Below are 55,910 nucleotides of genomic sequence, written 5' to 3'. Positions count from 1 at the left end.
TCAAGCCCCGCCGAAGGCAGATGAGACCGCAGGCCAGTTCGAGAAGGACCTGGTGGGATCGGTTGCCCGAGGCAGGTGGGGTCGATGGACAGCGGCAGAGGCCGCAGGACAGACCCGAGCACGGACGTACGGGGTGGGGGAGTACGGCAGCCTGCCCCAGGCCCGCGTCTCCCTCGTCGACGAGACCACGAGCGCCGTGGTGACGGCCTGGCCCAAGGAGCCGTGACCGCCTGACCGGGCAGGCGGTCACGGGCACGGGACGTAGGCCCTGCGCCCTACACGCCGGAAGGGTCCGTCTCGTCTCCGGTGTGGTCGAATCCGTGCAGCACCGGCGTGATCTCCTGCGCGGCCCCGCACAGCGTGCACAAGGTCGTCGCCGGGTTCTCCGCGACGTCCAGGGCGCGCTCCAGGTCCAGGACCGGCGCATCCTGCGGCGCCTCGGTGCAGTCGGGGGCGTGCAGGACGCGTCGGCCGGGGCCGCGCCTGACACGGATCTTCTGCACGACCCAGCCGGTGGGCCGGCGCTCTCCGAGGATCTCGCGCACCGCCGAGGGCGGGGCCGGCGCTTCCAGGCGGTCGGTGGGTACCTGGTCGTAGTCGACGCCGTCGACCGGCCGCACATGCTCCGGGGCGCGGACCCATACCCGGTACTCCGCGGCCCGCACTGTGCCGTCCTCGCTGCCCTCGTAGGACGGCAGGCCGACGAGGAACACCCAACCGGTCTCGGTCTGCCGCCGCCTCCACAACCGCGCGGCGATCTCCTGCTCGGGATGCCCCAGCACCGGGTCCGCGGGCAGCACGACCCGCACCGGCACGGGGCCGGGCGCAGCAGGGGCAGGGGGAGTCGTCACGTTCCCACCGTACGTAGTCGGAACTGGACCGCTCCGCGGCCGGGCTCATCGCCGAAGTCGGCGCCAGCACGACCCGGCGCGCATCCGTGTCCGTCACCCGGCTGCGGTGAGAGGCGCGAGTCAGGCGTCCAGTATGCGTGCCACCCAGGCGTTCCGTGCGGTGACGGCCGCCTGGGCGACCGCGGTGTGCGGCGCCGTCATGTCGAATCCGTGGAACCCGCCGGGCCAGACGTGCAGCTCCGCCTGCCCGCCGTCCCGCCACAGGGCCGTCGCGAAGGCGACGTCCTCGTCCCTGAAGATCTCGGCGGAGCCGACTTCGATGAACGTGGGCGGGAGCCCGGACAGGTCCGCGGCCCGCGCGGGCGCTGCGTAGACGGAGACGTCCTCGGTCCCGCGGCGGTCGCCGAGAAGGGCGGTCCAGCCCATGAGGTTGCTGCTGCGGTCCCACACGCCGATGCCGTCGAACTGGGCCGAGGACGCGGTCTGGTTCCGGTCGTCGAGCATCGGATACATGAGGACCTGACCGGCCAGGGCCGGTCCCTTCCGGTCGCGGGCGAGCAGGGCGGTGCCGGCTGCGAGTCCGCCGCCCGCGCTGGGGCCGGCGATGATCAGCCGGTTCGGGTCGATGCCGAGCTCGTGCGCGTGCTCGGCCGTCCACAGCAGTCCGGCGTAGCAGTCCTCGACCGGGTAGGGGTCCGGGTACTCCGGGGCGAGCCGGTACTCGACGGTGACCAGGACGGCGTCGTGCTCCAGCACCCACGGGATGCACTGGCCGAGCGCCGCGAACCGGTTGCCCGTGACCATCCCGCCGCCGTGCGTGTTGTAGATCCCCGATCCGGTCCCCTGGTGGTCGCGCCGGGCGATCACCGAGACCGTGATGTCGTCTCCCCCGAACCCCGGATCGCGACGTCACGCCTGGTCAGGTCATCGGCTGCGAGCTGTTCATCCGTTATCTCCGCCGGGTCCGCCTCGCGCAGCTGCGGGATCATCTCGGCGGTTATGGTCGGGGGGAACTGGTCGGCCAGAGCGGCGAGCACAGCCTCCAGCTCCGGGTCGTACGGGGGGCGGGGAGAGTGCACCGACATGGTGTCTCCTTTCTCCGGAGCCGCGTGCACGCGGCGGGGGGAAACAGGGGGAGGGTTCGGGGCGTGACGCGAGCGGCGGCAACGGCGTGCGGGCTGGGCTCGGCCGCGAGGGTTCAGCGGGCGCTAGAGTCTGCGGCTCGTCGTGATGCCGCACAGCGCGCAGCATCTCGCCGACGAACACCACGGTGGCCACAGCCGCCGTGGTGTTCAATGCCAGGTCGCGGGTCCCCTTGATCCACTATCGCGCCGAGCGCCACCAGCCGCGCGGGAACTCGTCGCGAAATTTCGATCCGAGCCTCATGCTCTTCCTTCTCCTCCTGCCAAGGAAAAGACAACGCACCCGGTGAGGACGATGGCAATGGTCGTCCTCACCGGGTGCGTCAGCCCTTCACGCTCGCCCGATCAGTCCTGCGGCTTCTCGCGCCGGCCCTGGCGAAGACCACCGGCCGGCCGTTGCTGCGGCTCTGAAGTCTCCACGCTCTGAGGGGCCGGATCGGCAACCCGGCGCGGAAGGGGACGCGGAGCCGGAGCCTGCCGCGGCGAAGGAGCCGGAGCAGGAGTCGACGTCCGCGGAGCCTGAGCCCGCGGGACGGGCGTCTGGGGCGGTGTCGTCGTCGACACCTGGGTCGAACTCGGCTGACGCGCTGCCTGCGTCCGAGCTGGAGTGCGCGCACCAGGCGCAGCCAGAGTCTGACCCCAAACCGGAGCGGCCACGGGACGAGGAGCCGACGTTCCGGCTCCCAACCGCTTAGGAGCCGGGGTGTCCTGGGCGGAGCGCGTCGGACGCGTGCCCGGCGCGGCCGGCCGCCCGGAAGCAGGAACGGGAACGAGACCAGGAGTAGCGCCGCTGAAGCGTTGCGGTGCAGCCTGCTGATTCTCGCTCAAGGAGCTCTGCTGGCTCGGGGCACCCGTACCGAACTGCGTCGGGCCCGTCTCGTCAGCGACAGCCTTTCTGCTGGTCGGGACAGAACCAGAGCCGTCGCCGCTGCTCTGCCCCTGAGCGTCGCCACGAGAGCTCGGCGGCTCCGTGTCCGAGGCCAGAACCTCGCCGCGGATGACCTTGTTGCCGTCCGAGGTGTACCCGAGGTTCGACAGGCCGCCGTGGTTGCGTAGATTCTGTGCCGTCTGCTTGTCCGAGTGCGAGCTGCCCGCTCCGCCACTGGTCAGCTGCAGCGGACCGCCCTTGTCGTCGGGGCCGTCACTCTGGCCGGACGCACCCAGGGCACCAGCAGGACCGCTGCCGCCCGGCAGGGCCTTGGCGCCGTCACCGCCGCCGCCACCGCTGCCAGGACCACCGTCTAGTGCCGGGCTGTTCGGATCGCCCCCACCCTCTCCGCCGCCCTCCAGGGCCAGTGCCTGGTTGCCCGCGGTCAGCACCGTGGCGTCGCCGTTCGTGCCGCCGGCGTTCGTCGACGCCGTCTTGCCCGTGGGCTTGCCCGTGGGCTTGCCCGTGCTCGGAGACGCCGGGCCGCTGGTCTTGCTGTTGAACCCGTTGGCGAGCTTGTTGCCCAGGGCCATACCCGCGCCGGCCCCTGCACCTGCGGCCAGAGCAGGCATCAGCCCACCCTTGTCCGGCTTCGGCGCGGTGTTGGTCTCCAGGAACTTGTCCACAAGCTTGGTGACCACCTCGTCCATCGCCTGCAGCACTGTCTTGCGGACCCGCAGCAGAGCGAAGGTGATGCCCATGATCAGCAGCGAAGAGATGAGCGTCAGGATCACCACGATGGTCCCGCCGAGCGCAGCGCTGCCCCACAGGCCGCCGGGGCTCATGAAGCTCGACACGGGCCCGGCAATGACGTCCGGGACCGAGATCAGGAACTCTCCGACGAACTGGTAGATGAACAGCGTGACGAGGACCTCCAGGATCAGCGCCATGGAGTAGACGATTACCTTGGCGATCGCGGCCATCGCGCCCAGCGTCGCGAACGGCACGGCTGCCACGAGGCCGAAGGTCCTCTTGACCGCGCCGGCCAGCATGCCGATGGCGTACCAGAAGCCGAGCAGGACGATGGAGCCCAGGACCGTGGCTGCGTTGGACCAGTACATGAACTTCGCCGGTCCCGTGCCCACCTGGCTGACAGCCATGTGGTTCTCGCGGGTGAACCCGCTGGTGGCGTTGTTCGAGCTGTACATGTTCAGCGAGCTGGGGCTGAACCCGGTGTTGAGGTAGTTGTACGCCGCCAGAGGAGACAGGTTGCAGGAGGAGGGCGTCTTGCCCACCGTGAAGCCGCAGTTGCTCTTCGTCCCGGTCGTCGTGAAGACCGTCGAGTCCTTGCCGGGACGAGAGGAGGTCAGGCCCGTGCCGTCGGTCGAGATCACCGGGTGATCGGCCGGCTTCGGCCCCTTCTCCTCACCGAACCCCTCCACGTCGCCGTAGCTGCTCTTGTCGACGAACCAGCTCTTCTTCACGTCCGCGCTCTCGTCGAGCTGCGTGATCGAGCTCTTGATTCCGGACTCGAAGTCGGAAGCTGCGATCTCGTTGCTGGCGATGTACTTGCCGATGATCCCGAAGGTCGAGAACACCGCCTTGAAGTCGTCCGACGCACCGGTGTCGACGGAGACCGTGCCGTCCTTCCAGGCTGACTGGGCGTCGTTGGCCTTCGTGCCGATGCTGATGCCGTTGAACGTCGCTCCGTGGGACTGCTTGTTGATCGCCAGCGCGCTCGTGCGAACCGACATCATCGCGTCAGAGCTGGCCTGGTCGCCGTTCCAGGAGACAGTGGCCTGGTCCGGGATTCCGAGGCGGTCGTTCATCATCCACGCCTCGAAGTCGACGTAGGTACTGAGCACGACGCGCGTCGGACCGGCATGCTGGCCGAGAACCGAGTTGTCGAACTTGTCGAGCACACTGGTGTACATCGACCCGATGAGCGGCAGGCCGACGCCGATGAAGACGACACGCACGATGAGCTTCTTGATCGCCGAGCCGCGGTCCATCTTCTTGAACATGACCAGGCCGATGAGCAGGAAGCCGGTGAAAATCGGCACGAGCGCCTGCCACGAGATGTCGACGAGCAGGCCGTACCAGCCGCTGATCCAGTGCTGGAGGCCCGAAAGCGCGCCGCCTCCGGTGTCACCTCCCGTCATCCCGTCGGCGAATGTCGGATTGACCGCCCTGACCGCCTGGTAGAACCACATGAAGGGGTTGATGAGCTTCAGGAACTGGAGGATGACGTAAAATAGCGTGCCGACCGCCAGCGCCAGGGCGTAGAGGACCCAGATGACGGAGCCTCCGATCACGCTCACGATCTGTCCGCCGATGCCCGAGGACATCGTGTCCAGGCCGAGGTCAGCGTTCGCCGCCCCGAAGTGCGCGTAGTCGAGCATGCCCGAATACTTCGCGTTGCTCTTGTCGTCTTTCGCTGCCAGTGTCTCGTACGTGACGGTCTGCGAGGACCCCGATACCTCGGCGAAGAACCAGCCCACGATGTTGCCCAGGCTGAAATCCGGGTCGGCGTAGCCGAGCATAGAACCGCCCGAAGCAGGACTGCTCGTGACCGGCTTCCAGTTCTTGTGCATGCCCTTGTCGTTCGACGGCGAGTTCTTCTCGCTGAAGTACGAGCTCGCGTTCGAAGCCAGTTGGTAGAGGCTGTAGTTGTCGCGTTCCTTCTTGTCGTCCGCGGACGCCGGCGAAGAGGTCGCCACCATGAGGACCGGCACGAACAGCGCGGCCAGGAGCCCGAGGGCGAGCCCGCGCGCGAGCCTGCCTTGGCGGGCTCCATCACCGCCGTGGCGGGCCCAGGAACGCATCCGCGCCACCGCCGTGATCGTCCTATTCCTCGCCTTCGTATCGGTGCTGACCTCACTCATGCCTTGACCAGCTTCTTCGGCTTGAGCTTCCACGCTGGCCGCCTTGCGCCGTCCTCGGGCTGCTGCAGGCTCTTCTTGCCGTCGCGGCGCTTGCCCCCGTCGCTCTGGCCCGCGCCAGTCTCGCCGTCGCCGCCCTCGCTGTTCTTCCGGATGCTGGTGAGGTTCGCGCCCGGTGCCGGCTTGTGCTGCAGGATCGCGTCCATCCGCGTCGCCTCTTCGGCCCTTGCCGCCTCCAGGCGGACCTGCCTGCGCTGGGCCTCGCGGTAGGGGTTGATCCCCAGTGCCAAATCCAGGTGGAAGACCACGTTGGAGACGCCCCGGCGCAGGTACGTGAGGTTCTCGCCCTTGGTCGTGATGAGTTGGGCGAGGTCCGGCGGAATCCGCTGGTGCAGCTGTTTCTGGTACTCCGCCACCGTGCCGTCGCGCATCGGGCCGAAGAGCGTGTAGTCCGCGGCGTCGAACTTGTTGAAGTCGCTGTCGGCCAGCATCGTGTCGACGTCGTTGTAGCTGTAGACCACCCGGCCGCCGCGCTCGTACATATGGTCGAACTGGTCCTTGATGTACTTCTTCACCCGGTCGTCGATGTGCTCGGTGCCGTGGATGATTACCGTGTCACCGAGCCCCAACTTGCCGACGGCGAAGCCGACGATGTTCACCAGTTGCGCCATCGCCACGCCCTTGCCGCGGCGCATGAGCCGCGAGAAGTCGTAGACCACGCGCCGCGAATCCCGGACCCCGTCCACGGCCGAGGCCGTGTGGTTGTTGAACAGGTCGCCGTTGGTGCTCAGCATCGCGTTGGCGATACCCCTGAGCACGTTGTAGGCGCGCAACTGGTCCGGGTCGGTCTTGCTAGAGTTCAGCAGTGCCTTGTGCGCGGTTGCCACGTAGGAGACGAACATCTGAAGACGCGGCACCTGGGTGTGCGGGATGTTCACCACGCGCAGGCGGTGGCGCTGTTCCTTGGCGTTGTGCCGCCACATGCCCTGCTCGATGTAGAAGTCGGTCGCGGTGTCTTCGAGGGCGCTGCGGATGATCGAGCTGTTTGCTCCGTCGCTGGTCTCGTAGAGCTGCTCGAACATCAGCTTGAGCTTCTCCATCTGGGCGGAGAAGACTGTCAGCTCGTCCTCCTCCGCGCCGAACATCTCGAACATGTTCACGTCGCCCTGATTCAGGTCCACGCGCGAGGTGAGCCGCTCGAACTTCGGACCGAGCTTGTCGAGGTTCGCTCCGTCGAGGATGAGGTGGACGACCTGGCCGTTGTTCAGCAGCGCCGCCTGAGAGATCTTCGAGCACCACATGTTGGCCACCCGCTGGCGGTCGAGGTACTCGCTGAGCGTGGCGTCGGCGACGATCGCGTGGTGGTCGTAGGCGTTGACGTCCATGAGCACGGCGCTGTTGTTGACGTCGCCGACCATGTAGCCGACGTACTCGCCGCCTCGGTCGTTGAGGCCGTTGGTCACCAGCGAGTACGAGCCGGCCAGCTCGGTCGAGGTGAAGTGGAAGCCCTTGCCCTTCTTCTTCTCGTTGTCCTTCCACAGGCCCGAGAGCTCCTGACGCTGCTCGCCGGCGTAAGGCGCAGCCTTCAGCGTGCCGAATCGGTCGATGTACAGACGCGTGACCCGGTCGATTGTGTCGTCCAGGGTCGCCAGATCGGGGGCCTTGAGGAAGAGCCGGTTGTGCACCGAGAGGTAGCTCGCACCGTCCTGGATCTCGCCGATCGTGATCCCGAGGTCACCGGAGATCTTCGCGGCCTTGCGCTTGGAGGAGGTCGTGCCCGTCTCCTCCTGCTCGTTCGCATCCAGCCGGTCCAGCTTCTCCGACTGCTTGGTGTACGAGTCGATCCACTTCTCGTCCATCCGCTTGACCTGCTCAAGCACGACGGCGGTGACCCGCTCGTCCAGGCCGTCCGGGATCCGGTCGATACCCCAGAAGACGGCGAAGTTGTCGTGCGCGGCGTCGTCATGGAAGTAGGCCAGGATGCAGGCGACCGAGCCGTCGACCTCGAAGTAGTCGGAGCGGAAGAGGTACTTCTCCTTCGGCTTCAGCGCGAGCAGGTGAGGGTATGCGTCGAACGTGCCCTGGAGGTGCTTGACCTCCCGGCGGCGCTGCCACCAGTTCTTCTTCGGCTCGGCGGCCTCATCGGCTGCGCCGTCCGCCGGCGCAGTGTCCTGCACGCCCTCAGCCTGAGCAGCACCGTCCGCGCGCGGATCATCGACCACAAGCTCCGCGGTCTCATTCGTCTCGTCAGGCTTCTTTCCCGGAATGCCGAGCTGCGCCCGGACTTTCGTCATCAGCGCCATAGTGTCCTTCGTTCGTTCCTCGTCGTGGTGGCCGGTCTGGCGCTGGTCAGTTCAACGACGCCTTGAGATCGAGCAGTTCGTCGTCGATGCCCTGGTAGAAGACCCGGAGCATCGGCAGGGCCTCCTTGCGGTCGAGCATCGTGGCTTCCTTGATCATCAGAGTCGAGCCGCCGACCTCGGCCTGGAGGACCTGGTGCCCCTTGCGCAGTGCGTCGGCGTTCTTGCCCTTGAGTAGCAGGTACTGGTGGATCGAGGTGAACTTCCCGCCCACGTGCTGCGTGAGAATGTCGTATTGCTCGTTCTGCAGCTCGATCAGATCGGGATCGCGGACCTGCAGGGCCTGGTTGCGCCGTTCCAGGTTCGCCACCTGGTGGTAGACCCGCTGCGGCTCCTTCGTCGTGATGAAGCTGTGCTCGCAGGCCGTCTCGACCTTGCGCCAGAAAGAGTCGACCCGGTCGAGGATCCCGACGCGGTCCTCGTCGAAGAGCAGGTAGCTAGCCGAGCCGACGACCAGGTAGACCCGGCCTTCCCCGCCGTCGGTGAAGCGGATCAGCCCGTCCTCGTCGATCCCGTCGATGCCGACGATCGAGTAGAAGTCCGTGGGGTTCGAGCTACGACGGGTGAAGACATGGCGGGCCTTCGGCGGCAGATAGGCCAGGAAGGCTGGTACGCGCATGATGCGCAGCTCCTTCGTCTTCATCAGCCCGCCGAAGTAGGCGATCGCCGCCAGTCCCCAGAGGACGAAGAACGTGATGGCCGCCGGTCCCGAGCTCGCGACGAACGTCGACGTGCTGAACCACAGCAGGGCGAGGATGCCGCCGCCGAAGAAGAGCAGTTGCTTGATCGGGGAGGGCTTGGCCGCCCAACCTCCCTTGCTCAGCGTGATCTCGTGGTCGAGGAAGCTCCTGTTCAGCGAACTCGGCACCTTATAGGACAGTTTCGCCATGAATCTCTCATCTCCCCCTGCAGCCCCAATGGTCATTGCTTGCTCTATCGAAAAGCCCCTCATGTGTGAGGTGCGCGGATGGCATCCTATCTTAGATAGGCCATTCAAATCGAGGGTAAAAGAGGCTTGAATGGCGACACCTAATGACTCGGACCTGCTAGTCCGAGCCATCGGGGGTCGTCTGAGCGGCTGACAGATCAGTAGCGCCGCGGGGCAGAGGCGCTCAGCCCATCGCTACCGCCTCGAAGAGCGGAACGTCGTCGCCTAGGTCGAGCACGACCAGCGCATTGGCTGAGTCGTCCTGGTCGAAAATCTCCTGACGGACCGGCATTCCGTCAAACACTGCCCGCTCCGAGTGAGGGAAGTGGTAGTCGACGACGCACAGCGCGTCTCGCTGGCCGGATCGAGCACCAAGAACACCCGTGCGGTGTGCATGCACCTGCTGCGCCTCGCGCGCGTACGCCAGTTCGCGCGACCTTCAGTGGTGTGACGAGTGTGTCGCGCGCCAGGCATGTGCGTCCCGCCACGGGGAACACGATCCTCCCCCGAGCGGGGCGCATGGACCTTTGTCCTGGCAGAGCACACGGTCCGGGCGAGTGGGTGTGCGAGCAATCTGGTGATGCGCGAGGCTGGACGAGACGGCCACCGGCGGCCCGATTGGGGTCCGCCTGGCACCGCCACCGGGACTTAAACCCGGGGTGACCTTACCTCCCGCACCGGCCTGGAGTTCGATTACCTTGCCGGGCTGGAGACGGGCCGGGTCTGGGTGGACCGCCGACAACCCGATGCGTCCGCCGGCGTGGTGCTGGAGGAGCTGGCGGAGCGGACCCGGGCTATCGCACGGGCCGCTGCCGCGGGTGACGAGCACCATTCCGCGCTCGCGTTGATCGAGGCGGCCGACCGCGCCGCAACCTGGCCAGTTCGGAAGCGGCCGGGCGCCCCGCGGAGAGGCGTGGCGGGACAGGGGTCAAGCGGACAGGACTTCCGCGAAGTCGCGTGCTGCTCTCTCGCCGTGATGCTGTACCGGGATCGAGCGGTACAGATCCAGCGCCCGGCGGTGGACGAGCCCGGTGCGGTAGGCCACCGGCAGCTCTGCCAGGACAGCGACCGCCCGCTGGCACGCCTCCTGGGTGTTGCCGTCGCGATGGACGCAGGCCGCCGCGTCGATCCGCAGTAAGGAACGTGTCATGGCGCTCGTGGGCGCGGACAGCTCTAACGCCCGCTGCTGGCTCTCCTGGGCCCGCCGGGTGTCGCCGAGCGCGGTCAGCGCGTGCGACAGGTGCACGTGGTGCTTCTGCTCGCCGTGGGTGAGCCACGTGTCGGCTCGTTCAGTGGTGTCGAGCCGGTCCATGCAGGCGTCGGCGGCTGTGAGGGCCTGGCGTGCCTCGTTAGGCTGGTGGGACAGGGCGTAGGCGCGGGCGGCGACGGCCACCGACAGGGTGGCCGCAGCGGTCGGCCGATCCCCGGCGAGGCGGCGGGCCCGCTCCGCGAGGGCGGCAGCGGCCCGCGGCGCCCCGTAGTTGATGGAGACCATCGCCTCGCGTGCCAACACCCACGCGTGGAGCTGGGTATCGCCGGACTCCTGGGCGGCCCTGGCGGCAGTGGCGAACCACCCACGCGCTTCCGCCCGGGCGCCGAGGTCGTGGAGCACGATGGCCACCATGCCGCCCAGCTGACCCGCGGTCCGGCACACGCGGACCCGCGTCCCGATCGACTGCGGGCTGTCCAGGAGAGAACCCAGACCGGCGAAGTCGGCTACCAGGTCGGCCAGGACCCGGGCGGGGGGCTGCCCGCCGTAGCCGTAGCTGTAGGTTTCGGCCGCCGCTTCTAGGTCGGTCAGTTCGGCCGGGGTGCTGTTCGCGCTCAGGGCGATGTCGAGGGATTGGCGGGTGTCGGTGAGGGCGGTGAGCACCGGCCCGGTGAGGCCGGCGGCCAGAGCGCCGCGCAGCAGCTGGCGGCGGATCATGTCGTCATCTCCATCGTCGAACTCCGGGAGGGACGTCGGGAGGCTGTGCTCCCAGGGTCGCGCAGCCAGGCCCAAATGGGCACCCGGGATGCGGAGTCCGTCAGCGATCCGCTCCACCGTGGCCAGTGCCGTCACCGCCCACTTGCCCTGTGCGATCCGGGACACCCGGTCCGGTTTCAGCGCGCACGCCTCGCTGATCCGGCGGTAGCTGATCCCGTTGCGGCGCGCGCTGGTGAAGACCGTCGCGAAGTCGCGGTCACGCACGGCTCGGACGAACTCCGGGTCCCGCAGGAGGTGCTGGGGTAGCTGAGCTGATAACGCCTGTACGTCGCCCACGAGATTCCTTTCGAGACGCAGTGTGACGGAGAGTCGGCGCAGACGATATACCCGCGGCGGGGACCCCGTGGCGGGGATTACCAGTCGTGCCGGGCCCGGCTTCACTGAGCCATGCACGCGGCTCATCCGACCGCGGATTCCCTCATGACGAAGGAGCCTCACATGGCGTTCAAGCCCGAGAACGTGCCGGCGGACGACGAGGTCACCAGCGCCCCCGTGATCGCGGTCGACGTGGAGGACGAGGAGTAGTTCCGCTCCCCGTTCGTCCTGACCCTGGACTGACCGCGTCCCCGGGCACCGCAGGTGCCCGGGGACGCGGGCCGGTTCCTCTCCGTGGGAGACCGTAGTGATTCACGTATTCGTCGGGCCGACCCTGCCCCGGTCCCACCCGATGCTCTCCGCCCCGGGCGTCCGCCCGGGGCCCCCGATCGGACACGGCGACCTCTTCGACCCCGCGATCGGTAGCAGCGACACCGTGCTGATCATCGACGGTGTCTATCACCAGGCTCCGGCCCTGCGGCACAAGGAGATCCTGGGCGCGATGGAACGGGGCGTTCGGGTCGTGGGCGCGGCCAGCATCGGCGCGCTGCGGGCCGCCGAGCTGTCGACGTACGGGATGCGCGGCGTCGGCAGCATCTACGCCGCTTACGCCAGCGGGCGGATCACCGGGGATGACGAGGTGGCCGTCGGCCAGGCCCCGGACGGGGACTGGACGGCGCTGACCTGGCCCCTGGTGAACCTGCGGCACATGCTTGAGCTGGCGCAGGCGGCCGGCCTGTTCGGCAGCGAGCGGGCGACCGAGCTGTTCACGGCGCTGGGCGCGGTCTACTACCCGCAGCGCACCACGGCCGCCGTTCGGGCTGTCTGCCGACGCCTTGACGCCGGGCACTTCGTCGACTGGCTCGATGAACACCGCGCGGTCGACCCGCACTTCGGTGACCTCAAGCGTGCCGACGCCTTGACCGCGATCCATGCCGTCGTCGAGGGCGTTGTCCCGCCAGCCCCGGCTGCGCGGCGAGCATCGGTGTGGCGGTCGCCGTACTACCGGCGCTGGTCCAACGCCAGCGTCCGAGCCCGCATCGGCGGGGTCGAGCTGCTCACCGAGGACCGCGTGCTCTACCAGCAGATTTTCAGCCCGGGGTACAGGAAGCGGTGGCGCGAGTTCCTCGAGCATCGGTCCCTGCACCCGGCCGGAGGCGCCCGGGGCAGGCCCCTGGCTGAGCGGGTCACCGCAGCCACCGGCGGAGTGCTGGCCGCGCATCAGGTGTTCCAGCCGGTCCTCGACCTGCGCGACGAGGAGACCACAGCCTTTCTGCTGGCCGGTGAGAGCGAGCCGGACCGCGCTGCGGTCGCCCGGCATGCTGCCGCTCTCGCCGCCTGGCGGTGCCGCCCCGGCTTCACGGTCGGCGCCGTCCGCGACGACCTCGCCCGCCGTCTGCTGCTGCGCATATGGCGCTGCCCGGAGGACCGTCTGGACGAGGAAGCAGCCGGACGGGGACTCGTGAATGGTGTGCGGGCCGTGGAGGCCATCAAGAGGTTCGTGCCCGGACTGATGGACAGCGGGCCGACAGTGACGGAGGCGAGCCGTGGCAACTGAGGAACTGGTGGCGCTGCCGGGCACAGTTCGTGTCCGGCCCCCAGAGGAAACGTGGCAGGCCCTGGCGGGCGTGCTGCCCCTGTACGGGATCACCCGCGTGGCCGACCTGACCGGACTGGACTGCGTGGGCCTGCCGGTGTGGACGGCGATCCGGCCCGCCTCGATCACCCTGAGCACCGCCCAGGGCAAGGGCGCCACCGGCCTGCTCGCACGGATCTCCGCCGTGATGGAGGCAATCGAACTGTGGTACGCCGAGCAGCGGTTGCCCATCGCGGCTCGTGGCCCGGCCGCTGAGGTCGCTCCCGGCTGTCCGGTGGCCGCGCTGCCGCTGGCCGTCCCGCATCCTGAGCAGGTTCTGCGACAGACCGTGTGGGAGTGGGCGTCCGGCACCGGCCTGGTCCACGGCCGTGACACGCTGCTCCCGGTGGACCTGGTGCGCCGCCGGGCGCAGCGGCCCGAATGGACTCCCGACCTGCTGCGCGCCACCAGCACCGGTCTGGCGTGCGGCAACAGCCGCGACGAGGCCCTGCTGCACGCCCTGTTCGAGGTCGTGGAGCGGGACGTGCTGCACCGCGACGCCCAGGCGAGCGGACGGCGGCGCGCGCCCATCGACCCGTCCTCCGTCGACGACCCCTACGGGCAGGAGGTGATCGGCCGGCTGGCCTCTGCCGGCATGGAGTTCGAGGTCCGGGCGGTGGAAAACCCGTACGGGCTGCCGGTCTGCTCGGCCTACCTGTGGTCCGAGGACTACACGGCCGTGTTCGCCGGAGCCGGCTGCCACAGCAGCGCGCCGATCGCGCTGACCCGCGCCCTCACGGAGGCAGCCCAGTCCCGGCTGGCCGTGATCGCCGGGACACGTGACGACCTGCCTACCGACCCGCAGGCCTTCGCCCCGCCGGTGTTCCGTCCCGCGCCGACGGGTGGGCTTACTGCGTGGTCAGAGGCCACATGCCAGTACGCGCCACCCACCGGCAGCTTCACCGGCCAGGTCGGTGACGTGGCACGGCTCATCGAGGGTGTCACCGGGCACGAGCCGGTGGCCCTGGACCTGTCCTTCCCCGGAGATCCCGTCCACGCCGTACAGGTCATCTGCCCGGGCACAGGTGCCCGCGTCAAAAGGGCGATGCAGCGATGACCCAGACCTGTGAGGCCTCCGAGGGACGCAGCGCCAGGGCCCAGTACGACGCCTTCTATACCGCACGGGCCCGCACCGACTTGGTCACCCGTCTGTACCGGGAGGCGATGGAAAAGGACTACCCGAGCGAGGTGGGAGCCTTCAGCTCGTGTGACTGGCCGCTGCTCGGTCTGATGACTGCCCGGCTGCGGATGCGTCCGGGCCAGATGCTGGTTGATGCGGGCTGTGGCACCGGCGGTATCGGCCTGTGGCTGGCCCGCGCCCTCGACGCCCGGCTGCTCGGCTTCGACATCTCCCCGGCCGCCGTGGCCCAGGCCACCGACCGAGGCCGCACCTTCTCGTTCACGCCCGGCCGGGCGGCCTTCCGAGTCGGCGCTCTGGAACGCAGCGGCCTGCCCGGCGACTGCGCGGACGGCATCGTGTGCGTGGACGCACTCAGCCGCGCGGACCGGGCAGCAGCCTTCCGGGAGTTCGCCCGGATCATGGCGCCGGACGGCAGGCTGGTCATCACCCGGGCGCTGCGCCGCGGGACCGCACCGGCCTGGGAGGACGCCCATGCGGCCGGCCTGGCGGTGGAGGACCTGGACGAGCGTCCGGATGAACCGGCGATGTGGGAACGGCTCTACCAGCTGTGGATTGCCTACGCCGACGATCTGCGCCGCGAACTCGGGCAGACACAGGCGCAGCGCATGCTAGACGAGGCCCGCCGGGTCCTGCCTATGCTGCCCGGCCGCCGGGCTGTCCTGGTGACCTTGCGCCGCTCGGAACCGCCGGGCCCGGTCGATACGATGGGCCGGTTCGGCTGCCGCCCCGGGGGCTGGACCACGACCAATGAGAGGACCCCGCAGTGAGCCAGAACCGTCCCGTCCGCGCGGCGGTTTTCTCGGCCGGGTCCTGGGGCACAGCGGTCGGCCGGATTCTCGGCGACGCGGGCGCCGACGTCGTGATGCACGCCCGCCGGGACGAGATCGCCGACGGCATCAACCAGCACCACCGCAACCCCGGATACTTCCCGGACATTGCGCTGCCCGACTCGCTGACCGCGACGACCGACCCGGGCGCCGCGCTCGCCGGCGCGGACTACCTGGTGCTGTCCATCCCCGCGCAGTCCCTGCGGGCGAACCTCACCGCTTGGGCGCCGCACATCCCCGACCGCACCGTGATCGTGTCGCTGATGAAGGGCATCGAGACGGACACCGGGCTGCGGGCCAGCCAGATCATCGCTCAGACGGCCGGCGTGCCGGCGGACCGGATCGCGGTCCTGTCCGGGCCGAACCTGGCACGGGAGATCATGCAGGGGCAGCCCGCCGCCGCAACCGTCGCCTGCCCCGACGAGAACGCGGCCCGCCGTTTCCAGCAAGCCTGCCACACCCCATACTTCCGCCCCTACACCAGCACCGACGTGATCGGCTGCGAGCTGGGCGGCGCCGTGAAGAACGTGATCGCGCTCGCCGTCGGGATCGCCGCAGGCATGGGATTGGGCGACAACGCGACGGCCATGCTCATCACCCGCGGGCTGGCCGAGACCACCCGCCTCGCGGTCCGCATGGGCGCCCACCCCGAAACCCTCGCCGGGCTCGCCGGACTCGGTGACCTGGTGGCCACCTGCTCCTCCCCGCTGTCCCGCAACCGCACCTTCGGCGCGTACCTCGGCCAGGGCATGACCGTCGCCCAGGCCACAGCCGCCACCCGGCAGACCACCGAGGGCGTGAAGTCCGCCACCGCGATCCTCGCCCTGGCCCGCCATCACGACGTGGAGATGCCCATCACCGAAGTGATGGCCGCGCTGCTCCACGAGAAGATCAGTCTCGACGAGGCCGCCGCCACGCTGATGCAGCGGCCCCCCAAACCCGAGCGCTGACCCCCGAGACGGCCCTTCTCGGGCTGCTCGACCGTACGTTCACCCTCCCGATCTCCGGAGGCTCCCTCATGCCCGACGCTGTGCTGCCCGCTGCCCAGATCGCGGTCTTCGTCGCTTTGGCGGCTTGGATGATCGTCGGCTTCACGCCCGTGCCCGGCCGCTGGATGCGCTGGAAGATGTTCTGCCGGGCCACCTTCACGGTCGTCACCCTGACCGGCACCACCAAGGAGGGACAGACCGAGCCGGTGAACGTCTACGAGCACCTCTCGCCGGGATCGTTCACCCTGAACCCGCCCCGCCTGCAAACGATCCTGGACTACCTGGTCACCAGCGGCCGCTACGAACGGATCGACGGCCACGGCCGCGTTCTGTCCGCCCGTGGTGAGCAGCGCATCGAGGTCAGGGGCAGCCGTGTGGTTCTGTGACGCCCTCGCCTCCGGGTTCCAGCAGCCGACCGATCCAGTGCGCCTGCAGATCTTCCGTATCGTGTTCGGCACCGTGGTCGCGATGCGGTTCCTTCTCTCCTTCGGCCAGGGCGGCTGGCACCGGTTCACAGACGGCTCGCTCAGCGCCCACCTCGCCGAAACCCGGTGCGGCCCGGTACGCGCCCGGCTGCTCCTCACGCTCTACCAGCCCGCGCTGATCGTGCGTGCCGCTGCCGCGGTCGCACTGGCCGCCGGCGTCCTGCCTCGGGCGGCGCTCCTGCTCGTTCTGGCCGGGGCCGCCATGGAGCTGTCGTACCTCAAGAGCCCGAACGCCGTCCGCTACACGCTGCTGACCGGAGGATGCCTCCTGCTCGCCGGCGACCTCGGCGCTGGCCTGCACCTCACCCATGGCTCCACCACGGCGAACACCTGGGCGCAGGCCCTCCTCGTCCTGGTCACCACGGACATCTACTGGAACTCCGCCTGGCAGAAGCTCCGCAGCCCGCAGTTCCGCAGCGGCCTCTACCTGGCGCAATGGGTCCACGTGTACGACCAGGTCCGTGAACAGCTTCCCTACCGGCGTCAGCACGCCGTCCCCGGGGGCGTCCGCCGCGCCATGGGCGGCCTCACCCACCGCGACATCTGCCTGTGGCGCCTGGTCGCGGCCGTCGTCATCGCCTTGGAGATCGTGCTGCCCCCGGCGCTGCTCGTGCAGGAGACGATGCCGTATGCCGTGGTCGCCGGCGTCGGGATGCACGCCGCGTTCACCTGCCTCAAACCGCGCCAGCTCCTGACGTTCTCTGGTCTCACAGTGGGCACTTACATCGCGTTCGCCGCCTGACGAGTCTTGCGGGCTGCTGTTCAGCGGCGTGGCGGCCGCAACCATCGCAGCAGATGGCACGTTCGGACCCGGTCGGCCACCCGGCGGCGCAGCAGCAGCGTACGGACGGAGGATCGGCAAGCAGGAATCCGCGAGTGGATCAGTTGGCGGCCGGCTCTTCCGGCGCCTTGGCCTGGTGCTGAAGGTGGGCGAGGGTATTTCTGAGCGCTCCGGTGTAGAAGTCGTACTGATGCCTGGGCTTCCTGTCCTCGTCGAGGGCGGGGAGGCTCACCAAGTAGTTCCAGATTCGGTTTTCGATGGCGAATCGGGCGACGTCGGTTTGCTCGAACAACTGAATCGGCATATCGGCGAACTCGTCGTCGGTCAGGGGCGCTGGGAAGTCGGCGCGCAACACAGTGAGTCGTGCGTCCTCAACGTCAGGGCGAAACAGAACCGTTGCGGGTCCACTCGCAGGCAGCCGCCGCAAGGTACTTCTCATAGCTGGACGGGCTCTGGTTGCTCACCAGACCCGCGAGGTGCCAGCAGACCACGGCGGTGCACCACTCTTGCTCGCCGACGCGGTACATCTGCGCGGACTCGATCCCCCTCGTAACGGCTCCGGTAGTGATCCAGTTCAGCGCGGGGACGACCCTGTACTCCGAGGGCGTCATGGCGAACCGGCACCGGAATGAACCGTCCGAGAGAAGTCAAGGACGACTTCGAGCGCAATCTGCGGCAGGCTCTCACCGAGAGTTCAATCCCGATGGTGTATTCGACAAAGTCATACGCACCGAGGCCATCGTCGCCACCCGCCCCTGACAGCTCGGCCGTTGCTGCTTGGTCCACGACCCTGTCACGTGGCCAGGCAGCAACGCCGCTTTGAGACACTCTCGCGCTAGACCAGGTTGACGGATCGCATAACGCCGACAGCGTCACCACCGCGTCACGCAAGAAAGGGGCGTCGCCATGGACATCGCCGATCAGGCCCAGCAAAGTTCCCAGCCGCACGATGTCGTTCATCGTCCACATCACATCCCTCTGTTGACGCTGTCATGAAAAGGCAGCAGCGGGCCCCCAGGTCCGGGACCCGTTGCTGCTCCTCAGTGCTCGTTCGGGCGTCAGCTGAACAACGGCACGATCTTCTTCTTGCCGCCCTCTTCCTTCCAGGCGATCTTCGCGTCAAAGGTCTTGCCCTTGGCCGAGACGAACCCCGTGCCCTGGATGGTCTTGCCGGCTGCCAGTTCCTTGCGCTGCGCATCGGTGAAGGTCACCTGGCACCAGGACCGCGGTGGCTCGTCGCCAGAACCGAAGTCGGGGACGATCTTCTTGGCCTTCGCGTCCCAGCTGACCTTGCAACCGAAGGTCTTACCGGTCCGCGCGCTGACAAAGTTGTCGATCTCCAGCGCCTGGCCCGCCAAGAGCGCCGTGACCTCCGCCGGCGTGAACGTCCGGCCGGACCACTTCGTCGGCTTGTCCGGCACCTCCAGCTGGAATCCGACGAACTTGCGGCCCTTGAAGTCGCCGACGCCGAGCGCTCCGGTGGCCGTGAAGGGCTTGTCCGCCTTGTTCGTGGCCTCGAACGAGATCGTCTCGCCCGCCAGCAGCTTCGCCACCTCGTCATCGCTGAACTCGTGGCCCGACCAGATCTTTCTGAAGGCGACCTTCTTCGGCCCGCCCGGAGCGGCCTGCCACACACCCTCAACGCGCGTAGCGACCACCTGCTCCTTCAGGTCCAGCTCGGCGCGCATGGACGCGGCGTTCTTCGCCATCGTGGCGATGTCCTCGCGCACCCAGTCGGCGACGACGGCCAGGCGCTCCTCGGCCGTCGCCGTCCCGGCGGCGATGTCGCGCATGTCGGCGTAGACCCTCTCGGTGAGCCCGAGGTCGCCGATGCGCGTGCCCTGCAGGAGCCGCCAGCTCATCCCGCCGGCCTGCGCGAGCCTGAGTTTCCGGCCCTTCTCCGTCAGCAGCGGGTACTTCGCCTTGCCATTGGTGACCTCCGAGTACGTCGAGGTGCGGGTCGCGCCCGTGCCCACGTCGCGCTTCTCCAGCTGCTTCATCAGCCACTTCATCGTCGGATGCTCGGGGCGCTTGTTCGCACCTTCGAAGATGAACGGCTGCGCGATCTGGCCCAGGCCCTTGCTGGACTCGTTCTCGTCGCCTTCGGCCGTGTCGTCGCCGGCGTCCGGATCGAACACGGCCCGCCAGCCGGGGCTCTTGGGCACATTGGCGATGCCGACGAAGTCCGGGTATTTCTCCACGTGGCCCTTCTGCTGCTCGTAGAAGTAGTCCTCGGCGAGCATGGCCAGGTAGTTCTTCGCGAGCATCTCGTAGATGAGCCGTCCGGCCTTGCCGTACTTGTGCTCGACCTCGTCCAGCGAAGAAGGCACCTTCAGGCCTGGACGGTTCGCGCCGTGCGCGCCCTGGGGCTTCACGTGTGTGGACCGGGGCTGGCGGCGCGTCAGAAGCCCAGCGTCGACGCTGACCACGGCGGCGATCTTGTCGACCAGCGGGGCGAGGTCCTTGAACTGCTCGGGCGTGATCGTCTTGTCCTCCGTGCGCGGGTACGAGACGACCTGGTCCTCGTACATCTTCTGGTAGGTCGAGAGCGTCAGGTTCGCCTTCACACCCTTGCCGACGAGCATCGAGGACAAGGAAGCGAGGTCGAGCAGCTTCGGCGGGCCGGTCTTCCGGCCCGCCTTGCTGTCCAGGACGACAGGGGAGGGGCCGTACCGCTGTGGCACCTGGCCCTGCTGGTCGAACCGCGGCTCATCAGGGTTCGTGTACATGACGTCGTTCTCGTCGCGGAAGCGGTTCTGGAAGAACGGCCTCTTCACGTACGCGTCGTAGGCCTTTTGCTGGTCGCCGACGAGAGAGACCATCGCCGACTTCAGCCGGCCCTGGCGTAGCACAAGGTCCTGACCGGACTGGCGGCCCATCGCCGTGGCGATACGGGTGAACTGCATCGAGAGGAAGTCCCACTGCGAGCGGTACATCGCCTTGCGGTAATCGCCCTCGTCCTGCATGGACTTCACCGGCCGGCGCTGCTCGAAGGCCCTTTGGATTGACGCCTTCGACTCATCGGTGAACTCCATGCGGCTGAACTTCTTACCGTGGAAGCCGAGTTCGTCGATCGCCTCCCAGAAGAGCAGGTCGCCCTCGCCGGACGGATCCAGGTCCGTGGCGATGACGATCTCGGCACCGCGGCCGAGCGCCGCACGCAGAGCCTTGATGACGTCTGCGACGTTCTTCTGCGGCTCGCGCTTCCACGAAAGATCCTGCGGGTTCCACGGCAGATTGCCCAGGTCCCACTTCTGATAGGCGTCCGCGAGCGAGGAGTCCACCATCGCGTGCGGCTGGGCGAACTCGTAGAGATGACCCCTCAGGCTCGCCACCTCGTAGGCCGTGCCTTTGTAGCTGCCCCTCGTCCCACCGAGGGCGCTGGCCATGTTCCTCGCTGCGCTCGGCTTCTCTGCGACCACGATCGCAACCATGTCGACTCCTTCTCCTCGGCGACTCGGAAACGAGTACGAGCCTACTCGAAAAGGGTGATTGCATGAGAGTCTAAAGGGGACTGAAAGGGATTCGAATGGTGTAAGGATCATGCAAAGAAGGCCGGCGCCGGCACGCTGTTCGAGCAATCGCGGCTCGTGAAAAAAGAGAAGAACCCGAGGAGCTGTGCTTCTCGGGTCGCCATCTGCCGAGCGCTGTCACCGCCCAGTCGGCAACGCCACGCCGGGCCGGACGCGGTACACCCGCAGCACCTTGCCGAGAGTCTCGAGTCCCTCCGGGTGCTTCAGGCCTTCCTCCAGCTCCTTCAGTCGGATGGGCCGTACGCCGGCCACCTCGGCGACCTGCTTGCACGTGGCCTGACCCCTGAGCTTGATCAGCAGATCCGGCAGGTCCGCGGCGAGGTCCTCGAACATCCGGAACCTCTCCCGCTCGCCCATGCGCGTATGGCCGAGATGGACCGCGCCACAGTTCTCTTCGCACCAGTACCAGCTCGTCGACGCGTCTTCCCGGAGCTTCGCGGGGATCTCCTGCTCGCTCCGGTAGCGGCGTTTAAAGACCCACGTTCCTTCGCGCTGCGTCCGGCATCCGCGCGGCGCGTCCTCGGGGCACGAGGCCGGCGCGGCCATACCCGCACACCGCGGAGTGCAGTACAGGCCGAGGTACACCGGGTCCTGGGCGCGGAGGCCCAGACCCTTGCCGCACGTCTTGCTCGTCGTGGTCATCGAATCGGCCGTCCATCCCGCTCGCGTTCGAGCCTCAGCTGCTTCCTGGTCGCCTCCCGGGCCTTGTCCCGGAGGTAGATCGCCTCCTTGTGCGTGATCGGCGCGTCGTGGAGGTTGTGCGAGCCCCGCAGGAAGTTCTCCGTACGGTCGGCGATGGAGTACGCCAGCGCCTGCTCGATCACCGCGCTGGTCTGGCGCACCTCGCCCAACTCGTCGCGCAGCTTGCGCAGCAACGCGTCCCGCTCGCGTTCAGCGGCCTCGATGTTCGCCAGGCGTGCCACCACGCTGCCCAGCAGCGGGTCGCGGGAGCGGAACAGCTCGACGGCACGCTCGGTGGCAGGATCGGCGTCAAGGTGCAGGTCGAGCTGCGCTAGCAGGAACGCCGTCACCAGCGTGCCCTGGCTCAGCCGCTGGCTGAACTCCCGAGCAGCGCTGTCGCTCACGCCCAGCTCGCGGACTGCGGCGGCTCGCAACTGCTCGCGCAGCGCGTTCATAATGTTCTCGGGCAGTGCCTTGATGTGCGGCTGGCTCTGCACGCCGGCGAGCCGGAAGCCCGACTGGGGGAGCGTGGCGGTCTCGGCTGTGCTGCCCGAGCCACCCTGGAATGCCGCACTCTGCACCGCGTCCTGATGGTCGGTGAGCTGGAGCGAGCCGGGCGTTACATGCTCGGATTCATCCGGTGTGGCGACGACGTCGTGAGAAGTGACTTCCGCCGCGGCAGCGTCCTCGACGTCTGGCTGTGCCCCGGGAGCCGGAACAGCATCGGCCGCACCGCCCGGGAGCACCCCGGCAGTTCCTCCCTGTCCACCGCCGTCACCACCACGCTGGTTGGATCCGCCGGCCCGCTCGGAGTCGCCGGCGCCGCGCTCGTAGTCCGGCTCCAGGTCCAGGCGATCCTCTGCGCCGTCCTCATCGAGATCAGCCTGCAGACCTTCAACCTCGGGTTGTAAGTCGACGTCACCGGCCTCATCAAGCTGCGCCTCCGGCTGGGGCGTTGCCACCTCAGACTCAGGCTGTGTCGCCTGAACCCGGACGCGCTTGAGCTCCTCGCTCCCGCCGCGCCGGTAGGCGTCGAGGAAGGACGTGTCCACCTCCATCACCTCGGCGGTGGGTGTGGCCGCTTCCAATATCTCTGCGAAGTCCCGGCTCATACGAGCTCACCGTCCTCGTCGTCCAGAAGGTAGTTGTCGCCGCGGGTGAGCCCGATGAGGGAGTCGAAGCCCGTGGTGACGACGCGCTCGAGGTTCGCCGAGTTCTTCGCCAGCGCCGCGACCTGATCGACAAGCTCGTTGAGCCGAGCAATCTCCAGGGTCGGCAGGTCGTAGTCGAGGTTCTCGCGCCGGATCTTCTCGACCACCGCCTCGGCCACGTATTCGTTCACCGAGGAGAACCCGCGCTTGTCAGCCCAGTACTCCGCGCGCTGCTTGTCGTCCAAACTCAGCCGGACGAACATGCCCTGGCGGCCACTACTCCTGCCCCGCTTCGTGCCCGACGGCTTCTTCTTCGTGCCGTGCACGGGCTGAGTCGTCTTCTCCGACGCCTGCGTGGTGGCCATGCGCGGCTTCTCCCCACGTTATTAGACTGATCTATGAAGACACCGTATCAGCCGCTACTGAGTAAGCTGTATCTACTCCTTGAGTCTGTACTCTCCGAGTCAGGGCTCGAACGTCAGTTGAGTCGCAGTCTCACCCGGCCGGTTTCCCTCCTGGCGACGCATCACCGCAGTGAGTGGCCCTGCCCGATTTCCTTCCCTGCGCCCTCGATCGGAGTCGCCTGCTGCGGACCACACCCACCTTCGCGTAACGACGAGAAGAGAAGAGGACCCGGTTCGGCACGTCACATCGGGTTCTCTCCTGTACCGGATGGGATTCCCGCTCAGGAGCCAGGCGTGGGAGTCGATATCGCATTCGTTGTGCAGTCGATCATTCCCTGGGTGAACCTCGGTGACTGCCAGATCGTCTTGTCCTTGTCGTTCGACAGGTGCTCGACGATCGACCCGGCACCCAGAGCCGCGCCGCCGGCCAAGAAGTGCAGCGTCTTCTGGCTGAAGCCCGCGCTGTACACCAAGGTCGACAGGCACTTGCCGGCCGCTGCGTAGGTCTTCCGCTGACCCTCGTCCCGAGCGTACGAGGAGAACATGGAGATCAGACCCTTGATGAGCTCGATGGACGAGTTGACAGGCTGATCCGCACGGATCGGGTAAGCCGGCTTCAGGTCCAGCTTGGCCCCCGCGGGCTTCGACGTCACCGTCGGCGCCGTGTAACTCTGCGACGTAGGAAGGTTGTTGCCACTCGGTGGCACAGTCATGTCGACGCACGCGTCGAAGTCCTCGCGCAGCGACCGTGAGACCAGAAGTGCGGCATCGTCTCTGCTCGCCTCGTCCAGACCGTCAATGACCGACCCGGTGTTGTCGTCGCCGGTCTTGGCCAAGTAGACCAGCGCCAGTTACGACATACCGGCCTTCCGCACGGCGGCAGCCAAACAGTCCCCTCCGTCCTTACCGGAGCCGTTGGCTTCATGGAGGACAAGCTTGTCCAGCGCCTCACCGAGGGCCTTGCCGGAGACCTCGGCGGTGCTCGAAGTCGGCCTCGGAGTGGATGGCGGCTGTGCCCCGGTTGAGCCGTTGCCGGAACATCCGACGAGGGCAACCCCCGCGGCCACAACCGATGTTGCAGCAGAGACCCCCGCCCTCCTCGTCCCCCAGGTCTTCGCCATCTCTTCCCTCGCCTCTCCTGTCGACATCCAGTCCTGTTGGATCGACTGGTCTTTGAGGCGCTCTATCTGAGCGCCTATTGAGTAACGGTTGTCGATGAGTCAGAATGCCGCAAGGAGAGAGGGGGGAAGAGAGCACGCCGTACGGGGCTCGGGCACGCAGGGTGCCTGCGGGTCTATCTGGCGCTTGAGGATCAACGGAGTTGATCCGGAGGGCTCTGTGACACGTCATGCGCGTGTCGGCTGCGGGTGGCCTCCCTGGCGGGCGGCTGTTCGTTGGCTCCTCGCCCCACCCCGCGAGGGACTGCTCACCATGACTGCTCTTGCTTCTGCACCGGCCACCACCGGCGAGACCGGGAGATAGGACCGATCATGACTGTGACTACTGTGCACATCCCTGCGCCCACGAAGGCCGGGCCGGTCGTCTACACCGACCAGCAACTCCTGTACGTGCTTGTCCGCCTGGCGCAAGGGGAGGGAACCCTGGGGCGTCGCACCTTCGCGCGGCGCCGCAGGGGCACCGATCCATCAGCTTCGCTCTACGAGCGTCGCTTCGGCAGCTGGAACTGCGCGCTGGAACTCGCGGGCCTCGCCGTGAACGAACAACCCCAGCAGCTCCAGACTGTGACGACGAAGTGGACCCAGGAGCAGCTCATTGCCGCGATCCGGCAGTGCCTGAGGGAGACGGGATCCACGACGCTAGCGGCCTATGAGACATGGCGTAAGAATCCGGCGGACCTGACGGGCGATGTCCCGCCGGCCACCACCATCCGCTTCCGTATGGGCAGCTGGTCGCGGGCCGCGCGGCTGGCTTGTGGCTGAGTTCCATCGGCATCGGCGTCACCGTTCGATCCCCGAATGGGGCGCTGAACCGCAAGAATCGGGAAGGGAAACCGTTATGCAAACCGAAAAGCGGCCTCTCACGGGTCTCCGCGTACGAGTAGAGTGAAGGGTGAGGCTGTGTATGGGATCGCCAGGGTCCGCTATGGGGATGGTCACAAGCATTCTGGCCATTATGAGGTGGAGCGTGTCTCGGCTCCCCCTATTCTGGTTCCGTTCGGGGGTGTCGAACCGGGACCGAACGCCGGTCAGATGCCGACTGGGGTGGAATTTCCGGATCTTAGTGTTCCCTATCGCCCGCTGTTCGTTGAGCCGGGAGTCAAAGAGACCTCCGCCAGGGTCTCTGGTGCAAACGTCATCTTCCCCGGAAACATGGATAGGCTCCGGGAACTGATCGCGCTTGTCCAGCCGGGCTGGATCGTGCACTGGACCAGTCACGAGGCCAACGGATTCCGGGGGCGACTGAGCGTTGCCGGAGTCAGTGAATCCGAAGTGAGGATGAATCCAGTCGAGGGAGCGACGAGCCGGTACACATGGCCACTGGAAGGTGACGATTTCATCATTGAGGATACTGCCATCACCACGTACAAGGCTGACCATGCATACTGCGGCGGCCGAGCGTCCACGCTGGCGCTGCGGTTCGAAGTGCCGCGCTACCCCGGAGGTCAACGGAGTTGATCCCAAGAGCTCTACGGCACGTCATGCGCGCGTCGGATGGACGCTGCGCTCTCTCTACGAGCGTGCCGTGCGTAAGGGAAAATATGCAATTCGGGAAAAAGGGGGGGGCGTAATTCAATGCCAAGGATTACCGAGGTGGGCATGGATGGCGACCTTCCTGGTACGCGATGGGCCCGCGAGGCGAAGACGCAGATGAACATGGACGCTGCGGAGCCAGGCATCCACAGGTTCAAGTGGCTGCCGTTCTATGAGGGTTACGCCGGAATGTGCGTGTGTGGGTTCCGGACGCCGCGGCCCACGTACGAGCATATAGGTGACCTGACCAGGCTCATCTGGGAGCACCTGGAACGGGACGTCTTCCCGCCGGTCGATGAGGCCCTGCTGCTGAAGGCAGCTCAGTTGACCAAGCTCGGCGGCCTGATCGGCTACCACCGCCTGGTCGAGGCGACCGCAGAGCACGGCATCCGGCACGTGGGCTGGCTCGTCGCCGGGACGCGCGGATCGATGCGCCTCAAGGACGGCGCGGAGTTCGGCGCCTTCCAGGGCTCGTGGATCAAGTTCAGCGCCGAAAAGCAGGAGGGCTGAACGGGGCAGTCGTCGGCTACACCTATGCAGACGACGATCTCTGCCCCCCTGCACGCGGTCGGACGGATGCGAGCGAACGGCGTCAAGGTCGTCCACAGCAGTGGGCAGGACGAGGCCGTCCGACGGGCCGCAGAGCGGGTCGGAATCGACTACAGCGACGAGCATTCCTACGACCTCAGCGGCTTCCCGAGACGATCACCAACCAAGCTGCCGACCCAGGTGCAGGAGGACAGCATCCGGGAGGCCCTCCGCTTCCTGCACCTCCAGTGCACCGCACACGGCACGTTCGATGACGACGGGCAGCTGGGGCTGTCCGACTCCACCTTCCGGCTCACCGGTGGCCAGCTCGCGCCAGTGGGCGAGACCGCCCGGCTTCGCGCCGGCCCCGCCCACTGGCGCGAGCGCGCTGCCCGTCTGGTTCACATGAACGACCTCACGATGAGCGAGTCCCGGCACAAACTCCAGACCCTCGCCGCCGTCCTGCACACGGCCAGCGATCACGCCCCCGACCGCTGACTCCCATGAGCGCCCACGAAGCGCTCCTGATCCATCAACTGTCCCTGAAGGGAGGTGAACCCCATGCCGCAGCGAGTCCGTGTGCCGCTGCGCATCGTCATCGGCTTCTACAGCGACGCCGCGGTGTCCGTGTACACGAAGGTCGCTGCTCTGGAGCGGCGCGAGACCGGCTGCGAGGCGGGGGTCGCCTACCTCTCCGCGCTCCTCGGCATATCCCGGTCGACCGTGGAGCGGGCCCTGACCCAGCTGATGCGCCCGGCCCCGGACGACGATGTCGTCGAGGTCACCAGCTACCGGCGCACGCTGTCCGGCGGCACCGGGACGACGGCCGTACGCCGCGTGCGCGCAGCCAGCCGGGCCGAGCACGGCGCGTGGGTGCCGACCCGGGCGGCCGAGGCGCTCAACCCCCGCCAGCTGCGCGCCTATGCAGCCCTCGCGTACGCCACGGCAACCGGCCACCGCGTCACCCTTGCCGAACTGGGTCAGGTGCTGCGGCACCGGTCTGGGAAGAACGCCGGCCAGCCCCTCGATCCACGCTCGGTGCGCCGTATCCTCCGGGCCCTCGAAGACCTGGGGTGGATCAGCGTCGACCGACGGGCGGGGTACCGCGGCCGCCACCTCTACACCGTGAACGACGAGCCGGTGCGGGCCCCTCTCACTGCGGATCTTGATGGGGGATCGGGTGCGGATCTTGGTGAGGGGTCCCTTGCGTCTAGGGAACACCACCTGACTGACTCACCGGATGATCCGCCCGCTGCCGCCTTGGACATCCGCCGTAGGCGAGAGCAGGTAGTAGCACGAGGCCCTGTGGAAAACCCGACGGAGCCGCCGCCGGTTCGCCGCGGGTACGCAGGTCCCGAGCTGACCCTCGCTCCGCGGATCTGGCGAGTCCTCGAACCTGTCCACGAACTGCTGCCGGGGCTGTCGCCGTACGTGGTCCGCGAGGTGGCGCGGGCGGTCGGACGGCAGCTGGACGAGGGGCAGGAGCTGGAACGCGTCCGGCAGCGCCTCGGCCACCGGTACGCCGCCGCGCTGATGTCCGCCGAGCCGATCCGCGACCCGGGCCGGTGGCTGCTGGGTGCGGCCGTCGTACGACGCGGCTGTGGGCTCACCGGCTGCGAGTCCGGCCGGATCTGGCGCACCGGCGCCCCCTGCGAGGTCTGCGCCCACCTCCGCGCCGTGGACGGCCAGCGGCCGGCCTGCCAGCCCTCCGGTCCCCGGCCCCCCAGCCGCTGGCACGAGTGCGAAGCCTGCGGCGCCCCGTCCCGCCAGCCGCTCACCAGCGGCCTGTGCCAGCCCTGCCGACTGCCCACCGACCTGCTGAGGAGCATGCGATGACGGACGTGCCACGCCCGGCCACAGCGCAACTGTTCGACCTCGCCGCGGTTAGCCGGCCGGACTGGTCGGTCGACCAGCTCCGCGACGTCCTCGCCCAGGCCCGCACCGAGGATATGACCTGGGGCCGCGTCCTGGTCGCCGTCGCCCAGATGATCGCCGACCCCGGCGCCGAGCCGCCCGACCTGCTCGCCGCCCACCCGGAGCCGTGGCGCCTGCGCCGGCGCCTCCCCGGGCCCGAGGCCGCACACCGCGGGGCCGCCGCCGTACGCGCGGCCCTCCAGAATCCCGAATCCGACTGACCGAAGGGAGGCGATGGCGATGACCGCACTGCTGCACATCAGCCGTCGCACCACCCAGCACCACCCCTTGCCCGCGTCAACACCTGGCGGGCCACCTTCCGGCTGCGCCACTCCCAGCGCGCCCTCCTCGCCGTGTGCGACCGCCATTTCCACGAGGCCCATCCTGCGCCCGAGCACCGCTGGCCGCCGGACGTGCTCGCCGCCTACCGGCGGCTCATGGACGACGTCCGCGCCTGCTGCCACCCCGCCGGCGGCGCAGCATGAGCACCGCCGCCCCCGTTGAGCACACCGCCGACGAGTCGCTCCGGATCGTTCTGCGGGAGGACCTGCGGCGCGTCGTCGGCCGCGACGTCGCCGAGGTTCGGATCACCCGAGTGGTCTGGGACACCGGCTACCGCTGGTGCGCTCTGGCGCTCGCCGTCGACCCCAACCTTCCCTTTGGGCACCGTGAGGTGCCGCTCGACGCCGACCGGCGCGAGAAGATCGTCCGGCTGATCCAGAAGGCGTTCCCGCGGGCGGACTGGGCCCGCGCACAGGACTACGACGTCAAGACCGGGACTCTGCGCGAGCACCAGGTCGAGCTGCCCGCCTGCCTGGGAGGTGGCGAGCAGTGAGCGGCCACGTCATCAAGGCCGGGGTCGACCACCAGTAGGCCGCCCGGCAGGTCCGGCAGCTGCCCGGCCAACGGGTGCTCACCGGGACGTACAGCAGTGGCGCCAGCGCCATGTCCGCGTCGCTCCGGGTGCGGACCGGTGAGGGCATCCCCGCCTACCAGCCCGCCAGCTCCTTCCGCGAGCGCGCCCAGGTCACGCAGGACGGCGTCGACCTGTGGGTCTGCTACGTGGCCCCGGCCGAGCGGGCCACACAGGACTACCGGTCGTCCCTCGCCGGTTGCCTGACCAAGTCCCTGGACGACTTCTCCCAGCCCTTCGACAGGTCCGAATGACCGCGCCCAGCTTCGTCCGCCGCTGGCGTACCCGGCGAGGGACGCCCAGGCCAACCGGCTCCGCGTCCAGCTGGCCGCCGCAGCGCGCAACCGCGCCCTGGAACAACGTCTCGCCGACCTCCAGGCCGTGAACGAAGGCGCCCACCGCGAAGCGCGCGAGCACACCGTGGGCGCTCGGTTCGCTTCCGACCAGCCCTTCGGCAGCACGCCCGCCGCCTCGACTCGTACGAGCGCCGGCACATGAGACTCGCCCGCCGCCCGGATGACACCGGCCCGGCGGCGGGCGGCACCACCAAAGGAGAAGGCCATGGTCTGCCCCTTCTGCAAGAGGGGCTATCCCTACATCTGCCCGCGCCCCGCATCACACCTGCCAGGAGCACCTCGTGAAGAAGCCCACGCCCGTTGACGCCCGCCTGACCACCAGTCGGCTGATCGCAGTCATTGCCGCCGACTGCGATATCCCGCTCCCGAAGGCTCACGAGGTCGTGATGGCCACGTTCGACGTGATCGCTCGCGCCGCGGCTGGCGGCCACGACGTGGCGGTCACCAACTTCGGCACCTGGCTGTCGTACCCCGCGGCTCCGCGGAAAGCCCGCGACCCGAGGACCGACAAGCCGGTCTGCGTGCCCGCCCACCAGAGGGTCCGCTTCCGCGTCTCCCCGCACCTGATGGACGCCGTCCGTCGCCGCGACCCCGAGGCAACCATCCGCAAAGCCCCGAAGGGCAGCAAGACGCCCGCTGCGGCCGCCACGACGACGCCCGCAGCGGAGTGAGCCATGGCCTGCACCAGAGCCGTCCCCGACACCGCGGTCCGCCGTCTCGACTGGATGGAACAGATGGCCTGCCGCGACGTCGACCCCGAGGTGTTCGAGGACGAGGACCAGGAGCATGAGGCGCGCACCATCTGCATCGCGCGCTGCCCCGTCCGCTCCCAGTGCCTCGCTCGCGTGAAGACGGTGGAGCACGGCCTGCACCGCCATCAGCGTGACGGAGTCGTGGCGGGCCTCACCTACGTGGAGCGACACCGCCTCGACGCCGACGCCTCACATCACCAGGGCGACGCCGAACTGGTGAACTTCGACGGCACCTCGCGCTGCTGCGGCACTTGTGGCTGGACGAGCCGATCGACTCCAAGTGCTGGAGCGGCAAGGTCAAGCGCGACCGGAAGAACCGCGGCGCCGCCGAACCCGACTGCGGGGCCCCACGCCGGGCGCCGGCGCGGTCCCGGCCCGCGTGCTCCACCCGCAGCAGCCCAGGGCCCCAGCCATTGGGACCGCGCAGGAGCGCCGGATCTACGCCCTGTGGGCGTCCGGTGTCAGCGACGTGGACATCGCCCGGTGCATGGCCCTCAGCGTCCCGGCCGTTCAGCGTGTCCGCGCGCTTCAGTCGGCCGTCGCGCGCCTCGGACGCCGCGTCGACGGAATCCGGCGCCAGTTGGACCTGCCGGGCGTCGTGCCGCAGCCGCTCACGCTGGAGCAGAAGTGGCGCACCCTGACCCGTTCGCTGGAGGCGGTCATCTGAAGTGGTGCGGCGAGCGCGTCGGAGCGGTCAGCACCCGGTCATGCGGTACAAGGAGCGGTCGTACAGCCCCGCCGGGATCGCCTTCACCCTCCACTCCGGGCGGCAGCCCCGCGGCTACATGAAGTCCGAATGCGGCGTGCAGCACTGCGCCGCACCGGCCCACGTAGAGACGAACCCGGCCGGCTCCGTCTGCGCGAGCCGCTGCGCCGCGTCCTCGGAGGCCGAGAACGCAAGGACCATGGTGTGCACGGACACGACCTTGCTGCACACGGTCGATTCACACCCGACAGGCGTACTGCCTACTGCGAGGCATGCAAAACCGAGGGGCAGCAGGCAGAGCGCGAGACGCCAGCGTGAGCTTCCAACCTCCGCTCTTCGACTGCCCGTACGGCAGCTGCGACGACTTCGCCTACCGCCCCTGCGTGCGTCCCGCTGGAGGTGGCACCTGATGGCCGTCCTGACCACACATCAGGTCATGATCGTCGCCGCGCTCGGCGGGTTCACCACCTTGCTCGGCCTGGTGCTGGTGACCGGCCTCGGGCTCGCCGTCCATGCCGTCACCGCCCGCGCCACCATTGCGCTCGACGCCTACCGCGAACGCTGCCGAGACCTTGCCGACTGCCGGGCCATCGCCGCGCTCGGCACCACCACCCACCCGAAGGAGCCCTGTGGCTGACATACGTACCTTCCCGCATACCTTCATCGTCCAGCGGAACGAGGACGTCACCGGCATCTCCGGCGAGGGCATCGTCGCCGAGGGCGTCTGCTTTTCCGATGGCTGGGCCGTCACCCACTGGCTGGACCGGCCGCCGATGAACGAGCCGAAGACCGAGGTGTGGCACAACCCGGGGACGGAGCCGTTCGAGAAGATCAGCGGCCACGGCGGTCGAACCCACATCGTGTGGGCCGACGAGGACCAGGCGCACGGCAAGCTCGCGGCCGACGTCGCCGAGGCATCCGATGTTCCCGGCGGGGTCGTTGGTCCCGAGGGCGAGCGCGAAGTCCTACGCCGCCGGATCAAGCGAGCGATCCAGTCGGTTCAGGACGGTGAGGCGGCACCGGTCGAGGCCGGTGACGACCGGATCGTCCAGGCCGTCATGCCCATCATCGAACGGCTCCAGCAGGAACGCGACCGCGCCCGAGCGGCCGCGGTGCGGGCATACCGGCTGGCCGACCGCTGGGAGGCCGCACACGGCTCGGCCATGTTCCTCGTACGGGTCGCTGGTGCCGAGCTGCGCTACGAGCTGGGCGGCGACGAGTTCGAAAGCCCCTCGGTGCTGCCCGCGCTCACCGAGGCCATCCGCTACCAAGACGCCACGACCGCCCGCGCGCAGCGATCTCCTGGCCGGACTGATGGATCAGGCGAAGACTCCACTCAGCCGCCTCGTCATCGCACTGGTAGCCATTCACGCGCTACCAGGTGAAGAGCTTCGGATTTGGACCACCAATCTCAACCCTGCCCGCCGTCGCCGCCGCGCTCCTCGGCCGGCGCCGCGTCCACGGCAACATCACAGAGGCCGACCAGCTGCTCACCGAGCAGTCCGAGACCGCGTACGCCACCGCCGCCGACCACGCCGCGCTGGCCACCTCGAAGAACCACGCCGGGCTGCACGTCCAGCGCGCCGTCCTGGACGTCCGCAGCCGGATCCTCGCTGACGTCTCTACCTCGAAGGCGTCCTGACCGGCGCCCGCAACCGCGAGCTGCCGAGCGAGGCCATCGAGCGCCTGGAGGACGCCGTCGGCCACGGCCACCAGATGACCGTGCTCCGCGACGACACCGTCCGCGCCACCACAACCGCCGCCGCCCGCGCAGGCGACGGCAGCGGAGACGTCCGTGACGGCCGCTGGCGCAGGAACCCGGCCGTCCCGGTGCCCCACCCCTTCCGCCACCAGAGCGCAATCTGACAGAAGAAGGAGCACCCCCAGCATGCACGAATCCGTACACCAGGCCCCCGCCTACGGCGCCGGTCGGCCGATCGGCCCGCCGCCCCGCGACCCAGCGCTGATCGTCATGATCGGCGCGGCCGGGAGCGGGAAGTCGACCTGGGCGAAAACCTGGCCGTCCACGCAGGTCCTGGAGCTCGACCGCTTCCGTGAGCTGGTCTCGGACGACGCCGGGGACCAGGGCGCCACCGGGGACGCGGTCGCCGCCCTGCACACCGTGCTGGAGGCCCGCCTCGCCCGGAAGCGGACAACCGTGCTCGACGCGACGCACACCGAATTCACCGTGAGGGCACGCCTCGTGCAGGCAGCCCGGCGTCACGGTGTCCCCGCTGTCGCGTTCGTGGTCCCGACGCCGGTCGATGTGTGCGTGCAGCGGCAGGCCGGCCGCAGCCCGGACCGTTCGGTGCCCGAGGACGTCGTACGACGCCAGCACGCCGAAGTCAGCGCAGCAATGCCGCAGTTACTCGACGAGGGGTTCGACGACGTCGTCTACGCCAGCGGCAGCCGCGGTCTGGAACTGCTACTGCGGCGGGCCAGTGACCGGCGCCGCGAGGCGGACCGGGACGGTGACGACTTCGGCGAGACGCTGATCCGCCGCGTCTTCGGCGCGGAGGTGCTGCCGCTGTGGCGCTGGCGCCCGGACCTGACATTCGGCGGCCGCGGCCGCGTCGCCGAGATCCGGCTCGGCCTCGACCGTATGGTCCTCGCCCTGCACACGGGCGTCTTTGACCTGCTGGTTCCATGCCCGTACGACGTGAGCTGCACCGCGCCCGCGTGGCTGCCTGTCCACTCCGTGACCGACCTCCTCGTCGCCTACAAGGCCGCCGGCCCTGACCCGGAGACCTGCTGCACCGTCCACGGCGGCCCCTACGCCGTCGACCAGGCCGACGCCCACGAAGGGAGTGCCGGCCTGAACACTCAGTACGAGGAAGCGGGCCGGGAATGAGCCGGGCGCCGACGGGCCCCACCCGCATCCGCTCACCCCGGCCAGGGCCCGGTCTCGACGCGCATCGCCGCACCGTCCACACCAGCGCCGGTCACTTGCGCCTCCCCATCACGCTTCACCCCGACCACTGAACCAGGAGTCCCCTCATGACCGTTCCGACCTTCCCGCCCACCCCGACCGTGCCGGTGGACGCATCCACGGACAGGTTCACCGCAGTCATCGTCTGCTTCGCCCGGGAACTCGCCGCCCTCATCGGCGAGGAGCCGCCCTACGACCTCGCGCCGACCGACTTCATCGGCCTGGTCGAACGAGTTCGTGACGTCCTCGGCTCGGCGAGTAACGCCGCCTGGCAGGAAGCCAGCGTGGATCTGGACCGCGCCGCCGGCTACCTCACCGACGCGCTGACCGGTACGGCGGGCGACCAGCGCTCGCTGCTGGCCTGGGCACGCACCCATCTGCGCGACGGCATCGCGACGGCCGGCTGACCCTCGCCCCGAGCTGAGCGCACTCTGTGCCGCCCCGACCCCGACCCCGACCCCGCACCCGCCGGGGCCGGGGAGGACGTCCCGATACACGACACCACCAACCCGGCCCGCACGGGCGTGCACGTCTTCACCGGCGTCGTCGACTCCCCCGAAACGGCCCAGCGCCGCGCACACGAGGCGTACGACGAGGCCCTCGCCGCGCACACGGCCGGACGCGAGATCACCAGCGGGCAGCCGGAGCGGTGGACCGCACGCGGACTGCGCCCCGGCTGGGAACTGGAGTGGCCCGCCGCCACGGCCGGCCCATGGCACAACCCCCTCAGCTGGACCCACAGCCGCGGCGACTTCGCGCTGTAGCTGTGCCCCGGGACAGGCGCGCAAGGCGTCCAAACCAGTCGCCTGTCCCGGGCCCACCCAACTCGTACGAGACGAGAGGGAGATCCTCAGTATGGACTATGTCCTGCGTGTTCGGGGCCGGATCAGCTCACGAACACTCCTGATCACCGCCGCCGCCATCCCGCTGACTGGCTGGGCCGTCCACGCGACGGTGCTGCTCAAGCAACTCGCCCGCGCGGACAAGGACCCGCTGACCGGGCTGCTGCGCCGCGACGCCTACACCGTCCGCGCCCGCCGGATCCTTGCCCAGCGTGGCGACGACACGATCGTGATCATGGTCGACGCCGACAGGTTCAAGGAGATCAACGACGGCCTCGGACACGAGGTGGGCGACACCATCCTCGCCGCGATCGGGGCCCGGCTCACCGCATGGGCGGGCCCGCGTGCCGCCGTCGGCAGGCTCGGGGGCGATGAGTTCGCCGTGGTCCTCGAGCTGAAGGCCGACCGCCGCGCGCAGCGCCTGGAGCAGCTGGTCCAGATGCTGCACACGCCGGTCACCCTGGCCGACGGCCGCACCGTCGACGTCGGCGCCTCGGTCGGTGCCGCGGCCCCGACCTCGGTCGGCTCCCTCGACCTGACTGTGCTGCAGAGGGCCGCCGACGCCGCCCTCTACGACGGCAAGCACAGCGGACGCGCCGTCCTCGCCACCACTGGGCACGCCACCGTCCCATCCCTCAACGGCCGTCGCCTCGGCCGCAAGGGCACGGCTGTCTTTGAAGGGCCGCGTGAGCACCCACAGCTTACAAAGGGTGACTGAATCCGGGGTATCACCATCAAGCACCCCGCCCGGCGTGGGCGGGGACTCCGGCACCTATGGCGCCGGGCTCGCCCGGGTGGCGGCTGCGGCCGGTGTCGCCGTGGTGGGCGTGACCGTCCGGACCGCGAGACGCGGCGGCTGAAAACTAAGTCCGACCCGATCGCCGCCCACCCCGCTGCAACGGCCGTGCTGTCCGGCCGGGTCACCGGCACACCGAAGAGCCGGGACGGCGTGGTCGGGGCGGTGAGGGCGCTGTGGACCGCCCGCCGCCACCGGGCCCCGGACGCCGAGATCGGCCCGCTGGTCAAGCAGGCGGCCCCCACGCTGCTGGAGCTGTTCGGCGTTAGCCCCGAGACCGCCGGCCAGCTGCTGAGCTCGGCCGGGGACAACCCCGAACACATGCGGCCGAGAAGGCGTTCGCGCACCTTGCCGATGTCGCTCCGAACCCGGCTACCGCCGGCCGTACTCACCGCCACCGCCTCAACCGCGGCGGTAGCCGGGCCGTGAACAACGCGCTGCACACATCGTGCTGGTCCGGATGCGCTTCGACGAACGCCGCACCAAGGAAGGGCTGTTCAAGAAGAACATCATGCGCTGCCTCAGGCGACTCCTCGCCTGCGAGGTCCACCGCGCGTTGACCAGCACACCGGCCACATCACCCAAAACAACCTCGCTCCAGCTGCTCGGCAGCTGTAGGAGCATTCTGAGAACGGAAAATCCGATGAGCGCCAAGCTGTATGACGGGCTGCGGCTGACCGCGCACGCGCCCGACCTCTTCGAACTGACCCGCGTGATCTCCAAGCGCATGCGCGAGGTCTTCCGCGAGCTGGCTGTGCCCATCATCGCCAGGAACGTCGCCCGCGTCGTCGACGACGCCGAGGTACGCGAACGCGAGATGGGCGGCCCCCTGCACAACTACCTCGTCTACCGGGCCCGGAAGCTCTGGCTCGACGAGCAGGCCGGACTTGATGACCGCATGACGTTCCACGATCCGCTGCGCTTCAGCATCGTCTTCGGCCAGGTCGACGACGACCACGGTACGCGCCGGCTGGCGTATCCCTTCGCCGGGAACCGCGCGTACACCGACGCGCTCATGACTCTCGAAGCCAACGGCCGGCTCCTCTTCGTCGCCTACCCCTACCAGAACCAGGCCGGCCGACCGGCTGAGATCCGTGTCGAGGAGTGGAAGCGCCGCCACGAGGACTGGAACCGTCTGCTCGACTCCGACGACCGCGAGACGGACGGCACCTTCGGGCATCTCCCTGGCTGGCAGCTCCCGGACAGCATCGAGGGCGTCTTCGATGCGGTGCTGCTCGGATACAAGGACGCCACCATCGATCTGAACGCGCACTGCACCATCGAGCACCGCATGCGCCGGGCACTCAACCGGGCGGTGACCCTTGACCTGGACCTCGACGAGGTCAACGGCATCAGCAGAGTGCTGACCCGCAACAGGCGTATCGAGCGTGCGATTGAGCTCTACCTGAGCACTCCCGGCGGAGCAGCGATGCTCCGACCTGAACCATTGCCGGATGCCCGAGACCTCGACATCGCAGTCAGCGAGCTGCCGCCGGTCTATGAGCCTCCAGCTGAAGCCGTTGCCCGGATCAGCGAGCTCTATCGCGAGCAGGTTCCGGTCGGTGACTGATCTGGATCGACGTAGTCGATCCGGAAGTAGATCTGCAGAGGCATCGGCATCCCCCTCGCCCACGGGCGCGATCGCTTCGTGGGTGCGAATCTCACCGCTGTGCCAGACCCCATGAAGCCGGTTGTGCGAAGGCTGATGCATCCGCTGATCGCGCCCGTGTGCGGCCCCAATCCACATCATGAGAAGAGCGAGACCACCATGGCTGAGTCCACGACTACCGTGAAGCACGACGTCACCGTCGACTTCGGCGCCATCAAGCTGACCGGAGCGCTCGTGCACGACGACGAGAACCGTGTGCTGGAACTCGAACTCGACGAGGGTCCTGAGCCCATCTCGATCAGCCTGCAGGGCTACGGTCTCATGCCCGAGCCCGGAAACGTCTTCATCAAGGACTGGTCTGAACACTCGGGCTTGACGGCTCGCCTGGCGCAGGCAGGTCTGGTGACGCCCGTGCACGCACTCACCGTCGGGCCGTACTGCTCGACGGCCTACGAAGTGCAGGTGACGCTGTGACATCACGCCGGGGGTCTGGTCGGGGAAGTGGCTGGTAAGCCAGCGAGAAACACGAGTCTGATCGGCGAAGCCGATTCGGGATTCGGAATGACAAAGCATTCGGTCAGCACAGCTGGTTCGGATGAAGTATTGAGAGAGAAAATCATCTGATCAGCGAAGCTGATCCGGATGGTGGCATGACAGACAACTGAACATCTCAACAACCCACCCAACCGCGCGCGGACGACGATGTCGATCCGGGCGCTGCGCTGTATTCAAGGAGAATCCACCATGTCGAACCCGAACAGCACCGCATCCGTCATCGGCCGCCTGGCGAACGACCCGAAGGTCTTCGAGAACAAGGACGGCTCCAAGAAGGTCATGCTCACCGCCTTCGTCGACCGCGGCTACACCGACCGTCAGGGCAACCGCATCTCCGACGCGCTCCCCTTCGAGGCCTTCGTCCGTGCCGAGACGCAGGGCACCGGGCCGTTCGCCCACGTGCACAAGGGTGACCTGGTGGGCCTCAGCTATGAGCCCCGCCTGAACCGCTACACCAAGAACGGTGCCGAGGTCTTCGAGGTCAAGCTCGAGATCCAGAACATCTCCTTCCTGGAGTCCCGCGCCACCACCCAGGCCCGCCTGGCCGAGCGCGTCACCAAGGCCGAGGCCCAGAACCAGAACCTGCAGGCCCAGGCTCCCGCCCCGGTCGCCGCCGCTGCTGCGCCCGTCGCCGTCGCGCACGCCAGCGCCGTGGACGAGCAGCTGCCGTTCAGCTGAGCCGAGCTACCATCAGTCACAACTGAATACCGAGAACCGAATACAGCGATCCCTGGTGATGGAGCCTGCCCCGCTCCGTCACCGGGGATTTTCGTTTTCGCTGAGCCTCTCATGTCACCACGAAGGGGATCAGCGAACAACATCAATGTCACGTCTGGAGGTCAGTTGTGAGCGCCGTCGCCATCTTGCAGGAGACCCTGCCGTTCGACTTCGCGGCCAACACGCTGCTCTACAGCGAAGAAGACCGCCTGGCCGACCAAGAGCTGTGCACGGCTACCTGAGCCGCTGGACCGGTATATTCGCTCTGGCCGCCAGGCGGCGCAGCCCGTCACCTTCGAGGAATTCCGGGCAGCCGCGCGGCGGTTGGCCCAGTAGGCACGCCACAGACTGCTGCGCGGAGCGGTTCGAATCCGCAGTACGCCGACTGATCCTCGGCGTGCGCCAGTGGGCACACCGTGCAGACCGACCGCGGAACAGGTTCGATTCCTGAGCGCTGCAGCTGATCCCTGCGGCGCGTCCCTGGAGATCTCCGCGGCTCCGGCTTCCCCAGCACCCCGGTGCGCGCTCTGCCTTCAGGCAGCAGCTCCGCCGGAGTGCTGTGTTCTTTCTTCTTCGTGGTCCGCCTTGCTCGTCCCGTGAAGGCAGTGAGCACAAGGGATCAGCGGAGCTGATCCGGATCTGGCGTTGAAGAACATTCTCGTCGCGTCAGGAGCCGAGCCATGAACTGCCCGAACTGCGCCATCGACATGGATTCGAACGCTCACGGCGTCAGCGCCAGTAAGAAGGCCAAGAAGGTCACGCACACGTGCTCCGAGTGCGGCTACAGCGAAACGCGTTGACCAGCGGCTTCTTCGCCCTGCGCCCTGCCCTTCTCCTCCTCTTCTGCTGCGATCTCGAAGGAAACCGGAAACCATGCCGATGACCACGCTCCAGAGCATGCCCGGATTGCCCATCATCCTCATCATCTTCGCTGCCGCCCTCGCGACGGTGGGACTCGCCTTCCTCCTGCCGGACCTGATCCGACGGAAGCCGAAGAACCATGGCGGCAAGACCGAGCAGCGCGTCCGTCCCGCCGTCGGGACCTACGTGCTCCTCGCCGAGCCCAACGGCTACCTCGAATACGAGTTCGGCGCAGTCCCCGGCAGCATCGGCGTCATCGTCCGGCATTCCGTGAACCGCATTGACAAAACCGGGGTGTTCGTCCACTGGCTGACGAGGCCGGACGACCTCGTGCACCAGGATCTCGCCTACCGGGAGGCCGCGTGCATCCACGGCGTGCGCTGCGAACTCGACGAGCTCGCCTTCATCGACCCCATGCCGGCGGCCCACACCAGCACAAGCACTGACCAGGAGCACTGACCATCATGAGTTTCCTCAGCCGCATCGGCTTCATCGAGACCGCAGAGCAGGAGCAGGCCCGGCTGGCCCAGGCCCCCGAGGGCTCGATCAACCACTACCTGTCCACCTTGCCCGTGACCATCGAAGGCTGGCCCAAGGACCTGGTCGTCGAACTGCCCTGGCAGCAGCCGCGCACCGATCAGTCGTACCGCGTCGTCGTGGTGCCGATCGAGTTCCGCAAGGGCCCCCTCCCTGACGGCGTCGAGGAAGAGCCGCTGCCGCGCAAGCGCCACTCCGGCTCCTGGACCTGCGCCGTCGTGTACTCCGAGCACCCGAGCTACCCGGTCGGCGGCTACCGCGTCGTGGTCCCGGCCGCCGAGCTGGCCCGGGGCCGGAAGATCGACCTCGCCGAGCCCGCAGCATGAGCACGACCCTCGACCGCCCCGGCACCAACACGGACACCGACGCCCTCTTCGACTCGATCGTTGAGAAAGAGGAGCGGGTGAAGGACGACGGCACTGGTGACCACGACCGCCTGAGTCACTACGTCAGCAAGGAGGACATCGTCCGCTCCTCCATGACAGGCGAGCCCGTCTTTGCCCTCTGCGGCAAGAAGTGGACCCCGTCGAAGAACCCGGAAAAGTACCCGGTCTGCCCGGAGTGCAGGGAGAACTGGGAGAGCCTCAAGGAGACGTAGCACCATGGCCATAAGCGAAGAGCAGAAGGTCGCCGCCGTCCACCGGCTGAGCGTGATGTCTGAGCAGCACCCCGAGCGGAAGCGCCGCGTGGCGGACGCCCGGCTCGAGCTCGTTGCCGCCATTCTCGCCATGGACGCAGTGGAGGCACGCATCCAGGCCGGGGAGAAGATCTACTCCTTCCAGGAGCAGGCAGCCGTCGAATTGGCGAAGAACGCCCGTGCCCAGGCTCTGGCGGACCTTCTGCGAGGTGAGCACTGAGCCGCACGCGCTTGTCCCCGCAACCACCACCGAACCCCCATAGGTGGCTCCGTCATGCCCGGTTCACTCGAATACACGCCCCGCAGCATCTACATGCTGGAGCCGCACGCTGATCTTGTGACCGCCGAGAACGGATACATTCCGGTCGAGGCCATCGCCGAGCGCCTCTACGGCAAGCCGTACAGCTCGCTGCGCGGATGCCAGCGGGACGACGAGCACATCGGCAATGACAGCGTGAAGCTCTACGAGCTCACCTCCGACGGGGACTACCTGCAGGCACTCGGCGACCTCGACGACGCCCAGATCTACCTCGGCTGGGACTCCCGCACCGGCGAGAACGCCTTCAAGACCGGCATGACGGAGCTGGACTACTGGCTGAGCATCCGCGTCGCCGACGAGAACACACCAGCCACCGTCGAGGCGAACCCGCCGAAGACACAAGATCTTGAGAACGCCGTGTTCGAGGACTGGTTCTTCGCCGATCGCGCCTTCTCGCCGTCGCTGAGGCTGGTCCTCGCCGACCTCATCCGCCGCGGCGCGCTGCCGCGCGGTGACTACCTGTTCCGGCACTGGTGGTGACCAGAGCGAGTCGACAGCTGAAGCTGTGGCCGAGTCCCGGACATCCGTCTTCGACGTCGCCGAGTACACCCTGCAGAAGTGCGCCACGGCCGAGCCCGACCGGTCGGCGATACCGCGATGAAGCTTCAGAAGCTCGTCTACTACTGCCAGGCCTGGCACCTCGCCTGGGGGCAGAGCCCTCTTCCCGGAAGCGACCCAGGCCTGGGCCTCCGGGCCCGTCTGCCCTGCGCTCTACGAGCTGCACCCGGGCCACTTCGAGACCGAGGCCGGCTTCTTCGCCAAGCAGCTGCGCATGCGCAGCGACCTCAGAACCGCCTGAGCACCAGCAGAAAGAGAGAGACCACTAGCATGTACAACATCTCCTTACGCAGGCGCTCGCTCCTTCGCGGTTGGGCGATCGCGATCGCGGCCATCGCCGCCCTGGTCGCGAGCCTGGTGATCTGGGGCAACCAGACGAGAAGCCAGGAAGCCCAGGACCGCGCCGCCATGGCCAACACGAAGATCGTTTACGTCGCGGACCCCGTGCTGAGGCTCGCCCAGCGCGCCGACGGCAGCTACTACACGGCCACGACCGCCTCGGAGGACTCGTCCGACATCAGCTACGACTACACGACGGTCCAGGACCAGGACATCGTCGTACCCGGCACGGTGACCACCCAGGAGCAGAGACCGACGGGTTTCCTCTGGTACCAGAAGACCTTCGCCAACGACATCACGGTCCGGATCATCGATCCGCACGAGGCGAACCGGACGCCGCGGCTGGAGCGGCTGCGCTGCACGGTCGAGCCCATCGATGCCTCGAAGCCGAGCTACATCGGCGACCCGCACAACAGGAGTCGGCTGAAGATCGGGCCCCATCAGGAAGGCACGGACGCAGGAAGCCTGAGTGGACTCTTTTCGAACGGCGGCCAGCAACTGTGCCAGGACCGGATCACGATCCTCGTGCCAGACGGCGGCATCCAGCCGTAGCCGACTGCGGCCCACCTCTGGGCGTCGGCAGGTAAATTCCGCGGAGCCCCCGTTGGCTGAGCATCACGCTCGCCGTGCGGGGGTCTCTCTTTGTCTGCCTGATCAGCGGAGCTGATCCGGTCTGGTCTTCAGGGCATGAGGACCCGTGCACGGCGCGCGGCAAGGCGGCCCGCATCGCGGCGGACGCTGAGCTGCACGAGGGCAACGCCCTTGAGGCTCCGGTCACGCAGCCCCCGTAGCCGTGCCGCCCTGGCAGCCGACGCCGGACTGACCCCAGCGAGCACCGCCGAACGGCGCCCCGCTCTTCTGAGCCTTCCCCACGGGGCGCCGTCGACCCGCGGCGCCCTCACGAGCACGGCACACGCACCAATCCCAAGGAGAACCCCGCATGTCCACACTCATCGCACGCCCCAGCCTCACCAAGGCGCGTCCCGCATATGACGGCTACACCGGCGCCATGCTCCGCGAGGCGCTCGAAGCGCTCGGGATCGTTTACCACGTTGACAAGCCATGGCGCGACCTGCCTATGGAGTACGTGGTGTGCAGCGTGCCGGGGCGCGCTCGGGTGTGGATTTCCTGTGTGGCCGGCCCGTCCGCCCGCACCCTGGAGGGGCGCCGCTTCTCCGATCACTACGACCTGCCCGCGGTCGCATTGTGGGCCGTGGCCGCCACGGTCACCGACGACGAGGGAACCCAGTTTGTCTACAACGGGTTCGGCGACGAGCACAAGCCCACGGCGCCCGCAGGAATCCAAGCCGGGCAGTGTGCTGCCGCGGTCGCCGAACACTTCGGGCTGACGCTGCCGGAGCCGGAGCCGGTCTGTGTGCACTGCGGACGCGGTATCGAGTGGATCGAGGACGACGGGCAAGGCGCCTGGTGCGACTCGTCCCACTGGATCGGGTGCGTGTCCGGCGAAACTCTGCATGCCCCGGAACCGCTGTGCGGCTCGTGCGAAGACTACGGCCTGATCACCCACTATGACCGGTCCACGGACGGGATCACCGGGCACAGCCGGTGCGACAACGCGCCGTGTGTAGCTCGAGCCGAGAAGCGCGCGGCCGAGTACGAGCGCAGGCGCGCTGCCGAAGAGGCCGAGGCCGCCGCGCACGTGTGCGCCGATCACCTCTGCTGCCCTCCGTTCTAGCACCACGACGCCCCCGGATCCGAGCCTTTGGCCGGTCCCTCACCGTTCGAGGCGAGGCGGGGGGCACTGACCGCACGCCGACCGGCGCGCTGAGACCACGGCAGTAACCCGAGAGGAAACCCAGCATGACCACGCAGGCCCGCAGCATCGTCCGGGAGACCGTCAAGCCCGAATACACCCGGTACACACCGACCAACGGCAAGAAGCCTGACGGCGCCGACTTCGGCGTTGACGGCTGGCTGTTCACGCTGCCCGGCGAGACGCTCAACGGGCGCCGGTTCCCACAGAGCACGTATGCCGCCTACCAGGTATCGGAACGCGGGATGCTGTTCTGGCAGGTGCGCGAAGTCGGCGGCGAGCGCAGGCAGGTCGGATCCGACAGCACGACGCGTAAGGGCGCGCTCGCGCTCGCGGTGAACGCGGTTGCCCAGCAACGGGAGAAGGCCGCCGCGCCGGCAACCCGTGACCCGGGCGCCCGTGCGCGCGGTGCCGCGTGGCGCCTGGCCGCCGAGGGCGGCGAGTGTTCCCAGGTGCCGGCCACCATGACCGAGCGGCTAGAGCGGATGCGTGCAGGCCAACTCGCCGCCCTGCCGACCGTCGCGGAAATCCGGATGGCGTACCCGCTCGCCGGTGGGGGCGCCACGCTGCGGCTCAGGACCGCCGAGGGCAGCACGAGCGAGCGCCACATGATCCCGCTCACGGAGCGGGGTGCGGCCGGTCGGGAGAACGACCCCGCCGGTATCTACCTGGACACCATCACCGACGGCGCGAACACGGAAGGACTGTTGATCGCGGCCGGGTGGCACCTGATGCGGCTTGGATTCAACTACGCGCGCGGCGCGGCCTGGGCGCCGTACACCGGCAGAGTGAGCAGCGAGGCGCAGTGGAAGGAGTGGGCGCCGATGCTGCCCGAGGGGCACCGGTGGCCGCACACGGTGCGCGTCGCCATCACGGCGACGGCCGAACACCTCGCCTACATAGACCGCGCGTACGGTCCCGCACCGGAACTGCCGGACCTTCCGGCCGGTGTGAGCGCGCACCCGTCCGGCCCGCGTTCCTGGCAGATCTGCTACGCCAACCGCCGGTTCTGACAGCTCTCCTACTGGCCCCGGATGGGCGGCGACGTGTGGACCCTGTACGCCGATCCGGCCCGTACCAAGTCCCGCCAGGGCCACGAGCCCCGGCGAACTCCTCGCCACCATCCCCGCCGGTGACGCCGAAGCACAGGCCCGCGCGGCGGCCCGCAAGGGCTACTGAGACGGAACCGACACGATGACGGTAACGATCACCGTGGCGCGCGGCCGGCTGGTCCGGCGCCATACGGCCAGTATTCGGCGCGCAGTCAGCGACGCCCGCTTCACCCGCGCCACAGCGGGGGCCGGGGCCGGATCACCGTCGCGCACGGGAGCCCTGCCCGGACGGGCGCCGGGCAGGGCACGCGTCACATGCGCCTGAACCGCGCAGCCCTGGCCCAGCCCCCACCTGACACGCCATGCGGCCCACGGGACACGCACAACGCGAGGCCGGTCCCAACTCCCCAGAAGGCAACCGGCCCGCCATCTCCCATCGAGACAGAGAGACGAGGACAACTCTATGACCGCCCTGCCCACGAGCATCACGGCCGCCCGGAACCTGGCTGACGCGCTGCGCGACGGCCGATGGGACGACGTACCCCGGCTCAACGCGGTGTGGCAGCAGGCCGACCCGGTCGGCCACACCCTGTGGCACGCCGCCGCTTCGGCAGCGGCGGCCGAGACCGGCGGCGACATGCCGAACCCCTGCGAGTTCTGCGTCTCTTGCCGCGAGCGGGGGGCGGACGCCGAACGGTTCGTGCGCGCGAACCTGGCCACGACGACGGCCACGGCGTTCTGGTATCGCATGCAGCTCGAATCCGACCGGCGCCGCCTGGTGACGGCCACCACCCCCGCCGAGCGGCGGCGTGCCGCACGCTGGCTCGCCTTTGCCGCCGACACCGCCGCCCTCTACCTGCAACTACGCGACCAGTACCGCACCACCGAGGCGATCGAGGCGGAGGCCGGCGAGACAGCACGACTGCAGGCCGCACTCGGCTACTGCTGGTGCGGCGAGCAGCCGTGCCCGATACCCAGCCAGCACGCCACGACGCCGCAGACCTGCCACGCGATCAACCAGGGCGCCCACTTTTGACTCGCCCAGACTCTTGAGCCCCGCCGGCAACTCGACACCGGGGCGTCGGGGCCTGCGCACGGACAGAGGAGGGAGAGCACACGGTGAACACGACCACGATGGCCGCGCCGGTCGCGCAGCGGGACCTGGACGGGGCCTCGATCACCTCCTTGCCGAGCACAGCTTGGCCCAGGCCGGCGCCGCCAACCTGGGCATGGGAGTCCTCCACGGCATCGACACCCACGGCTTCAACGGCGTCCTTGTTCGCCTGACCATCCCGCCACTGTGGCTCGGCCTGCGCGCTGACACTGCTTCGCCGTTCCTCGTCCAGATCGCCAGCGAGTTGGACGACCAGTGCCCCGACACCACCACCTGGCAGTTCTGGAACGGCGAGCAGTGGCTGGCGCTCCACGTCCCGGACATAGCGAGCTGAACACCCCGACGAACGTGGCTTACGCATTCCGTTCGGCTCAACAGCGTCCTGATGTACGACCAGGTCGCCGTGCACCTCACGCACGAAGTCGTCGGCATCGGCTCGGCCGCCAGCGGACCGACGGGACCGCCTGTGTGCCACACCCGGCATTCCTGGGTCTCCCGGTCCTACGAGTGGCCGGAATCAACCCACTACAAAGTAAGGACACCGATGGACTCCGTCGACTTCACCCCGAAGGACATCCCCGCCTTGCGCCGGGCCGCGAAGTATCTGCGCTCCACGGAACTGGAGCTGCGGAACACCGCGCACGCCAAGACCCACGACGCCATCCTCATCTCCGCTCTGCGGCTCGACGACAAGGCCGACGAGCTGGGCGGGCAGGCCCCGGACCCGACCGCGAAGGAGACCCGGCGCCCGATCTTCAACCAGCTCGTCGCCCCGGTCGCCGGCGGGCCCGTGTTTCCTGAGAAGGCGAAGGCGCTCCCTGACGCCCACGAGGAAGCGGTCCGGGCCGCCGCCGCGGTGACCGTGCTTCACCTCCAGGGCGCGATGCTCGCCCTGCACCCGAAGACCGCCCGTCCCCGACACGGGTGCTGCGCCGCGCCGAAGGTGTGCAGCGGCCACCTGCCGGAGTGCCGGAGCAGCGAGCACAACCTGGCGTGGCCGTGCCAGTCGCTGCGCGCCGTCGGCATCCGTAGCGACGAGGGCGCCCGGGCCGTGCGCCAGGTCCTGGCTGCCCTCGAGCGCCGGACCAACCCGCACGGCTACCCGAGCCGGAAGAAGACAGACCGCGGCCGCGCCGTGCACGCCACCCGGCAGCTCGACGACGGCATCGGCGACATCGGCGCGTGCGGCATGCACTTCCCGACGGACATGGTGATCAGCCTCCAGGACCCCGGAACCGAGGTCTCGTGCCAGGCATGCGTCAAGGCGCTCGCCCGCAAGGAGGCCCAAGCGGCGGCCGCCGAGGAGAACGCGCACCGCTGCACGCTGCCGCCGAACCGCTTCCTGCCGTGCGGCTGCTGCCCGCACCTGATTTGCGAGGACTGCGAGCACTGCGCCCACAAGTGCCCGTGCGGCACCGGCGGAACCCCCGACCAGCCCGCAGGTGAGTTGTGCCCCAACGGTCAGCCCCGCCCGGAGTGCTCCGAGAGCGACCCATGCGAGTCCTGCTGGCAGGATCAGCAGGATGAGGGCGACGCGATCGAGGCCAGCATGGGCCTGCGGTGATCCTTGCCCCCCACGACGTGCACCGACCGGCAGGGGCGGGCCCGTTCCCCGCTCTTGCCGGACGGGTTCGTTGCGCCGCGCCGGGGGCACCGAGCCGCCAAGAGTCTGCACCGAAGGTCTTTCTGATGCGTGGCCTCGTATCGGCAGGTGATCCCGAAGGGCCTGACAGGGGGACGAACTAGCGAAGAGGGCGTCGGATGAGACGTGGGCAGTGCGCTGCAAAGCAGCGCCGGGGGTCTCACCGCCGAATCCATCACATCGCCCTGGGGGAAACCGTCATGCCCGAGCGCACCGAGCACGCCCTGCTCTACATCAAGTATGTCGACGAGGCCCTCGCGAAGCAGGGTGTCGCCGCAGTCGAAGGCGCGATCTCCGGGATCAGCTTGAGGATCCTGGCGCGGGCTCTACCTGACGGCCGGACGTCCGTCGCCGTCTCGCTCTACAGGCGCGTGCACCGCATGCGCGCCTCGGGCAAGGCATTCCACTACTGGACCTCCGAGAAGCTCACGTCGATGGCCCGCACGAAGAAGGACCTCGTCGTGCTGCGCCACATCGATCGCCGCACCGGCAAATCCATCACTCGCCATGTCTTCTCCGAGACCGTGGTCGAGTCCTGGATCCACCAGTTGTCCGGGACACTGCTGAGCTGGCTGCATAGCAACCCGCAGGCCCGCCGGCTCGAAGGACCGGAGCCTGAAGGAGTCGGCAACGCTGTGGACCAGGCGATCGCCGCGATCCGCGATCACATCGGCGAGCTGCCGGCCTGGAACGCCCGCTTCCCGCTGCTCAAGGACGACTGGCAGGATCGTCGTCCGGCCTCCGCCTACCTGCCCTATCTCGATGCCCACGACCCTGCGCAGGTCGCGAAGAACGTCTTCGGCGTGCGCGCCTACCGCCGACCGCTGGCCCGCGAGGTGGAGCGCCTGGACATCAGCACCCTGAGCTGGTTCGCCCTGTTCCGCGGGCTGGTGCCCGTGGACTGGCTCATCGACGCCATGCGCACCACGAAAACAGCGAACGGCCACAGCCTGACGTGCCAGCCGTCGCTCACCTCCCTGCAGCGGCGACGCATCCGCTCGATCCTGCGCCGGACTCCGCAGCCGGTGCTGCGACGAATCCTCAAGGAGCCCGTCCACCAGGCGTGGCGCACGCTGGCCGATGCGGCCGACTGCACGGCTCACCGTTTGGCCGTCACCCGTGACCTAGACCTCCTTCCGGATATCATCGCCGCCCGCGGGCAGCGCCGAGTCCGCAGCTCCCGTGACCTCGAGCATCTGGTCCGGGGCCTGCCCGCAATCGAGCGCTGGCACGACCCCCGGGGCCGTGCGGCCCAGCGCGTCATACAGTGGGAAATCTACGCCCTTCGCGAGATGAAGCACTACAACCGCGAGATCCGGCTGCTTCCCGAAGGCACGGCCCAGGTCGCTGACTGGGACCTCTGGAAGGACGAGGCGTTCCGCGTGCCGGCGTTGGGTCTGATCGAGAACCGTCGGCGCGAGCTGATGGCTGCCCGCGATCGGGAGCGCTACGAACGCGAGGAGGCCCGCCGCCTCGACCGGATCGCGAGGCACGCCCAGCGCCACCAATGGGCACTGCAGACGGCCGCACTGCTGGATGGCCGGGAAGCAGCTCCCGGTCTGAGCCTCGTCGTCGCCCGAGATGCCGAGACGCTCTCGCGCTGGGGTGCGACGCTCAACAACTGCATCGGCGGGTACGCCGGCGAGCTGGAGCTGGATGTGTTCGCCGCGGTCTGCGAAGCGGACGGCCGCGTGCGTCTGAACCTGCAGATCACGCAGGCGCATGGCGTAGAGCAGATCCTCGGGAAGAACAACCGTGACGCCGTGCGTGAGCTCGGCCAAGCGGCCCAGCAGGTCGTCGACGGGCTGTGCGCCATGAACGTCAGCTTCCACTCGGATGCTCTGGGCATGGACGGGCTGCGACTGCCCCAGAAGACTCACTGACGCCAAATCTTCGCAAGCACCCCGGCCTGGTGCTCCGGCACCAGGCCGGGGTCTTCTTTTGCTACTGAGATTGAACTCGTGGAGTCGTAGGGGCTGACGGCTCGTCGTCAGTGCGGTTTCACCGGGGCGTGCGGTATCCACAAGGGGGCGGGCTGACTGCCGAACGGCAGCAGTTCCGTGAGGGGTTACGGCTCCAGGCGGCCGAGCGGTTCGCCCGGGGCGAGGCGAGTTCGGTGATCGTCAAGGACCTGCGCGTCAGCGTTCGGTCGGTGCAGCGGTGGCGGCAGGCGTGGGAGGAGGACGGGCCGCACGCTCTGCGGTCACAAGGGCCAGCGTCGTTGCCGGGGCTGAGCGAGAAACAGTTCGCCCAGCCGACGCTTCCACCTCACCTACACGGCCCAGGGCGTGCGCAAGCTGCTGGTGCGCAACGGCTGGTCCTGTCAGGTCCCGGCCCGACGCGCCATCGAGCGGGACGACGAGGCGGTCGCCGGATGGGTCAAGGAGGTGTGGCCCTGCGCGGAGGACTCGCGGCGGTGAGTGGAGCCTGGACGGCCAGCCCGAGGTGTCCGGGACTGTCACGCTCAACCGCGGCCGCGCGCCGCACCCTACGTGGCCACTACCGGAGCACGCCCTCGCGCCGGTCCTCCTCCGCCTGCGCGGCATCCGCGAAGGCGGACCCGTACAAAGCCAGCGTCTCTTCACGCCCGGACTCGGCACGGGCGGCGGCATCCTCCATGCGAGCGCACTCGGGCACAAAGTCAGACAGGGCACCCGCCGCGCGGTAGGTCTCCGCAGACTCCTCGTAGTGGGCGGCGTCCCGCTTCGCAGTGTGCACATCTTCGTACGCCTCCTCGCAGGACCGGACGGCCGACCACACGTCCTTCGTGAGCGCATCGTCCTCGCGGACCCGGTCTCCGCACGCCCGCGCCCGCTCCAGGTCACCGGCGGCGAGCACCACCGCCTCGTACACACGGACGCGGGCCGTCGATAGCCGCTCCACCGCCGCCTCCCACACGGCCGCCGCCCGGGCCTCGTCTCGTCCGGCCAGCCCGGCCCGGGCGGCGGCCGACCGGGCCGCGGCCCGCTCGCCGGCATAGTGCGCGTCCCAGTACAGGGCGCACTCGAAGTCCCGAACACCCTTGTACGCCGCCTGAGCGGTCTCGAGCGCCGCCCACTCGGCGGGGGCGTGCTCGGCAACCCGGCTCGGCTCCCCGTAGCTGATGTGCGGGTACTTGGACCACGAGGCCAGGTGCTCGCGGTTGTTGCCGGTACCGAACCCCTGGGGGTTCTTGCGGACGGCGGTCGCCGCCTTCCGCAGACCTTCAGCGCCGCGTCCCTCGATCCGGTCGACCACAGCCAGCGTGAACGCCACGGCGGCAGCGTCGACACGGTCACCGGCGATCAGCGAGGCGGACGTGTAACGCGCCGGGAAGTGGACCGACCGGTCCGAGTCCTTCGACTTCCTCCAGGCGTCGTACTGCGCCACGAACGACCGCGACGGGTCACCCTGCCCGGCGTGGAACACGCCGTTGTAGTCGGTGTAGCCGTCGAACCATGCACACCAGTCGCGCGAGGAGTCCTCGAACATCACGATCAGCCCGGCGTAGTCGCGTGCCGACGGCTCGCGGCCTGCGTCGGCCAGCCGCTTGCGCCACTGGGCCTCCTGGGCGACCAGCTGCTCCTGTGCCTCCTCAATGACCGGAGCGGCGAACGCCTCCCGCTCCCCGCGTGCCGCGGCGTCCGCGATCGCTGCCGCGGCTTCTTTGACGTGCTGGCCGGCCCCCACGATCGCACGCCGCCACGACGCGCACCCTCGTGCGTCGTCGCCGTTGGTCTCGGCCAGCCACGCCCGCGCCGCGTTCACGGCGTCGGTGGCCGACCGCTGTGCCGTCTTGGCTTCCGCGTAGGCGGCGGAGGCGAGTTCGACCGCCCGGGCGCCCGTGGCCGTGGAGCCGTCGAGGGCGTCGAACGTGTTCCGCGCGTCGCGCAGTGCGGCACTGACCTTGGCCACGGCGTCCTCCATCTGCCGGACCCATTCCGCGGCGTCGTGCCCCCACACGGTTCGGCCCGCGGCCTCCTGTTCGCGCGAGGCCAGGCGCACGGCTTTGACGGATTCGCGTACGGACCTGAACCCAGCGGTCGAGGCGGAGGTCACGAACTTGCCCGTTGCCTCGTTCCACGCGCACACGTGCTCGGTCTCTTCCACCCCGGCGCGCACCATGACGAGCCCGGAGATCACTGCGGCGCGCACCCGCAGGCGGCCGGTCCAGCGGCGTTCCGTACGGACGTCCCAGCCCAGTTGCTCGGCTTCGTGCACCAGGGCGCCGGCGTTCTTGGGCATGCCTTCCAGCGCGTCGGCGGCCGCGTCGGCACCGATGGCAGCGGCACATCCGCCGCAGCGCCCAGAGCGGACTTCCCTGCGCTGGCATGCCGGGCACGGCCCAGCCGCCGGCTCCTTCCCGCGCCAAGCCGAAGCTCCGTCTCCTTCGGCGCCAGAAGGATCGGTTCTCCCTTGTGTGGTCATCACCGTTGCACCTCCAGAGCATCAGTCAATTCTTCGGTGGCCTCCTGAGGCGACGCGGTGATCAGCTGCCGTGATCCATTGATCGCCCGGGCCACCCTGAGCTTCCGGCCCCAACCGCCCCGGACATGAGCGAGAGTGGGCCACGCGTCGAACGTCTCCAGCGTGAGGACGTCGCGACGGCGCACCACCGTGGGGATGTGCAGCAGCGTCAGATGGACGTAAATCATGTGCATGGCCTGCGGCGCTATGTCCTCCGCCGTCACATGCAGATGCGTCTGCGGGTTCAAACCGCGCTCGAGCATCGCCTGCGACAGGGCGATCATGAACGCGCCCGCGCCGCAGCTGGGTTCATACACATCGGCGAAGCCATCCCTCTGCACCTGCTCGATCACCGAGTCGATCTGCATCTCAGCCATCAGCCGTGCGACGTCGTAGGGCGTGTAGAACTGGCCGAGCCGCTCGTTTGCGAGCTCCAGCTCCATGTAGAGGTGGCCGAGCACGTCGCAGCATTCGCGCTGCATCTCCATGGTCACCAGGGCCAAGGCCTCAGCGAAGCGGGACAGCTCGGCGCGGTCGTAACGGCCGGCGATCTGGAGGTACTGGGCTTCGCGCACCTCCCAGACCTCACTCCCGCGGACGTCCGCGGCGTTGCGCAGAGCCAGCGCCGCCATCTCGACGAAGTTGTCGAAGACTTCGCTCATCCGCTTCGCGCCGGTGTTCGCCGCCAGCAACTTCACGATCTCGCGGTAGCCGCTCATGCGCCCGACTCAGGGCTGCTCTTGGAGCCGACCGTGAGGACTGCGGTGGAGCCCGGAAGCTCCTCATCCGACCCGAGCAGCTTCCGCAGGGCCCGCTCGCGAAGCAGAACTGACGCCCCATCGCGGATAAATGCGAGCACGATTTCGTCCGACAACTCGATGCGGCAGCTGATCTCTTCGCCCTCGGCCTTCGAAGTTGCATCCAGTGCCTCACACATCAGGCCACCTCCTTACTGCGCTTGCCCGCGGATTTCGCGGCGAGGGCCTGCTGCTCGACGTGGCGCGCCGCGATGTACAGGCCCTCGCGGTTCAGGTGCCGTGAGTAGCTCGAGTCGAGGTAGAGCACGGGCACATCGCCCGCAGCCTTCAGCAGCGCCGGGTGCAGCAGGTGCTTGATCGGGCCCGAGCCGCCGCCGTAGACGTAGACGACCTCGGTCGTCGCACCGGCCTGGGAGAGGACGTCGCCGAAGGAGGAGACGATCTCGTCGACGAGGTAGCTCGCCTCGCCCTCGACGAAGCCGGTGGCGCGCTGGTGACGGTTCTTCACCAGCACCGACGGCTCCGCGTGGAGGAAGTCGGCCAGCTGCTTGCGCGAGGAGAACTGCAGCGTGGAGTCCGACTCGCTCATGCGCTCCATGGCGTTCATCAGCGCGGTGCCGTAGCCCTCGTCGAGGGTGTCGGCCGCCTCGGGGTTGAACCGGCCGTCGGTGAAGACCGGGAAGTTCACGGTGCCCTCGCCGACGTCGACGCCGATGGTGTTCTGCACCGCCACCAGGTCAGACGCCGAGACGCCCTCCACGAGGGACGCGTCACGGGCGCGCAGATCATCGAGCAGGGCCTGTGCGAGCGGCTCGCCCTTGTCGGTGATGGCGAACTGCGCGGAGGCACCCTCGGCCATCACCTGGACGTCGGCGAACTGCAGACGCACCGAGACGGGAGTGCTGAAGTTCTTGATCGTCACCAGGTGCACCGTCGGATCCGCGCTGCCCAGCAGACCGATGAACTCAGCGGCGTAGGCGTGGCGACGCGCGACGAACTCAGAGATGGGCAACGCCAGGCCGGCGCGCACCTGCACGCGCAGCTCGTGATCGGGCAGCGCGCCGTTCTCGCGGACGTAGTCGCGCAGGGCCTTCGCGGCGAAGACACCCAGGACCAGAACCTTGCTCAGCTCCTGATCGGCCTTGGAGTGCTTACCCAACACCTCGAACTCGGTGAACTTCGAGCCACGCACAGACAGCGCTGCGCGGCCGAAGATCCGGCGGTCCGACGCCGCCACCAGGGGAGTGGTGAGCGAGCAGTCGATCTGATTGTAGAAGTCGCCAGCCAGCACAGAGGCCGCATCCGCGTCGGGGAGCGGCACCTTCGGCGAGGTGCGGGAAGTCGAGACGACCGCGCTGGGCAGATCGATCTCGTCGAAAGTCCCATGCTTCGTGTTCTGGATGACGCCCTTGACGTAGCCGTTGCCGACGTCGATGCCGCCGGTAAGAGCAATGGTGGTGTCGTTGCTGTTGGCGCTCATGAATTCGGTCCCTCGGTGTCTGTGTTGTCTGCCTGGAAAATGAAATTCACCGCGTCACTCAGCGCCGAGTACTCGCCATGATTTCGTCGATGGATGCCTGCTTCGGCGGTGCGCTGGGGGCGCTTGCCGCGGGCTCCTCGGCCGTCTCAACCGGTGCGGGAACCGGCTCGGGCTGGGCTACCGGCGCTGGTGCTGTCTTCTCGACGACGGTGTCCGGGGCGACCTCGGCCTCGTCGGCGACTGCGGGCTGTGGCTGAACCGGCATGGCAGCCGGACGGCGCTCAATGACCGTCTCGTCGTCCTCGCGTTGCTCGATGCTCTCCAGCGGCGGCCGGCCGCGACGCGGCAGCTGCTCGACGGGCTTGTAATAGACGTCGACGTATCCGTCGCGCTGAATGGACTCCCGAATGAGCAGTCGCAGCGACTGCGAGATGTTCTCCTGCTGATCGAGCCACTCGATCACCGAGGTGTCGGCGGCGGGCACGGTCCAGCGAACCTTGCGAGGTTCACCCGACTGACTCGCCATTGCTCGCACCTCGCCCTGCCGCTCGCTTCTGTACTTCATCCGGTCGTTCTCCGGATACCTCTCGCTCTGCCATATGGACTCACCGCCTGTCGCACTACCTCTCGAATGCGAATCATGTGGGATCACTCTAGTGTCTCTATTGAGTCCTGTGCAAGTCGTATTCGATACGCAAGAGAGGCGTCAATCGAGTCTCTGTCGAGTACCGGCAGTGACGCCTGCGAGACGCCTCTGCGCCTCCACCTCGGTCGACCGCGCGCAGGCCGCCGAAACCATGCGCTTGCGCCCCACCTGCGACACCATGGGTGCTCACGCTGGACGCCTCCGAGACGCCCGCCGTGCCGGCAGTGATCCAAGAAGGCCGCATTGGAGTACCTACGGCGTTCCGTCTGTGTCTCTTGGGAGACGCCACCCGGCACCCCTGCACAGGCGAGTCCTCAAAGAACACCGGGGGCGACGTCGGAGCGCCACAGTCAGAGCGTGGGCGAGACGCCAGAGGGACACGCACAGGACTCTAAAACGCTCACCGCAACCAGTCGGCGTCTTATCGGCGTCCCTGTCGCGTCTCGGGAGTGTCCCGATGAATCACCTCAGAGACACGTGGGAGAAGCCGTTTCACGACTGCCTCATGGGGCCGGGAGGCATGGCTGCACCCCCTTGTCGAAGCCCGCCGGCGGGCATGGCGAACCAGCCGCGGACAACCGGCGGAGCGAGACCGGAACAGCCGGCGGCGTGCCACCGGAGCAATGCTGTTGCGACGGTCGGTGCAGGGGCGTCATCGGACCGCCGTGGTCACGAGGAGGAGAGCAGAGGGAAAAGGCTGGGAGGGGAGAAGGCGCGGAGGGGAGTAGACCCTGCATGCAGCGAGAGGGCGAGGACCGGCTTGCTTCTGGGGCAAAGGCCCGCGAGGCAGAGGCCTTTGCCCCCAGAAGCAGCGCCTGGAGGAAACTCACAACGGCCCGATGGCGCTGGAACTGTTCGGCTTGCTCGTCTCGATGAGCGGCTGGTCGCGGCAGGTGGGCTCTCTTCTTCTGATGCGTCCACGGGGGAGCGCCCCGGGCTCGCCGCGCAAGCACGAGACGCGAAAAGGAACACAGCCCGGGGCCGGATCGTGCGTCGACAAGGTAGTGCCGAACGCCCGCCTCGGACGTGGTGCATAAAGTGCTGGCACGCTGTCGCGGCAGCACCAGAGCAACGACCGGAGCGAGGTGAACCCACGTCGGTGCAGCCAGCACAACGCGATGGTGGGAGGGCCGGCTGCGCCGCCGCAGTGAGCGATGGAGCAGAGCGTTTATCCACAGCCGGAGCGACGGCGTCGCGAGAGGCCGGATCCGCTGTGCGGCGAGGGCTGTGCCGCCTGCGGCAGCAGGGCGATGAACCGGGGCTGCGCCTCGTCGGGAGCAGACCCGTACCCCCGCCTCGCTCGTGCCTCGCGAGGACGGATCAGCATGGGGGTACGGCCGTATCACGGACGACAAAACAGCAGTGAGAGCGGACAGCGCAAGATCCTTGTAGGCGGACAGATCAGCTCCTTCTCTGCGGACAGCTGATCTCCCTCTCGATGGACCCATTCGTGTCGGT

At 68.4% G+C, this 55,910-nt stretch carries 57 protein-coding genes and 4 pseudogenes; 44 read left to right on the top strand and 17 right to left on the bottom strand.

From position 1 onward, the window contains the following. Positions 1-275: 275 nt before the first annotated feature. From ACFC02_RS08210 to ACFC02_RS08190, 5 genes and pseudogenes are all read right to left on the bottom strand, one after another. Positions 276-851, bottom strand: a complete 576-nt coding sequence (locus tag ACFC02_RS08210; protein WP_376353887.1) for a DUF6233 domain-containing protein — start codon at positions 849-851, stop codon at positions 276-278. 120 nt (positions 852-971) lie between these two features. Further along, positions 972-1,936: pseudogene (locus ACFC02_RS08205) on the bottom strand (alpha/beta hydrolase). 402 nt (positions 1,937-2,338) lie between these two features. Next, positions 2,339-5,746, bottom strand: a complete 3,408-nt coding sequence (locus tag ACFC02_RS08200) for a hypothetical protein (protein WP_376353884.1) — start codon at positions 5,744-5,746, stop codon at positions 2,339-2,341. After that, a complete protein-coding gene (locus ACFC02_RS08195; RefSeq protein WP_376353881.1) occupies positions 5,743-7,920 on the bottom strand; it encodes a hypothetical protein in 2,178 nt (725 codons plus the stop codon). Before ACFC02_RS08195 ends, ACFC02_RS08200 begins: the two co-directional genes overlap by 4 nt. Before the next feature lie 172 nt (positions 7,921-8,092). After that, the gene (locus ACFC02_RS08190; protein WP_376353879.1) at positions 8,093-8,992 is read right to left on the bottom strand and encodes a hypothetical protein; all 900 of its coding nucleotides are present in this window, start codon (positions 8,990-8,992) and stop codon (positions 8,093-8,095) included. Between the two features lie 355 nt (positions 8,993-9,347). Here ACFC02_RS08190 and ACFC02_RS08185 point away from each other — a divergent pair, with 355 nt between their 5' ends. Then, positions 9,348-9,482 (top strand): hypothetical protein, encoded by a 135-nt coding sequence (locus ACFC02_RS08185; RefSeq protein ID WP_376353876.1) that lies wholly within the window; start codon positions 9,348-9,350, stop codon positions 9,480-9,482. Positions 9,483-9,959: 477 nt separating this feature from the next. On the opposite strand, the gene ACFC02_RS08180 is transcribed toward ACFC02_RS08185, so the two are convergent. Continuing rightward, the gene (locus ACFC02_RS08180; RefSeq protein ID WP_376353874.1) at positions 9,960-11,222 is read right to left on the bottom strand and encodes a hypothetical protein; all 1,263 of its coding nucleotides are present in this window, start codon (positions 11,220-11,222) and stop codon (positions 9,960-9,962) included. 418 nt (positions 11,223-11,640) lie between these two features. On the opposite strand from ACFC02_RS08180, the gene ACFC02_RS08175 reads away from it, so the two are divergent. From ACFC02_RS08175 to ACFC02_RS08150, 6 genes are all read left to right on the top strand, one after another. Beyond that, positions 11,641-12,891 (top strand): TfuA-like protein, encoded by a 1,251-nt coding sequence (locus tag ACFC02_RS08175; RefSeq protein WP_376353871.1) that lies wholly within the window; start codon positions 11,641-11,643, stop codon positions 12,889-12,891. Next, positions 12,881-14,026, top strand: a complete 1,146-nt coding sequence (locus ACFC02_RS08170) for a YcaO-like family protein (protein WP_376353868.1) — start codon at positions 12,881-12,883, stop codon at positions 14,024-14,026. Before ACFC02_RS08175 ends, ACFC02_RS08170 begins: the two co-directional genes overlap by 11 nt. Continuing rightward, entirely contained in the window at positions 14,023-14,877 is an 855-nt protein-coding gene (locus ACFC02_RS08165; protein ID WP_376353866.1) for a class I SAM-dependent methyltransferase, read from the top strand. The genes ACFC02_RS08170 and ACFC02_RS08165 overlap by 4 nt, the downstream gene beginning before the upstream one ends. After that, positions 14,874-15,887, top strand: coding sequence for an NAD(P)H-dependent glycerol-3-phosphate dehydrogenase (locus tag ACFC02_RS08160; protein WP_376353864.1), 1,014 nt, complete (start codon positions 14,874-14,876; stop codon positions 15,885-15,887). Before ACFC02_RS08165 ends, ACFC02_RS08160 begins: the two co-directional genes overlap by 4 nt. A gap of 68 nt (positions 15,888-15,955) precedes the next feature. Further along, positions 15,956-16,312, top strand: coding sequence for a hypothetical protein (locus tag ACFC02_RS08155; protein WP_376353861.1), 357 nt, complete (start codon positions 15,956-15,958; stop codon positions 16,310-16,312). Continuing rightward, positions 16,299-17,153, top strand: coding sequence for a hypothetical protein (locus ACFC02_RS08150; RefSeq protein WP_376353859.1), 855 nt, complete (start codon positions 16,299-16,301; stop codon positions 17,151-17,153). The genes ACFC02_RS08155 and ACFC02_RS08150 overlap by 14 nt, the downstream gene beginning before the upstream one ends. Positions 17,154-17,292: 139 nt before the next feature. Here ACFC02_RS08150 and ACFC02_RS08145 read toward each other — a convergent pair whose 3' ends face one another. The 6 genes from ACFC02_RS08145 to ACFC02_RS08120 form a co-directional block, all read right to left on the bottom strand. Further along, the gene (locus ACFC02_RS08145; RefSeq protein ID WP_376353856.1) at positions 17,293-17,547 is read right to left on the bottom strand and encodes a hypothetical protein; all 255 of its coding nucleotides are present in this window, start codon (positions 17,545-17,547) and stop codon (positions 17,293-17,295) included. Between the two features lie 703 nt (positions 17,548-18,250). Next, the gene (locus tag ACFC02_RS08140) at positions 18,251-20,626 is read right to left on the bottom strand and encodes a DNA topoisomerase (protein WP_376353854.1); all 2,376 of its coding nucleotides are present in this window, start codon (positions 20,624-20,626) and stop codon (positions 18,251-18,253) included. 216 nt (positions 20,627-20,842) lie between these two features. Further along, positions 20,843-21,367 carry a hypothetical protein gene (locus ACFC02_RS08135; RefSeq protein ID WP_376353851.1) on the bottom strand — a complete coding sequence of 175 codons (525 nt, stop codon included), beginning with the start codon at positions 21,365-21,367 and terminating at the stop codon, positions 20,843-20,845. Further along, a complete protein-coding gene (locus ACFC02_RS08130; RefSeq protein ID WP_376353848.1) occupies positions 21,364-22,518 on the bottom strand; it encodes a hypothetical protein in 1,155 nt (384 codons plus the stop codon). The genes ACFC02_RS08135 and ACFC02_RS08130 overlap by 4 nt, the downstream gene beginning before the upstream one ends. After that, the gene (locus ACFC02_RS08125) at positions 22,515-22,922 is read right to left on the bottom strand and encodes a hypothetical protein (protein ID WP_376353845.1); all 408 of its coding nucleotides are present in this window, start codon (positions 22,920-22,922) and stop codon (positions 22,515-22,517) included. The genes ACFC02_RS08130 and ACFC02_RS08125 overlap by 4 nt, the downstream gene beginning before the upstream one ends. 320 nt (positions 22,923-23,242) lie before the next feature. Beyond that, positions 23,243-23,797, bottom strand: coding sequence for a hypothetical protein (locus ACFC02_RS08120; protein WP_376353842.1), 555 nt, complete (start codon positions 23,795-23,797; stop codon positions 23,243-23,245). A 654-nt stretch (positions 23,798-24,451) separates the two neighbouring features. Here ACFC02_RS08120 and ACFC02_RS08115 point away from each other — a divergent pair. The 37 genes and pseudogenes from ACFC02_RS08115 to ACFC02_RS07935 all read left to right on the top strand — a co-directional run bounded on the left by ACFC02_RS08115 (position 24,452) and on the right by ACFC02_RS07935 (position 49,542). Then, the gene (locus ACFC02_RS08115; RefSeq protein WP_376353840.1) at positions 24,452-24,901 is read left to right on the top strand and encodes a homing endonuclease associated repeat-containing protein; all 450 of its coding nucleotides are present in this window, start codon (positions 24,452-24,454) and stop codon (positions 24,899-24,901) included. 837 nt (positions 24,902-25,738) lie between these two features. Beyond that, a complete protein-coding gene (locus tag ACFC02_RS08110) occupies positions 25,739-26,182 on the top strand; it encodes a hypothetical protein (protein ID WP_376353837.1) in 444 nt (147 codons plus the stop codon). Positions 26,183-26,206: 24 nt separating this feature from the next. Beyond that, complete coding sequence (locus ACFC02_RS08105; protein ID WP_376353834.1) at positions 26,207-26,698, top strand: hypothetical protein; 492 nt, start codon at positions 26,207-26,209, stop codon at positions 26,696-26,698. A gap of 63 nt (positions 26,699-26,761) precedes the next feature. After that, a complete protein-coding gene (locus tag ACFC02_RS08100; RefSeq protein WP_376353831.1) occupies positions 26,762-28,036 on the top strand; it encodes a hypothetical protein in 1,275 nt (424 codons plus the stop codon). Then, positions 28,033-28,335: a hypothetical protein gene (locus ACFC02_RS08095; RefSeq protein ID WP_376353829.1), complete on the top strand. Its 303-nt coding sequence runs from the start codon at positions 28,033-28,035 to the stop codon at positions 28,333-28,335. The genes ACFC02_RS08100 and ACFC02_RS08095 overlap by 4 nt, the downstream gene beginning before the upstream one ends. A 132-nt stretch (positions 28,336-28,467) precedes the next feature. Next, on the top strand, positions 28,468-28,599 hold the full coding sequence (locus tag ACFC02_RS08090) for a hypothetical protein (protein ID WP_376353826.1): 132 nt from the start codon (positions 28,468-28,470) through the stop codon (positions 28,597-28,599). Continuing rightward, entirely contained in the window at positions 28,596-28,949 is a 354-nt protein-coding gene (locus ACFC02_RS08085; protein WP_376353824.1) for a hypothetical protein, read from the top strand. Before ACFC02_RS08090 ends, ACFC02_RS08085 begins: the two co-directional genes overlap by 4 nt. 110 nt (positions 28,950-29,059) lie before the next feature. After that, on the top strand, positions 29,060-29,281 hold the full coding sequence (locus tag ACFC02_RS08080) for a hypothetical protein (RefSeq protein ID WP_376353822.1): 222 nt from the start codon (positions 29,060-29,062) through the stop codon (positions 29,279-29,281). Positions 29,282-29,664: 383 nt separating this feature from the next. Next, a complete protein-coding gene (locus tag ACFC02_RS08075; RefSeq protein ID WP_376353820.1) occupies positions 29,665-30,054 on the top strand; it encodes an HU family DNA-binding protein in 390 nt (129 codons plus the stop codon). A 3-nt stretch (positions 30,055-30,057) separates the two neighbouring features. After that, a pseudogene (locus ACFC02_RS08070) lies at positions 30,058-30,300 on the top strand (WhiB family transcriptional regulator); the annotation flags it as partial. A 214-nt stretch (positions 30,301-30,514) separates the two neighbouring features. After that, positions 30,515-30,802 (top strand): hypothetical protein, encoded by a 288-nt coding sequence (locus tag ACFC02_RS08065; RefSeq protein WP_376353985.1) that lies wholly within the window; start codon positions 30,515-30,517, stop codon positions 30,800-30,802. 448 nt (positions 30,803-31,250) lie between these two features. Beyond that, positions 31,251-31,478 (top strand): hypothetical protein, encoded by a 228-nt coding sequence (locus tag ACFC02_RS08060; RefSeq protein WP_376353818.1) that lies wholly within the window; start codon positions 31,251-31,253, stop codon positions 31,476-31,478. Beyond that, complete coding sequence (locus ACFC02_RS08055) at positions 31,471-32,226, top strand: hypothetical protein (RefSeq protein ID WP_376353815.1); 756 nt, start codon at positions 31,471-31,473, stop codon at positions 32,224-32,226. Before ACFC02_RS08060 ends, ACFC02_RS08055 begins: the two co-directional genes overlap by 8 nt. Continuing rightward, entirely contained in the window at positions 32,223-32,483 is a 261-nt protein-coding gene (locus ACFC02_RS08050) for a hypothetical protein (protein ID WP_376353812.1), read from the top strand. Before ACFC02_RS08055 ends, ACFC02_RS08050 begins: the two co-directional genes overlap by 4 nt. A 74-nt stretch (positions 32,484-32,557) precedes the next feature. Further along, positions 32,558-32,707, top strand: a complete 150-nt coding sequence (locus tag ACFC02_RS08045; RefSeq protein ID WP_376353810.1) for a hypothetical protein — start codon at positions 32,558-32,560, stop codon at positions 32,705-32,707. A gap of 22 nt (positions 32,708-32,729) precedes the next feature. Then, complete coding sequence (locus ACFC02_RS08040; protein ID WP_376353807.1) at positions 32,730-33,692, top strand: AAA family ATPase; 963 nt, start codon at positions 32,730-32,732, stop codon at positions 33,690-33,692. 146 nt (positions 33,693-33,838) lie between these two features. Beyond that, the gene (locus ACFC02_RS08035) at positions 33,839-34,177 is read left to right on the top strand and encodes a hypothetical protein (protein WP_376353804.1); all 339 of its coding nucleotides are present in this window, start codon (positions 33,839-33,841) and stop codon (positions 34,175-34,177) included. 117 nt (positions 34,178-34,294) lie between these two features. Next, the gene (locus tag ACFC02_RS08030) at positions 34,295-34,534 is read left to right on the top strand and encodes a hypothetical protein (protein WP_376353801.1); all 240 of its coding nucleotides are present in this window, start codon (positions 34,295-34,297) and stop codon (positions 34,532-34,534) included. Positions 34,535-34,625: 91 nt separating this feature from the next. After that, the gene (locus ACFC02_RS08025) at positions 34,626-35,330 is read left to right on the top strand and encodes a GGDEF domain-containing protein (RefSeq protein WP_376353798.1); all 705 of its coding nucleotides are present in this window, start codon (positions 34,626-34,628) and stop codon (positions 35,328-35,330) included. Positions 35,331-35,776: 446 nt separating this feature from the next. After that, a pseudogene (locus ACFC02_RS08020) lies at positions 35,777-35,824 on the top strand (hypothetical protein); the annotation flags it as partial. A 44-nt stretch (positions 35,825-35,868) separates the two neighbouring features. Beyond that, positions 35,869-36,978, top strand: a complete 1,110-nt coding sequence (locus ACFC02_RS08015; RefSeq protein ID WP_376353795.1) for a hypothetical protein — start codon at positions 35,869-35,871, stop codon at positions 36,976-36,978. Between the two features lie 111 nt (positions 36,979-37,089). After that, entirely contained in the window at positions 37,090-37,491 is a 402-nt protein-coding gene (locus ACFC02_RS08010) for a hypothetical protein (RefSeq protein ID WP_376353793.1), read from the top strand. A gap of 270 nt (positions 37,492-37,761) precedes the next feature. Then, complete coding sequence (locus ACFC02_RS08005) at positions 37,762-38,250, top strand: single-stranded DNA-binding protein (RefSeq protein WP_376353790.1); 489 nt, start codon at positions 37,762-37,764, stop codon at positions 38,248-38,250. A gap of 912 nt (positions 38,251-39,162) precedes the next feature. After that, positions 39,163-39,609, top strand: a complete 447-nt coding sequence (locus tag ACFC02_RS08000; RefSeq protein ID WP_376353787.1) for a hypothetical protein — start codon at positions 39,163-39,165, stop codon at positions 39,607-39,609. Between the two features lie 5 nt (positions 39,610-39,614). After that, complete coding sequence (locus tag ACFC02_RS07995; protein ID WP_376353784.1) at positions 39,615-40,013, top strand: hypothetical protein; 399 nt, start codon at positions 39,615-39,617, stop codon at positions 40,011-40,013. Further along, positions 40,010-40,285 carry a DUF3039 domain-containing protein gene (locus ACFC02_RS07990; protein WP_376353781.1) on the top strand — a complete coding sequence of 92 codons (276 nt, stop codon included), beginning with the start codon at positions 40,010-40,012 and terminating at the stop codon, positions 40,283-40,285. The genes ACFC02_RS07995 and ACFC02_RS07990 overlap by 4 nt, the downstream gene beginning before the upstream one ends. A 4-nt stretch (positions 40,286-40,289) precedes the next feature. Next, a complete protein-coding gene (locus ACFC02_RS07985; protein ID WP_376353778.1) occupies positions 40,290-40,544 on the top strand; it encodes a hypothetical protein in 255 nt (84 codons plus the stop codon). 54 nt (positions 40,545-40,598) lie between these two features. Then, on the top strand, positions 40,599-41,123 hold the full coding sequence (locus ACFC02_RS07980; RefSeq protein ID WP_376353775.1) for a hypothetical protein: 525 nt from the start codon (positions 40,599-40,601) through the stop codon (positions 41,121-41,123). 348 nt (positions 41,124-41,471) lie between these two features. Then, a complete protein-coding gene (locus ACFC02_RS07975) occupies positions 41,472-42,092 on the top strand; it encodes a hypothetical protein (protein ID WP_376353773.1) in 621 nt (206 codons plus the stop codon). A gap of 388 nt (positions 42,093-42,480) precedes the next feature. Next, complete coding sequence (locus ACFC02_RS07970) at positions 42,481-43,236, top strand: hypothetical protein (protein WP_376353770.1); 756 nt, start codon at positions 42,481-42,483, stop codon at positions 43,234-43,236. A gap of 125 nt (positions 43,237-43,361) precedes the next feature. Then, a complete protein-coding gene (locus ACFC02_RS07965; RefSeq protein WP_376353767.1) occupies positions 43,362-44,327 on the top strand; it encodes a hypothetical protein in 966 nt (321 codons plus the stop codon). A 502-nt stretch (positions 44,328-44,829) separates the two neighbouring features. Continuing rightward, positions 44,830-45,402 carry a hypothetical protein gene (locus ACFC02_RS07960; RefSeq protein ID WP_376353764.1) on the top strand — a complete coding sequence of 191 codons (573 nt, stop codon included), beginning with the start codon at positions 44,830-44,832 and terminating at the stop codon, positions 45,400-45,402. A 163-nt stretch (positions 45,403-45,565) separates the two neighbouring features. Continuing rightward, on the top strand, positions 45,566-45,814 hold the full coding sequence (locus tag ACFC02_RS07955; protein ID WP_376353761.1) for a hypothetical protein: 249 nt from the start codon (positions 45,566-45,568) through the stop codon (positions 45,812-45,814). Positions 45,815-45,865: 51 nt separating this feature from the next. Further along, complete coding sequence (locus ACFC02_RS07950; RefSeq protein WP_376353759.1) at positions 45,866-47,044, top strand: hypothetical protein; 1,179 nt, start codon at positions 45,866-45,868, stop codon at positions 47,042-47,044. 278 nt (positions 47,045-47,322) lie between these two features. Beyond that, positions 47,323-49,005 (top strand): hypothetical protein, encoded by a 1,683-nt coding sequence (locus ACFC02_RS07945; RefSeq protein WP_376353756.1) that lies wholly within the window; start codon positions 47,323-47,325, stop codon positions 49,003-49,005. 110 nt (positions 49,006-49,115) lie between these two features. Then, positions 49,116-49,283 (top strand): annotated as a pseudogene (locus ACFC02_RS07940) (hypothetical protein); the annotation flags it as partial. Positions 49,284-49,410: 127 nt separating this feature from the next. Next, positions 49,411-49,542, top strand: coding sequence for a winged helix-turn-helix domain-containing protein (locus ACFC02_RS07935; RefSeq protein ID WP_376353753.1), 132 nt, complete (start codon positions 49,411-49,413; stop codon positions 49,540-49,542). Positions 49,543-49,621: 79 nt separating this feature from the next. On the opposite strand, the gene ACFC02_RS07930 is transcribed toward ACFC02_RS07935, so the two are convergent. The 5 genes from ACFC02_RS07930 to ACFC02_RS07910 form a co-directional block, all read right to left on the bottom strand. Then, the gene (locus tag ACFC02_RS07930) at positions 49,622-51,346 is read right to left on the bottom strand and encodes a hypothetical protein (RefSeq protein WP_376353750.1); all 1,725 of its coding nucleotides are present in this window, start codon (positions 51,344-51,346) and stop codon (positions 49,622-49,624) included. 182 nt (positions 51,347-51,528) lie between these two features. Further along, positions 51,529-52,287 carry an N-6 DNA methylase gene (locus ACFC02_RS07925; RefSeq protein ID WP_376353747.1) on the bottom strand — a complete coding sequence of 253 codons (759 nt, stop codon included), beginning with the start codon at positions 52,285-52,287 and terminating at the stop codon, positions 51,529-51,531. After that, entirely contained in the window at positions 52,284-52,505 is a 222-nt protein-coding gene (locus ACFC02_RS07920; protein ID WP_376353745.1) for a hypothetical protein, read from the bottom strand. The genes ACFC02_RS07925 and ACFC02_RS07920 overlap by 4 nt, the downstream gene beginning before the upstream one ends. Further along, positions 52,505-53,806, bottom strand: a complete 1,302-nt coding sequence (locus ACFC02_RS07915; RefSeq protein WP_376353743.1) for a hypothetical protein — start codon at positions 53,804-53,806, stop codon at positions 52,505-52,507. The genes ACFC02_RS07920 and ACFC02_RS07915 overlap by 1 nt, the downstream gene beginning before the upstream one ends. A gap of 58 nt (positions 53,807-53,864) precedes the next feature. After that, positions 53,865-54,371, bottom strand: coding sequence for a hypothetical protein (locus ACFC02_RS07910; protein ID WP_376353740.1), 507 nt, complete (start codon positions 54,369-54,371; stop codon positions 53,865-53,867). Positions 54,372-55,910 lie beyond the last annotated feature (1,539 nt).

The organism is Streptomyces sp. NPDC056160 (assembly GCF_042268205.1).
In the GTDB taxonomy this organism is placed as follows: Bacteria; Actinomycetota; Actinomycetes; order Streptomycetales; family Streptomycetaceae; genus Streptomyces.
Note: the sequence above shows the minus strand (reverse complement) of the source record. Positions and strands in the feature narration are given on the sequence as shown.

Excerpts from the sequence above, each read along its gene's own strand:
- ACFC02_RS08200 (WP_376353884.1), bottom strand. The coding sequence starts at position 5,746 with ATGAGTGAGGTCAGCACCGATACGAAGGCGAGGAATAGGACGATCACG.
- ACFC02_RS08190 (WP_376353879.1), bottom strand. The coding sequence starts at position 8,992 with ATGGCGAAACTGTCCTATAAGGTGCCGAGTTCGCTGAACAGGAGCTTC.
- ACFC02_RS08165 (WP_376353866.1), top strand. The coding sequence starts at position 14,023 with ATGACCCAGACCTGTGAGGCCTCCGAGGGACGCAGCGCCAGGGCCCAG.
- ACFC02_RS08155 (WP_376353861.1), top strand. The coding sequence starts at position 15,956 with ATGCCCGACGCTGTGCTGCCCGCTGCCCAGATCGCGGTCTTCGTCGCT.
- ACFC02_RS08140 (WP_376353854.1), bottom strand. The coding sequence starts at position 20,626 with ATGGTTGCGATCGTGGTCGCAGAGAAGCCGAGCGCAGCGAGGAACATG.
- ACFC02_RS08135 (WP_376353851.1), bottom strand. The coding sequence starts at position 21,367 with ATGACCACGACGAGCAAGACGTGCGGCAAGGGTCTGGGCCTCCGCGCC.
- ACFC02_RS08130 (WP_376353848.1), bottom strand. The coding sequence starts at position 22,518 with ATGAGCCGGGACTTCGCAGAGATATTGGAAGCGGCCACACCCACCGCC.
- ACFC02_RS08125 (WP_376353845.1), bottom strand. The coding sequence starts at position 22,922 with ATGGCCACCACGCAGGCGTCGGAGAAGACGACTCAGCCCGTGCACGGC.
- ACFC02_RS08115 (WP_376353840.1), top strand. The coding sequence starts at position 24,452 with ATGACTGTGACTACTGTGCACATCCCTGCGCCCACGAAGGCCGGGCCG.
- ACFC02_RS08110 (WP_376353837.1), top strand. The coding sequence starts at position 25,739 with ATGGATGGCGACCTTCCTGGTACGCGATGGGCCCGCGAGGCGAAGACG.
- ACFC02_RS08105 (WP_376353834.1), top strand. The coding sequence starts at position 26,207 with ATGCAGACGACGATCTCTGCCCCCCTGCACGCGGTCGGACGGATGCGA.
- ACFC02_RS08100 (WP_376353831.1), top strand. The coding sequence starts at position 26,762 with ATGCCGCAGCGAGTCCGTGTGCCGCTGCGCATCGTCATCGGCTTCTAC.
- ACFC02_RS08095 (WP_376353829.1), top strand. The coding sequence starts at position 28,033 with ATGACGGACGTGCCACGCCCGGCCACAGCGCAACTGTTCGACCTCGCC.
- ACFC02_RS08085 (WP_376353824.1), top strand. The coding sequence starts at position 28,596 with ATGAGCACCGCCGCCCCCGTTGAGCACACCGCCGACGAGTCGCTCCGG.
- ACFC02_RS08080 (WP_376353822.1), top strand. The coding sequence starts at position 29,060 with ATGTCCGCGTCGCTCCGGGTGCGGACCGGTGAGGGCATCCCCGCCTAC.
- ACFC02_RS08060 (WP_376353818.1), top strand. The coding sequence starts at position 31,251 with ATGGCCGTCCTGACCACACATCAGGTCATGATCGTCGCCGCGCTCGGC.
- ACFC02_RS08045 (WP_376353810.1), top strand. The coding sequence starts at position 32,558 with ATGACCGTGCTCCGCGACGACACCGTCCGCGCCACCACAACCGCCGCC.
- ACFC02_RS08040 (WP_376353807.1), top strand. The coding sequence starts at position 32,730 with ATGCACGAATCCGTACACCAGGCCCCCGCCTACGGCGCCGGTCGGCCG.
- ACFC02_RS08035 (WP_376353804.1), top strand. The coding sequence starts at position 33,839 with ATGACCGTTCCGACCTTCCCGCCCACCCCGACCGTGCCGGTGGACGCA.
- ACFC02_RS08025 (WP_376353798.1), top strand. The coding sequence starts at position 34,626 with ATGGACTATGTCCTGCGTGTTCGGGGCCGGATCAGCTCACGAACACTC.
- ACFC02_RS08015 (WP_376353795.1), top strand. The coding sequence starts at position 35,869 with ATGCGCTTCGACGAACGCCGCACCAAGGAAGGGCTGTTCAAGAAGAAC.
- ACFC02_RS08010 (WP_376353793.1), top strand. The coding sequence starts at position 37,090 with ATGAAGCCGGTTGTGCGAAGGCTGATGCATCCGCTGATCGCGCCCGTG.
- ACFC02_RS08005 (WP_376353790.1), top strand. The coding sequence starts at position 37,762 with ATGTCGAACCCGAACAGCACCGCATCCGTCATCGGCCGCCTGGCGAAC.
- ACFC02_RS08000 (WP_376353787.1), top strand. The coding sequence starts at position 39,163 with ATGCCGATGACCACGCTCCAGAGCATGCCCGGATTGCCCATCATCCTC.
- ACFC02_RS07995 (WP_376353784.1), top strand. The coding sequence starts at position 39,615 with ATGAGTTTCCTCAGCCGCATCGGCTTCATCGAGACCGCAGAGCAGGAG.
- ACFC02_RS07990 (WP_376353781.1), top strand. The coding sequence starts at position 40,010 with ATGAGCACGACCCTCGACCGCCCCGGCACCAACACGGACACCGACGCC.
- ACFC02_RS07985 (WP_376353778.1), top strand. The coding sequence starts at position 40,290 with ATGGCCATAAGCGAAGAGCAGAAGGTCGCCGCCGTCCACCGGCTGAGC.
- ACFC02_RS07980 (WP_376353775.1), top strand. The coding sequence starts at position 40,599 with ATGCCCGGTTCACTCGAATACACGCCCCGCAGCATCTACATGCTGGAG.
- ACFC02_RS07975 (WP_376353773.1), top strand. The coding sequence starts at position 41,472 with ATGTACAACATCTCCTTACGCAGGCGCTCGCTCCTTCGCGGTTGGGCG.
- ACFC02_RS07970 (WP_376353770.1), top strand. The coding sequence starts at position 42,481 with ATGTCCACACTCATCGCACGCCCCAGCCTCACCAAGGCGCGTCCCGCA.
- ACFC02_RS07965 (WP_376353767.1), top strand. The coding sequence starts at position 43,362 with ATGACCACGCAGGCCCGCAGCATCGTCCGGGAGACCGTCAAGCCCGAA.
- ACFC02_RS07960 (WP_376353764.1), top strand. The coding sequence starts at position 44,830 with ATGACCGCCCTGCCCACGAGCATCACGGCCGCCCGGAACCTGGCTGAC.
- ACFC02_RS07950 (WP_376353759.1), top strand. The coding sequence starts at position 45,866 with ATGTACGACCAGGTCGCCGTGCACCTCACGCACGAAGTCGTCGGCATC.
- ACFC02_RS07945 (WP_376353756.1), top strand. The coding sequence starts at position 47,323 with ATGCCCGAGCGCACCGAGCACGCCCTGCTCTACATCAAGTATGTCGAC.
- ACFC02_RS07930 (WP_376353750.1), bottom strand. The coding sequence starts at position 51,346 with ATGCCCAAGAACGCCGGCGCCCTGGTGCACGAAGCCGAGCAACTGGGC.
- ACFC02_RS07925 (WP_376353747.1), bottom strand. The coding sequence starts at position 52,287 with ATGAGCGGCTACCGCGAGATCGTGAAGTTGCTGGCGGCGAACACCGGC.
- ACFC02_RS07920 (WP_376353745.1), bottom strand. The coding sequence starts at position 52,505 with ATGTGTGAGGCACTGGATGCAACTTCGAAGGCCGAGGGCGAAGAGATC.
- ACFC02_RS07915 (WP_376353743.1), bottom strand. The coding sequence starts at position 53,806 with ATGAGCGCCAACAGCAACGACACCACCATTGCTCTTACCGGCGGCATC.
- ACFC02_RS07910 (WP_376353740.1), bottom strand. The coding sequence starts at position 54,371 with ATGAAGTACAGAAGCGAGCGGCAGGGCGAGGTGCGAGCAATGGCGAGT.